Here is a 57,082-nt window from a genome sequence, read left to right on the forward strand (position 1 = left end):
CTACTTTGATGGGGCCAAAGTAGGCAAACCCCCTCGCTCCTGTTTCCGGCCCGACTTCGTCGGGTTCCTTCGCCCTGGCAGGACGCCAGGCTACCCCCGGATCAGCGCCAGGACTCAGCCGTCACTAACGTCGCACACTGCGTCGTCAGTGCCATCGCGGTAAAAAAGCAATGCGCTGAGAGCGGCTGCTGTTTGACCATCGTTCCAACGCTCCGCGTAGGAATGCAGTTCGTGACGCTCTGCGTCACATGCCGGTTCTGTGGTGTAAGGTGAATTGGGGCTCGACTCAGGTCACCTTTTCGTCCCTCGGCGAGTTACTTCGATAACGTCGCACTCTGCGTCTTCAGTGCCATGTTGATTGAAAAGCACTTTGTCTGGAATCGGCCCATTGCTGAATCGATTAACTAGGCGTTAAATAGCTGCTCAAACGATAGGCAGCACCATAATTCCAATAATTACAGAAGGACCACCACCATGAAATCCCTTCCCCTGCTCGTAGGCCTCGGCGCCCTCACAGCCGCTTCCAGTGTGTTTGCCTGGGACTACGTGCTGCTCGACACCGACAAGGCTGCGCAGAATCAGCAGATCACCAGTCAGCAACTGGGCGTCAAGACCGACAAGCCGTTCACTGTCACGATGCGAACCCTGCACGGCGGTCGTCAGGAAGGCGTGAGCATCATCGATATCGACAACGGCACAATGAAGCTTTCTGTGGTGCCTACCCGCGGTATGAACGTGCTGCAGGCATCGGTGGGTGATGTACGCATGGGTTGGGATTCACCGGTCAAGGATGTGGTCAATCCGGCCTTCATCGAACTCAATGGCCGCGGCGGGTTGGGCTGGCTGGAGGGTTTCAACGAACTGGTGACCCGTTGCGGCTACGAGTGGGTGGGTCACCCGGGCATGGACAATGGCGAACTGCTGACCCTGCACGGCCGCGCTGCCAACATTCCGGCCAGCAAAGTGACGCTGCAGATCGACGAAAAGCCGCCTTACGCGATCCGCCTCAAGGGTGAGCTGAAGGAGCAGGCGTTCAAGAAGGTCGACTTTTCGGTGCAGACCGAACTGGTCACCGAGCCAGGCAGCACGAGCTTTTCGCTCAACGATACGCTGACCAACAATGGCGATTATCCGAAGGAATACCAGGCGCTGTACCACAGCAACTTCAGCACACCGTTCCTTGAGCAAGGGGCGCGCTTCGAAGCGCCGGTCAAGCAGGTTTCACCGTTCAACGAGAAGGCCAAGGGTGATCTGGGCGACTGGCAGACCTACCGTGCACCGACGCCGGATTATGACGAAACGGTCTACAACGTCGTGCCTTATGGCGATGCCAAGGGCGATACGCTGACCGTGCTGCACAACAAGGCAGGCAGCCTGGGTGTGTCGGTCGGTTTCAATACCAGGCAATTGCCGGTGTTTTCACTGTGGAAAAACACTGACACCAAAGGCCAGGGTTACGTGACCGGACTGGAACCGGGCACCAGCTTCTCCTACAACCGCCGCTTCCAGCGTCCGCTGAATCTGGTACCGACCATTGCGCCCAAAGAGCAACGTCAGTTCCAGATCAGCTACAGCCTGCTGGCTGACAAGGGCGCGGTCGACAAGGCGCTTGGCCAGGTCAAGAGCATTCAGGACGGTCGCGAGACTGAGGTGCGCAAAGAGCCGCTGGTGGACCTCAGCAAAGAGCAATGAACTGCAGGGCAATGATCAGCGGCTGAAGCAAGGCCGGGCTTTGACGTACCCACAACGTTGAAGTCCGGCCTTGAAACGTTATGGTCGTAAAATATTCTGACAACCCTTCAGGCTTTTGTGTGTCTACACACTCTCAACCCTTCAATGAAGAGCACGAATATGAAAATCCTGATGGTTTTGACATCCCATGACCAACTGGGCGACACCGGCAAGAAAACCGGCTTCTGGCTCGAAGAGTTCGCAGCGCCCTACTATGTGTTCAAGGATGCTGGTGCCGAGGTCACGTTGGTATCGCCTGCTGGCGGTCAGCCGCCGCTAGACCCGAAAAGCGACGAGCCTGATGCACAAACCCCGGAAACCGAGCGTTTCGCCAAAGATGCCGATGCCCAGAAAGTGCTGGCCAATACTGGCCTTCTGTCGGGCATAAACGCTGCGGATTTCGATGCAGTGTTCTACCCTGGCGGCCACGGTCCGCTGTGGGATCTGGCCGAAGACAAGCACTCGATCGCCCTGATAGAAGCATTCGCCAAGGCAGACAAGCCTCATGGTCTGGTGTGTCATGCGCCGGGCGTGCTGCGCCGCGTAAAAGCGTCGGACGGTCAGCCGCTGGTCAAGGGCCGCCGCGTCACCGGCTTCACCAATGGCGAAGAAGAGGCCGTTGGCCTGACCAATGTCGTGCCTTTCCTGGTTGAAGACACGCTCAAGGAACTGGGCGGTGACTACTCCAAGGGCGATGACTGGAGCGTCTACGTACTGACCGACGGCAAGCTGGTCACCGGACAAAACCCGGCCAGCTCCGCACAGGCTGCCAAAGACGTATTGACCCTGCTGAGCTGACACGTTTTTGCGGTTCGGGGCCGAAAAAGACTGCTCCGGACCGCGTGTCATATAAATCGAATCTTGCAGAACCTTCAGTGACCAACCAACAGATAGCCCAATAATCTGGAGTACGGTCATGGCAGATGAATCCAAACGCGAAGACCTCGATCACAAACCGGAAAACGCCGGTAAAGTGGGCGAGAAGAACAAACAGCTCAATCAACAGGGCGAGCAACCGCGGCCTGGTACTTCGCCAGACCCGCAGAAAGACAAGTCTGGCAACTGACCACGCGTCAGAGCAGACCGCGCTCGGCGCAGACCTTCACGACTTGCTCACGCAGCCAGCCACTGGCCTCGTCCTGATCGGCCTGAGCGCTCCACAGCATGTCCAGACTGAAACCAGGCAGATCCGGCGGCAGCTCGAACATGGCAATCCATGGCTCATTGCCCAGCAGGGTCTGAATGCGCCTTGGCAGCACCAGAATGAAATCTGTGCCCTCGAGCAATTGCAACGCCGCGCGGTAACTGTTCGCGCGCGCGACAATGTTGCGCTCCAGCCCCTGCCGTTGCAGCCAGCCATCGACCATGTTGGTGTCGGACGTCCATGGCGTCGGGTACACATGGCGATGCCCGATGAAGGTCTGAATGTCGATCAGGGCGCTGAGCGGCGCGAACCGGGCGTCCATGACGCAGACCAGATCATCTTCAAGCAACACTTGTGAAACCAAGCTGTCCGGGACTCGGTGAAAGCCCGGTCCGAAGCACAGGGCGAGGTCAAAACGACCGTCGTTCAATTGCTCGGCGGGCAACTGCTTCTCAAGCTTCTGCACATTGACCGTTACCGAAAAACCAGCGGCGACAAAGTCGCGCATCAAGTGCGGCAATACCAGCAGCTCGAAATACTCGGGGGCACATACCGTGAAGGTGGTTTGCATGCGGGTCGGATCAAACAGGCCCAGGCCGTCGTGACACAAGTTGACCGACTCGAGAATCTGCTGCACATGGGTGTGCATGGCCAATGCCTTGCGGGTCGGACGCATGCCATTGCGGGTGCAGATAAACAGATCGTCTTCGAAGTTGGCGCGCAGCTTTTTCAGGCAGTAGCTGACCGTTGACTGACTGACATGCAACGCATCTGCGACCAGGGTCAGGTTGCGCTGTTCATAAACCGAGACAAAGACCATCAGGTCCTGCATGTCCAGCTTTCTCAGGGCATTACTGTTGAGCATTGAGGCATCTCGCTGGCACTGCGACCGGACGATCAGGTCCACGCGAACAAGATAGCATCAAAATGCAATCATGCCGCCCCCTCGCCAATAATGACCGGTTTGACGCCGGCGCTGCGCAGGTGCTCAGCATAGCGTCGGGGATCGAGCCGCACCACCATCAACAGCATGATCGCGACCAACGCTATCAGTGACCACCATGCGCCTGCAAAGCTGCCCGTCAGGTCGCGGATTATTCCGGCAAACAGCGGCGACAGGCTGGCAATCAGGTAACCCACGCCCTGCACGAATGCGGTCAGGCCGCCTGCCTGCCGAGGATCATCGGCATGGTCCATCGACACAATCAGGCTCATCGGAAACAAACCGCCGATACCCAAGCCCAGCAAGCAGGTCCACAGCAGGCCCAGCCGCTGCGGCAGCAGAATCAGCCCGGTAAAACCGATCATCATCAACACCAGCAGCACCGCCAGCGCCACGCGTTTATCGCGACTGCGGTTGGCCAGCGCCGGAACCAGCAGACCCGATACGACCTCCATCAGGGTCAAAAAGCCCAGCAACAGCCCGGCATCCTGCTCGCTCCAGCCGTTCTCCAGATAATACGGCGCAAGCCAGGCCAGCACGCAGGTATAGGACGCAGTACCGAGGCCAAAGAAAACTCCCAGCATCCAGGCCCGAGGCATGTGGGAAAAAGCCTGCCGGGGCCCGGCAGCGCCTGAAGCGTCGACCTGCAACACGCGCCGCTGGGCGAACCAGAAGCACACTGCCAACAGCGCCAGAAGCGACCACACCGCCAGACCGACACGCCAGCTGCCGCTGCTGCTCATCACCAATGGGCTGAATGATGCGGCCAGAGCCGCTCCGCCCATGATCGCAGTCACATACAGGCCCATGCACAATGAGACGTTGACCTTGAAACGCGATTTGATCAATGCGGGCATCAGCGCCTGAATCAAGGCAATGCCGAGACCCGCCAGCACAGCGCTGAAAATCAGTTCGGCAGCAGAATCGAGAACCAGACGCGCCAGGGTTGCCAGGCCGATAAGCACCAGTGAAAGCAGGATGCTGCGATGCGTCCCCAGGTAACGCGCAATGCCGATGCCGAAAAACATCGCCAGCCCCATGGCCATGATCGGCAGCATGGTCAGTAACGACGCCATCCCGAAGCCCAGCGGCACCTCAAGACGAATCGCCGCAAGCAACGGACCGACCGCAGCCATCGATGGGCGCAGGTTTAGCGCCACCAGTACGATACTGACCATCAACCCCATATTCCGAACCGCCGAGCTACGCACCTGCATACCGTCACCATCACTTTTGATGGTCAGGATTAGGCCGGGCGCGTGCTCATATGACAAATCAAAATCTGGGTGCTGCTATTTAAAAATCAGTTCAGCAATGGCGCGGGCAGTTTCAGGCATTCTGCCGAGGGCATTTGCAGTTCGTTACGCGGCCGTGCTGCTCGGGCTCGGGTTCAGGCTCGGCAACTTCATCGACGCCCAGCCACCATGTCAAACCGCGACACGGGTATTGCACATAAAACGGCTGGCCCATCATCGGCGTGGTGATCGAGACATTCTGCTCCCAGGCCAGCGCCAGGATACGATCGAACGGTTCGTGCCAGGCGTGCATCGACAGGTCGAAGGTGCCGTTGTGAATCGGCAGCAACCAGCGACCACGCAGGTCCAGATGTGCCTGCAGCGTCTGCTCGGGTTGCATGTGCACATGCGGCCATTCGACGTTATAGGCCCCGGTTTCCATCAACGTCAGATCAAACGGCCCGTATTGCTCGCCGATGGTCTTGAAGCCATCAAAGTAGCCGCTGTCGCCACTGAAAAAGATCCGCTGATCGCCGTCGATCATCACCCAGGACGCCCACAGGGTGCGGTTGCTGTCGAGCAGCGTACGCCCGGAAAAATGCTGCGACGGCGTAGCGACAAACTCGATGCCCGCCACTTCGGTGGACTGCCACCAGTCCAGTTGGCGGACCTTGTGCGCGGGTACGCCCCATTCAATCAGCGTATCGCCCACACCAAGCGGTGCCAGAAAATGCTCGGTCTTGTCGGTCAGCGCCTTGATCGCCATACGATCCAGATGGTCGTAGTGGTTGTGCGAAAGGATCACCGCCTTGATCGGCGGCAACTCTTCGAGGCTGATCGGCGGCTGGTGAAAGCGCTGCGGCCCTGCCCACTGCACCGGCGACGCGCGCTCGGCAAACACGGGGTCGGTCAACCAGAACTGATCGCGCAATTTGAGCAGGACCGTCGAATGCCCGAGGCGGTACACCGTGTTGTTCGGCGCTGCCAGCAACTGCTGACGCGACAGCGGCTGTACCGGAATTTCGCCTGCGGGGCGCGTATCCTTGGGCTTATTGAATGCCTGATCCCAGAAAATGCGGAGTGTTCGCAGCAGACTCGCCGGTTTCATCGTCGCGTGGTTCCGATATCGCCCCTCATGACGGGACAGGACAGGCAGTGAAGAAGCATCCTTTTTCTGATGTGTCGAGGCCATGGTTTGCTGACTCCTGGGGACAGGTTGAGGCTCCAGCCGTGCATACTTTGTACGTGATCCCGTTGCAGGATGCGCGATGAAAAATATGTAACAGTGTTTTACACTACACGGTGTAGTTTTAAGCTTGCATGATCCTTGGCGACAAGTAAACTGCTGAGTGTAACTTTCTCTAAACGTCCGTTTGAAGCGAACCTATGACCGCACCCATGCGCCTCACCGATCAGAAACGCGAATCCATCGTCCAGGCAGCTATTGCCGAATTTGGCGATCGTGGTTTCGAGGTCACCAGCATGGACCGCATCGCTGCTCGGGCCGAGGTGTCCAAACGCACGGTCTACAACCATTTCCCCAGCAAGGAAGAACTGTTCGCCGAGATGCTGCAGCGTCTGTGGAACTGTGCTCCGCCACAATCGGAAGTGATTTATCACCCCAATGTCAGTCTGCGCGAGCAACTTCGAGACCTGCTGTGGGGCAAGATGCGCAACCTCACCAACAGTAATTTTCTCGACCTGGCGCGTGTCGTGGTGGGCGCGACCATTCACTCACCCGAGCGCGCTCAAGTGTGGATGGCCCGTATCAATGAGCGCGAAGAAACCTTCAGCGCGTGGATCCGGGCAGCCCAGAAAGGCGGTCGTCTGAAGCCGGTCGACCCCGGTTTTGCGGCGACGCAGATGCACGCGCTGCTCAAGTCGTTCGCATTCTGGCCACAGGTGACCTTCAATGCCGCACTGCTCAACCCTCAGGAGCAGAGTGATGTGGTCGAGTCGGCGCTGAACATGTTTCTGGGCTGGTACGAAGTGACTCCCTGACGCTTCTGATTCATTTTTTCAGTCGAGCACGACGCCCCGGCATTCGCCAAAGCCAATCGACACCTGCCCTTCCCGATGACAACGGGCACGCAGGATCACTTCGTCGCCGGCTTCCAGGAATATGCGCTTTTCACCGTTGGGCAACGCCACTGACTGCTTGCCGCCTGCGGTCATCTCCAGCAGGCTGCCGTGCTGACCTGCCTGAGGGCCGGAAAGCGTACCGGTGCCGAGCAGGTCGCCCGGTTGCAGCTTGCAGCCGTTGACGCTGTGGTGCGCGACCATCTGCGCCACGGTCCAGTACATGTTCAGCGAATTGCTCAGACCCAGCCGGTAAGGCTTCAACCCCTCGGCCTTCATCTGCGCGGTGAGCAGCAGCACTTCCAGTTCGATGTCCAGCGCGCCACCCTGCTGATCATTCTGATCAAGCAGGTACGGCAGCGGCTGAGGATCACCCTCCGGACGCGCTGGCTGAGCGCTGCGAAAGGGTATCAACGCTTCGGCGGTTACCACCCAGGGCGAGATCGTCGTGGCAAAACTCTTGGACAGAAACGGACCCAGCGGCTGGTATTCCCACGCTTGAATGTCACGCGCCGACCAGTCGTTGAGCAGGCAGAACCCGGCGATGTGCTCCGCGGCCCGGTCAATCGCGATGGCATCGCCCTGCGCATTCCCCGGCCCGATCCACACACCCAGCTCCAGTTCGTAATCCAGGCGTTTGCAGGGACCGAAAACCGGAACGTCCTGACCCGGCGCAAGGGTCTGCCCATTGGGCCGCCGGACCGGCGTACCGGATGTGCAGAGGGTCGATGCCCGGCCGTGGTAGCCAATCGGCACATATTTGTAGTTGGGCAGCAGCGGGTTGTCCGGACGGAACAGCTTGCCGACGTTCAGCGCATGATGAATACCGACGTAGAAGTCAGAATAATCACCTACTCGCGCCGGCATGTGCAGGCTGCACTCGCTCATCGGCAGCAGCAAACCTGCAACCGCCTGCACACTGTCACGTTGCGGGTTGTCCGCATCCAGCAGTTGCAACAATGCGCTGCGCAATGCCTGACGGGCTGGCGCGCCCAGCGCAAAAAAATCGTTGAGCTGATCGCGGCTGGCCACTTCGGCAGCCTCGGCGGCCTGCCCGTGAAAAAAACCCGCGGCTGTCGCTGCGCGCAGATCGACAATCAGATCGCCAATCGCCACGCCACCACGCGGGCCGGTAGTGCCATGGCTGAACACACCCAGCGGCAGGTTCTGCAACGGAAAATCAGCGTGTTCGTTGGCCGATGCCACCCAGCTACGACGATTGAGAGAGCCAGTCATCGGCGCGGTTCCTTGTTGAATGTCCTGGTCATGTCGTTCCAGCAGGCATCGTAATCGGCTTGCAGTTGCGGGCAGCCAAGGGCGTGGCGGCTGGGGCGCAATACCTTGCCGGTCTCGAACATGAAGGCCATGGTGTTTTCGATTTTGTGCGGTTTCAGCTCGGCAGTAATGGCCTTTTCTGCCGTGACATTATCCGGACCGTGCGCGCTCATGCAGTTGTGCAGCGAGGCGCCCCCGGGCATGAAGCCTTCAGCCTTGGCGTCGTAGGCGCCATCGATCAGGCCCATGAATTCGTTCATCAGGTTGCGGTGGAACCATGGCGGGCGAAAGGTGTTTTCCGCCACCATCCAGCGCGGCGGGAAGATCACGAAATCGATATTGGCCTGGCCGTGGGTTGCCCCTGGTGAAGTCAGCACAGTGAAAATCGACGGGTCCGGGTGATCGTAACTGACCGTGCCGATGGTGTTGAAACGCCGCAGATCATACTTGTACGCAACGTTGTTGCCGTGCCAGCCCACCACATCAAAGGGTGAATGCTCCAGGTGTGTCGACCACAGTTCACCGAGGAACTTCTGCACCAGCTCCATCGGTTGCTGATTGTCCTCAAACCAGGCCACCGGCGTCAGAAAATCACGCGGGTTGGCCAGCCCGTTGCTGCCGATCGGGCCAAGCTCCGGAAGGCGCAAGGCGCACCCGTGGTTCTCGCAGATATAACCACGGGCGCTGCTGTCGAGCAGTTGCACACGAAATTTCATGCCTCGCGGCAGTATGGCGATTTCCAGCGGTTCGATGTCCAGCAGACCTAATTCGGTGATGATTCTGAGTCGCCCCTGTTGCGGCACAATCAACCATTCGCCATCGGCGCTGAAAAACGCACGCTGCATCGAAGTGTTGGCTGCGTATACGTAAACGCTCACACCGTCTGCCTGATCCGCCGCCGAGGTACTGGCCAAGGGGATCAGGCCGTCAATGAAATCGACAGGCTCGGCGGGGATATCGAAGGCGTTCCAGCGCAGCCGGTTGGGGTTGATCGGGCCCTGCTCCTGACCGGCGATCTGCCGACCCATGCGTTGGTAACGCGGATGGGCCGCCGAAGGTTTGATGCGATACAACCAGGTACGCCGGGCTTCGCTGCGCGCGACCGTGAAGGCAGTACCCGAGAACTGCTCGGCATACAGCCCCAGCGGGTGTTTCTGCGGAGAGTTCTGGCCAATCGGCAATGCTCCGGGCAGTGCCTCGCTGCTGAACTGGTTGCCAAAACCCGACTGATAAGCCAATGCGTCGGAACGGGAGTGAATAGCCATCTGGACCTCTTGTTGTTATGGGGTCGGGCAGAGACGGGTGAAACATCATTTAACGTAAAACGATTACGCATAACGTAATTTGAGTTTGCCAGCCGGTCAAGCTATAAAGCTGCCTTTCCCGATCGGCGCACAGCACCCATGACCCAGGACATCGAAAGCCCGACAGGCGGACGTCAGCAAAAGGTTCAGGCCGCCGAAGTTGGGCTGGGCGTGCTCAAGGCGCTGGCCGAACTGTCGCCCTCCACTTCCCTGTCGAAACTCGCCGAGCATCTGGGCATGCCTGCCAGCAAGGTTCATCGTTATCTACAGGCGCTGATTGCCAGTGGCTTTGCCGAACAGGATGCTGTCAACAATCACTACGAGCTGGGGCGCGAAGCGTTGCAGGTCGGGCTGGCCTCACTCGGCAAGCTGGATGTGCTGAAAGTATCGGCACCTTGGCTGGCCAGCCTGCGTGATGAATTGAACCAGACCTGCTTCCTGGCGGTATGGGGCAACAAAGGGCCGACCGTGGTGTATGTCGAAGCGTCGATGGGCGCAGTGACGCTGGTGACGCAGATCGGCTCGGTGCTGCCGTTGCTCGGCTCGTCTACCGGCCTGGTGTTCGACAGCTTTCTGAACGAGCGAGAAACCGCTGCGCTTCGCGAGCAGGAAATGCCTTTGCTGAGTGCCGACCAGTTGCGCGACGTCAAGCTGCATATCGAGCAGATCCGTACGACGGGCGTCCACCAGATTCAGGGCTTGCTGATGCCGGGCATAAACGCAGCCTCTTCGCCGCTGTTCGCCATGGGCAACAAGCTGGTAGGCGTGATCACCGTGGTTGGGCCGGGATCGGTGTTGAACGACGAGACGCAGAATCTGGCGGCCAGGCGGCTTTTGCAAACGGCGCAGGCCATCAGCGAGCGTATGGGCGGTAGCCGTCCGTCAGACTGACTCAGGAAGAGGCGGTTGATACCCTGGCAAAATGGCTCGCTCCATGCCAGCCGTGAATCAGCCGACCTTCGACGCGGTTACGCCCTTTGGTTTTGGCCAGGTAAAGCAACCGATCCACTTCCGCCAACGCGGCGGTATGTCCATCCTTCTCTGCTGCGTTGATCGACACCACGCCCGAGCTTATGGTCAGTTTGCCCAGCGGGCTGGCCGAGTGCTCTATACGAGTGGTTTCAACGGATGATCTGATTTTTTCCGCGATCTTCAGCGCCCCTGCCAGGTCGGTTTCAGGCAGCAGAATGACAAACTCTTCGCCGCCGTAACGTGCCGCGATATCCCCAGCCCGGTCAAGACTGTTGCCTATGAGCCCAGCCACTTGCTTCAGGCAGTCGTCTCCCTGCAGATGACCGTAGGTGTCGTTGTATTGTTTGAACCAGTCAATATCCAGCAGAATGATCGCGATAGTTGCAGTATTCCGGCTCGCCCGCCCCCACTCCTGCTGCAAGGCCGCATCGAAGCAGCGTCGATTGGCCAGGTGCGTGAGGCTGTCCGTGTGAGCGATGATCTCCAGCTCGTTCCTGGCGATGTTCAGTTCACCTTCCGCATTGATCAACTGCTGGATTTGCCGGTACAGCAGGACGCCAAGCAAAACCAGCGCAAGGATAATAATGCCGGTGATGGTCATGGACCGGTGTGCATAGGCCCACCAGGGCGCGAACACATGCTGACAGGAGACGCCTGCAGCGGCGACGATCGGCAACCCGGACACCCGCCGATAGGCGTAGATCCTTTCCACCCCGTCCACCACGGAGTTGATCACCGCGGTGCCGCTGTCGCTGTAGGGCAGATAGCGAGTGAAGATATCGCCCTTGGCGACATTGGTGGTCATCAGTGCGGTTAATGTGGGGCGTCGCGCCAGCAGGTCACCATTGCTCAGAGCGAGAAAGATTACCCCCTTGTCGTCTACATCCATGCGCTGGAAAAACGCCTGGAAATAAGCCACCGGTACGGTGGCCAGTGCAACGCCAGCAAAACTGCCATCCGCAGCATTGATACGCCGACTGACCGGGATGACCATATCCCCGGTATTACGGCTTTCTACGATAGACCCTACATGAATGGACGGGTCAGGGTTATCGCGATGGTAAATGAAGTAATCGCGGTCTTGGTTGTTTCTGGTGTGCACGCCATTGGCAAAGGAATTGGCGACCCAGTTGCCCTGAGCATCGTAGATGAACAGCCCCTGAAGCCCTTTGACGTTTATCAGGTCTTGAGCCATCAGCCTGGTCAAGCGGCTTTGCTGCTGGCCTGCGACCCCGTCCTGTTCCACACGCTCGACAAGGTCACGCAGCGTATTGTCAGCCTGTTGCAGGGTGTCCTGAGCCTGCTGCTCAGCGGCCAGCACGATATTGGACACCGCAATCCTGGCGGTGGCCGCGCGCTCGAGCTTCGACTGGTTCATCTGCCAGACGGTAGCCAGGGTCAGCGATAGACAGACCAGGGCAATGAAGCCGATCAACGCTTTGCTGAGCGCCGAAGGTGTAAGCCTCGTCGAAATAAAGGAAAGCCGTTTCATAGGGTTGTCATCAAATTGGCAGTGAAACCCGCCATGCAGTTTCCATACCTTAGCGCCACTAACCCGAACACGTTGTTACACCGAGGTCACGCGGGGCTTAGTTGAATGAATGCCCCGCAGGCTAGTTGCTCAAGAAGTCATTACAGGTATTCGGCTTTTTGACGATACAGCTTCTGAGCTGTCCGAAAACAGCTGCCGATACGCTACTGTGAGAGGTGCTCCAATGCCAATGTATCGAACGTTGCTTTTCCGGCGTGGCTCAAGCGCATGCTGGCACGGTGATGTCACCGCAACCGGCACAGCGGCCTTGCACATCGGTCGCTTCGTGTTTCAGCTGCGATCAGCTTATCGCGATAGCCTCAAATGAACACTTACCCGGTCGGCGATGACGACGAAGAACGTATTCGGATTTTGAATGCTTTTTCGTTGATGGATACCCCACCTGAGCACGAATACGATCAGATCGTGCAAATGGCATCGCGGATTTTCGATGTGCCCATTGTGCTGATTTCGCTGGTTCATCGCGATCGGCAATTCTTCAAGGCGCGTATCGGCCTCGATGTCTGCGAAACGGGCCGTGACGTCTCATTCTGTAATTTTGCGCTCATGGGCCGTAACGTTTTTCTGGTGCCTGATGCATTGCAGGATGAGAGATTCAGCTCAAACGCCTTGGTAGTAGGCGCTCCCTATATTCGCTTTTATGCCGGGGCGCCGCTGATAACCGCCAGCGGTCATGTGCTGGGCAGCCTGTGCCTGATCGACAATAAACCTCGGGAGACTTTCTCGCAGCGAGATCAATTGGTTCTTCAGGATCTGGCGGTCATAGTCATCGAAAGAATGGAGTTGCGTCGGCTCGCGCTCGAGAATGAAGACAGCCACGCCCGCTTCATGAATATCACCTCGACTTCACCCGACGCGATTATCTGCTCGGACAGCAAAAACCGGATCATCTCATGGAACAACTCGGCCGAGCTCATTTTCGGGCATCGATCCGAGGACGCCATGGGAAAGCCTCTCGATATCATTATTCCGCCCGAAATGCGCTCCAGACATCATGCAGGTCTGTCGAGGGTGTCTGCAGGCGGCCCGGCCTCCATTATCGGAAAATCCATCAACCTGACGGCCATCCATCGCGACGGTCATACAATCCCCATCGAGCTCTCGCTCTCACAATGGACGTATGCCGGCGAGCCACAATTCGGAGCGATCATTCGTGACGTCACCCAGCGTGTCGAGGCGGACAAATTACTCAAGCATGCGGCTGAATACGATCATCTGACCGGGCTTGCCAATCGATCGACACTCAAAAGGCGGATCAAGGAGGCGTGCGATGCGCAGCTGCCAGCAGCTATCCTGCTGATCGATCTGGACGGTTTCAAAGACGTCAACGACACGCTGGGCCACGCTGCGGGTGATTTTGTGCTCCAGGTGACCTCTCTTCGTCTTCGCGAAAACGTCCCGGCCAGCCATATGGTCGCGCGTCTGGGCGGCGATGAGTTTGTCGTGTTCCTGTCAGACACGGCAGACCCTGACAACGCGACCAGGCTGGGCCTGGCGCTCATCGCGGTCATCGAGGAACCGATTGAGTTTGAAGACAATTCAATCTACATCGGCGCCAGCATCGGCGTCTCCGTAAGGTCCGGCTGCGACTACGACGAGGAGCAAATGCTCGGCAATGCGGATCTGGCGCTCTACCAGGCCAAGTCTGACGGACGTTCCCTTGTTCGCACCTTCACCTCCGAGCATCGACAGACCGCGTCAAGAAGAGGCGCGCTCAGCTCATCAATGCGTCAGGCGTGGGCCAACAAAGAGTTCGAGCTGTACTATCAGCCTCAGGTACGCCTTGCGGACGGTCGTATTACCGGAGCCGAAGCCCTTATTCGCTGGAACCATCCGACACTGGGTGTGGTGTCCCCGGCGGTTTTTCTACCTGCACTGGAAGCGGGTCTTCTCGCGGTACCAGTGGGCGAATGGATCCTGCGCTCAGCCTGTGAGCAGGCAGCGCAATGGCAAAACACCGGCTGTGACGAATTTCGCATCGGCGTCAATCTGTTCGCCGCTCAGTTTCGCATGCGTGACTTTGCGGAAATGGTTGAAAGTGCGCTTGAAGACTTTTCCTTGCCGGCACACTCACTCGAGCTGGAGATCACGGAAAACATCATCCTGCGAAACGAACAACGCATTATGGAACCGTTGCGCCACCTTCGCTCATTGGGTGTGGGCATTGCATTCGACGATTTCGGTACCGGCTATGCGTCCCTGAGCCTGCTGAAAGACTATCCGGTGACACGGCTGAAAATCGACCGCTCATTCGTAAGTGGCGTTGAGCGCAGCAAAAAAGACGAAGTTATCATCGAGGCCGTTATCAGGCTGGCGAACGGCTTCAATCTCCAGGTCACGGCAGAAGGCATAGAGACCCGCGAGCAGGAAAGTCTGATGTGTCATTATGTGTGCGACGAGGGTCAGGGCTATCTGTATGGTCGTCCCATGCCGGCGCATGAATTTACCGAGCGTTATATCTCGTCTCACAATCGGCAGGCTGACGTGCTCAAGCACAAATGACTCAGAACGAGCCTGAGCAGGCTCGTCTGATCGCGCAAGGCGGATGCTTCTTATGCTCAGTCCGGCGTCAGTACACCGCGCTGGATCTGGTCTCGTTCGATGGACTCGAACAGCGCCTTGAAGTTGCCTTCGCCAAACCCGTCATCACCCTTGCGCTGGATGAATTCGAAGAACACCGGGCCCATCAGGGTTGCGGAGAATATCTGCAGCAGCAATCGGCGCTCGCCGCCTTCTGAAGAACCATCGAGAAGGATGCCGCGCGATTTGAGTTCAGTTTCCGGCTCACCGTGATCGGGCAGTCTTCCCTGAAGCATTTCGTAGTAAGTATCCGGCGGCGCCGTCATGAAACGCATGCCGGTTTCCTTCAGCGCGTCCCAGGTCTTGATCAGGTCATCGGTAAAGAACGCCACATGCTGAATGCCTTCGCCGTTGAACTGCATCAGGAACTCTTCGATCTGCCCGGCGCCCTTGGACGACTCTTCGTTCAGGGGAATGCGGATCATGCCATCCGGGGCGGTCATGGCCTTGGAGGTCAGGCCGGTGTATTCGCCCTTGATGTCGAAATAGCGCAGCTCGCGGAAGTTGAACAGCTTTTCATAGAACCCGGCCCAGTACGCCATGCGACCGCGATACACGTTGTGGGTCAGGTGATCGATGAATTTAAGGCCGGCACCGACCGGGTGGCGGTCGACGCCGTCGATGAAGTTGAAGTCGATGTCGTAAATCGAGGTGCCTTCACCGAAACGGTCGATCAGGTACAGCGGCGCGCCACCGATGCCCTTGATGGCGGGCAAGCGCAATTCCATGGGGCCGGTGGCGATTTCCAGCGGTTGTGCACCCAGTTCGAGTGCCCGGTTATAAGCCTTCTGCGCATCTTTCACGCGGAACGCCATGCCGCATACCGAAGGGCCATGTTCGGCGGCAAAGTATGAGGCCAGGCTATGCGGTTCATTGTTGAGGATCAGGTTGATCGCGCCCTGACGATACAGGGTCACGTCCTTGGAACGATGGGTCGCGACTTTGGTGAAACCCATCATCTGAAACACAGGCTCCAGGCTGTTGGGAGTCGGTGACGCGAATTCGATGAATTCAAAGCCCATCAGGCCCATGGGGTTTTCGTAGAGATCAGCCATGACTGGCTCCTTGCAGGAAAAGTGAGAGTGGTTAAACCAGCGCAATCACTGTCCTGCGGGCGGCGCACACGGGATCCCTCGCACGCTGCGCGCGAGAAAATCACCGAATATCAGTTGCAGACCAAGAATCTTCATGAGGGCAGCCTACTCCGGCTTGTCCGATTGTGCATCAGGGTGTGCCTGTTGAAAGGCCGGATGTTGCATGGCCAGACGCTCGACCCGCTGGATACGCGGGTATGCACTCAGTTCGACGTTGTAGCGATGGGCTGCATACAGCTGTGGTAACAGGTAAATGTCCGCAAGGCCGGGGCTCGTACCAAAACAGAAACCGTCCTTTTCGATCAACTGCTCGACGGCCTGCAAACCTTCGCCGATCCAGTGCTCGATCCAGCTCAGAATAGCGGGTTCGTCGTGACCCAGACCGCGTAACCGGTTGAGCACCGAAACGTTGTGCAAGGGGTGAATGTCACAGCCGACCAGCGCCGCAACGGCCCGCTGGCGCGCACGCAGAACAGCATCCTGCGCCAGTAACGCAGGCTGCGGGTAGCACTCTTCCAGGTATTCAATGATCGCCAGTGACTGGGTGATGACCACGCCATCGTCCAGCCTCAATGCAGGCACCCTGCCCTGCGGGTTGACCGCCTTGTAGCCGGGTGTGCGCTGCTCGCCGCCATCAAGCAGCAGGTTGACCGGGATCGCAGCGTAATCCAGCCCTTTTAGGGCCAGCGCAATACGCACACGGTAACTTGAGGTCGAGCGGTAGTAAGTGAATAGGTCCACGGAAGTCGCCTGCCTGACGCACGGGTGCTGTGTTTATTATTTTCGTAACCACATTACGTAATGCGTAAATTGCGCGATCCGCCTGACGCTGTCAACTCAAGCCTTGTGCTGAATGAGCTAGGATGCATTAACCCGATAAAAACAACGCTGGGTGCCTGCATGAATATTCTTTATGACGAACGCATCGACGGCATGCTGCCCGCGGTCGACAAGCAGCAATTGCTGCATGAGCTACGACGCCAACTGCCCGACCTGGACATCCTGCACCGCGCCGAAGAGCTGCGCCCCTACGAGTGCGACGGGTTATCGGCCTATCGCACCACGCCGATGCTGGTGGCGTTGCCACGGCATGTCGAAGAAGTGCAGACGCTGCTCAAACTGTGCCATGCGCGTCGCGTGCCGGTGGTCGCTCGCGGCGCGGGCACCGGGTTGTCGGGGGGCGCACTGCCGCTGGAAAAAGGCGTGCTGCTGGTGATGGCGCGCTTCAATCAGATCCTCGCTATCGACCCGGCTGCTCGTCTGGCACGAGTCCAGCCCGGCGTACGCAACCTGGCCATTTCCCAGGCAGCAGCACCCCACGGTCTGTATTACGCACCCGACCCGTCTTCGCAAATCGCCTGTTCCATCGGCGGTAACGTGGCAGAAAATGCGGGCGGCGTGCATTGCCTCAAATACGGACTGACCGTGCACAACCTGCTCAAGGTCGAGATACTGACCGTCGAAGGCGAGCCCATGACGCTGGGCAGCGACACGCTGGACTCACCGGGCTTCGACTTGCTGGCACTGTTTACCGGCTCCGAAGGCATGCTCGGTGTCATTACCGAAGTCACGGTCAAGCTGTTGCCCAGACCGCAGGTGGCCAAAGTGCTGCTGGCGGCGTTCGATTCCGTGGAAAAAGCAGGCAGAGCGGTGGGCGATATCATTGCCGCTGGCATCATCCCCGGCGGGCTGGAGATGATGGATAATCTGGCGATTCGCGCCGCCGAGGATTTCATTCATGCAGGCTATCCGGTTGATGCAGAAGCCATCCTGCTTTGCGAGCTGGACGGGGTCGAAGCCGATGTACATGCTGATTGCGAACGGGTTCGCGAGGTATTGACACTGGCTGGTGCGACCGAAGTGCGTCAGGCGAAAGACGAGGCCGAACGGGTGCGCTTCTGGGCCGGTCGCAAGAACGCCTTCCCCGCCGTGGGCCGTCTGTCACCGGATTACTACTGCATGGACGGCACTATCCCGCGACGCGAGTTGCCAGGGGTATTGCGCAGCATCAAGGAGTTGTCAGCGCAGTACGGCCTGCGCGTGGCAAATGTGTTTCATGCTGGCGATGGCAACATGCACCCGTTGATCCTGTTCGATGCCAATCAACCGGGTGAACTGGAGCGCGCAGAGGCGCTGGGTGGCAAGATCCTCGAGCTGTGCGTCGAGGTCGGCGGCAGCATCACCGGCGAGCATGGTGTCGGTCGCGAGAAGATCAACCAGATGTGCGCGCAGTTCAACAGTGACGAACTGACTTTTTTTCATGCCATCAAGGCCGCATTCGATGCCAGCGGCCTGCTCAACCCCGGCAAGAATATCCCGACCCTGCATCGCTGCGCGGAATTCGGTGCCATGCATATTCATGCCGGGCAATTGCCGTTTCCCGAACTGGAGCGCTTCTGATGAGCGAGATGGACAAAGACGTCAGCCAGGCTCTGCTCGAGCGGGTCGATCAAGCGCTGCGGGACAGCACGCCGTTACGTATTCAGGGTGGCAACAGCAAGGCCTTTCTTGGCCGTGAGGCAGCAGGCGAGGTGCTCGATACCCGCGAACACCGTGGCATCGTCAGTTATGACCCGACAGAACTGGTGATCACCGCCCGTGCCGGTACGCCACTGAGCGAGCTGATGCAGGTGCTGGACGCCGCAGGCCAGACGTTGCCCTGCGAGCCGCCCGATTTTGGCTGCGCAACGCTCGGCGGCATGGTCGCAGCGGGACTGTCGGGCCCGCGCCGCCCCTGGAGCGGGTCGGTGCGTGATTTCGTACTGGGCACCCGGGTCATCACCGGCCTTGGCAAGCATTTGCGCTTCGGCGGCGAAGTCATGAAGAACGTTGCAGGCTATGACGTTTCACGCCTGATGGCGGGCAGTTTCGGCTGCCTTGGGGTGCTGACCGAGGTGTCGCTCAAGGTACTGCCCAAACCGCGTCTGTGCAGCAGCATCGCGCTGCAGATGGACAGCTCGCAAGCCCTGGCCCGCCTCGCCGAATGGGGTCAGCAACCGATGCCCATCAGCGCAGCCTGCCACGACGGTCAAGTACTGCGCCTGCGTCTTGAAGGCGGCGAAGGCTCGGTGGCAGCAGCTCATGAGCGGCTCGGTGGCGAAGTGTTCGATGGCGCGTACTGGCAGCAGTTGAATGAGCAGCGTCTGCCCTTTTTTCTGGACCCGCGACCCTTATGGCGGCTCTGCGTACCTGCCGAAAGCGCTGTGCTGGACCTGCCAGGCGAACAACTGCTCGACTGGGGCGGCGCACAACGCTGGCTGAAATCCGACGCAGACGGCGAAACCATTAGAGCGATCACCACGGCGGCTGGCGGGCATGCGACCTGCTACGGCCAGGGCGTTGTCGACAGCCCGTTCCAGCCGCTGGCCACACCTGTACTGCGTTACCACCAGGCCCTCAAGGGCCGGCTCGACCCGCAGGGCATTTTCAACCCCGGCCGACTGTACGCGGAGTTTTAAGCATGCAGACCACATTGAGTGAACACGCCAGAACCCTGCCCCGCGCCGAAGAGGCCGAACGCATCCTGCGCAGTTGCGTGCATTGCGGTTTCTGCAACGCTACCTGCCCGACCTATCAACTGTTGGGTGATGAGCTGGACGGCCCGCGCGGCAGAATCTACCTGATCAAACAGGTGCTCGAAGGCCAGCAAGTCACCGAAAAAACCCGCTTGCACCTGGACCGCTGCCTGAGCTGCCGCAACTGCGAGACCACCTGCCCGTCCGGCGTGGATTATCACAACCTGCTGGACATCGGCCGTGCAGCGGTTGAGGCCCTGGTGCCCCGCCCGCTTGGCCAGCGGTTGCTGCGCGAAGGCCTGCGCCAGGTAATTCCCAATGCCGGATTGTTCCGTTTGCTGACCGGAATGGGCATGAAGTTCAGGCCCTTGTTGCCGCAGACACTGGCAATCAAACTGCCTGCAACAGTCCATCCTGCCGGGCTTCGGCCGTCCACTCGTCATGCACGTCAGGCGCTGCTGCTTGAAGGTTGCGTGCAGCCAGGTCTGTCACCTAATACCAACGCTGCCACGGCACGGGTGCTTGATCGTCTGGGCATCGGTATTACTGCAGTCGGCAACGCCGGATGCTGCGGCGCCGTGGATTACCATCTGAATGCACAGGAGGCAGGTCTGGACCGGGCGCGGCGCAACATCGACGCCTGGTGGCCCGCGCTCGAAGGCGGTGCCGAAGCCCTCATCCAGACGGCCAGCGGTTGCGGTGCATTCGTCAAGGACTACGGTCATTTGCTGCGCCACGACCCCGCCTATGCAGACAAGGCCAAGCGCATCAGTGCGTGCACAAAGGATCTGGTCGAAGTGCTGCGTGACGAGCCGCTGGAAACCCTCGGCATCAAGGTCGACACGCGACTGGCGTTCCACTGCCCATGTACCTTGCAGCACGCACAGAAACTCGGTGGTGAAGTGGAACGCGTGCTGACTCGTCTAGGCTTCAACCTGACCCAAGTGCCGGACGGCCATTTATGCTGCGGCTCGGCCGGCACCTATTCAATCACTCAGCCAGCCCTGGCCCGTCAATTGCGCGACAACCGTATGAGCGCGCTGGAAAGCGGCAAGCCTCAGGTCATCGCCACCGCCAATATCGGTTGTCAGACTCACTTGGCCAGCGCCAACCGCACTGCGGTACGGCACTGGATCGAGCTGATTGACGAAGCGCTTGGCACTCCAGAATCTCGCTGAACTCCTATCCAATAACCACTGCTCCGGAGCAACCCATGAAAATCAAAGCCGTCCTTACCCAGACCGAAGTGAGCCTGATGCTCGGTGCCGCACGCGACGAGGCCCAGGCCAATGGCTGGGCTGTGGCCATCGCTGTCGTTGATGACGGCGGCCATCTGCTGGCGTTCGAGCGACTGGACGACGCGTCGCCGATCAGCAGCTATATCTCGATCGAAAAAGCCCGTACCTCGGCACTCGGCAAACGTGAGTCCAAAGGTTACGAAGAAATGGTCAATGGCGGGCGTACGGCATTTCTCAGCGCCCCGCTGCTGACCTCGCTGGAAGGCGGCGTGCCGGTCATCGTTGACGGCCAGGTGATTGGCGCGGTGGGTGTCTCCGGCGTCAAGGCCGAGCAGGATGCGCAAGTGGCCAAGGCCGGCATCGCGGCGCTGAATGCCGACTGACAGTGCAGGCCCCCGATGACAAAGACAACCGGCCACTGCGCCTGCGTCATCGGCCGTGGCAGGTTTGACGGGAGCAACTACAGCCTGTAGATCGAAATCCAGCTCATGTCCGGGTGGGAGGAGTAGATATAGGTACCGGTCCTGTTGAGTACCGCGCCGCCCACCGAAGGAAAGTAGGCGATACAGGTGGCGATTCCCTTCACAGTGTCGATCCGGTAGACGTCGTAATTGCAGGTGTAGATCGCATATACATAGCGCTCATCCGGCGTGACGCCTATGACTTTTACCGGATAGCCCTGGGTACCTATCTTCTCCCGATAAAACATTTTGTTGGTGGCGGCATCGATAATGTAGACCTCGTCGATTCCGCCCACATACAGCCAGGCGCCATCGGAACTGAAGGCCATCGACCGCGGATCGGAAAAGCCGGGAATATCATGCTGCAGGTAATCCACCTTGCTGATCGCAAGGACATCGGTGGGTGCCGTCCGGTCGACCAGCATCGTCGCGTAAAACCGGTCATTCAGGGGGCTGATCCCGAGGGCCAGCGACGCATTGGTCAGGGCACCCAGATCAAACTCGTTTTCGACCGTGTAGTTCTCGGTCTCGATCAGGCGGATAAGCCCGCCAAGCGCATTCTGAAAGGACAGGCAGATAAACCGGCCATCCGGGCTGCACAGGATGCGGTTGACGTTGGCAGCCGGAAGTATCCTGATGACCTCGCGCAAGCGCGTGTCCACCACGTAGCACCTCTTCTGACCAATGGTGTAAAGCCGTTTCCCATCGGGGCTCAGGGTAATCGCACCCGCGCCTGCCCGCTTGATACTGCCAACCACGCTTGCACTGGCGATGTCGACCACGCTGACTTCGCGGCCACTCTCATGAGCGACATACAGCGTAGTTTCATCGGGACTGATAACGATCTCAGCGGGTACAAAGCCCAGCGGGATGATGCCGGTCAACCAGGCGATGTCCAGAGGGACTTCTGAACCGACCGGGTCTGCAATGTGAGTCAGAGCTCTAACGTTTTGAGATGCTTTTTTTTGCATTTCTCTCACCCTTCAATAGGTCTTGTAAGACCGCCAGGACGGGGAATAGATAAGAAGATATATCCCCGTCATCCAACGATGCGGCCAAGACACTTATGCCGCTCCGATCCAAAAACGTAGGGTCATTGAATACTCAACACGAGGGGATGGGTACTGTCAGAAATAACAGTCCGGACGCGCCGAAACCGTTCGAATGAGGGTATCGGCAGGGTTGCAGGACAGGGCCGTCGGGCACTCCAGCCCGGCGGCGGGAAAGCCCGTAGCGCAACGACCACTGGTCAGCGTGATGGCCCGGGGGAAAGCATGCAGGGCTGGCCTTAAGAAAGACTCAGGAGCTTTCCCGTACCACCAGCTCAAACCCCAGATCCACCTGCGGATGCTGCGTGACACCGTCGAGCAAGCCCAGCAGCAGCTGTGCCGCGCGCTGCCCGACTTCCTCCCTGGGCGTACGTATCGAGGTCAGGCGCGGCACCATGTGGGCAGAACCGGGCAGGTCGTTGAAGCCCACCAGCGATACGCGTTCGGGAATGGCGACGCCCAGACGCAAAGCCTCAAGGGCCGCGCCCTGCGCGAGGTCGTCATTGCAGAAGAAAACCCCGTCGACATCCGGATGTTGCTCCAGCAGGCGGGCAAACAACTCACCACCCAGGCCAATCGAGGACGACTGAGGCGTCGAGACCTGCAGCTCGGGGTCGAACAGCCCGGCTTCCTCCAGCACCTGGCGAAACCCTGCCCCGCGCTGCAATACGCGAGGGTCGAGCTGAGCGGCCATGTAAGCCAGTCGACGGCGACCACGGCCCAACAGATGGCGTGCGGCTTCGGCCCCCGCCTGCTGTTGCGAGAAGCCAACGCAATAGGTACCCAGTCGAGTATCGAGTTCCATCATGTGTACGCAAGGTACGCCGCTGGTTTCAAGCATCTGGCGCGACGCTGCGGTGTGGTCGAAACCGGTCAGCAGAATACCCCGCGGACGATTGACCAGATGGTTGCGCAGCAGTTTCTCTTCCTCGTCGGGCGAGTAGTGATAGTTGCCGATCACCACGTCCAGACCGCGGATACGCAACACCTCCTGAATGGCCTCCAGCGTCTCGATAAACAACTGGTTGGAAAGCGAAGGCACCAGCACCACGACGGTCTGGCTGCAGGAAGAGGCCAGCGCCCTGGCTGCAGGATTGGCGACATAGCCCAGGGTCTGTGCCGCAGCGCGGACCTTTTCCGCCAGCTCCGGCGCAACGGTGGTAACGCCGCGCAGCGCCCGGGAGGCCGTGATCGGCGACACGGCGGCAAGCCTCGCCACCTCATTGAGCGTAGGGCGACCAGTAGAGCGGGAACCAATGCGGATCATGCGTTGCCAACTAACATAGGGGTTGCCAAATGTGTCGAATGCCCCATAAGGTAGCGCTGTCTCATGGAAGGTGACAATGCTTTATCGCTGGTTTCACATGGGCCACCCGGTCAGGGTCGCCGCGGAGAACAGCCTCCAATGCTTATTGATGAGCTCAAAACAACGACAAAAACTGGAACAGCCCGGGCTGAGCCTGATGTCCACCGGACAAAGACAGCGCTGTCTCCAGATGAGGTGCCTACTGTGACAACTGCGAATACTGCTATTTCCGCCCTTGTGGTAATGGGTGTTTCTGGCTGCGGCAAAAGCGCCGTCGGTGCCGAGATCGCCCGCAACAGCGGCGGTCGCCTGATCGAAGGCGATGCGTTCCACCCCCCGGCAAATATCGAAAAGATGAGCGCCGGAACCCCTCTCAACGATGAAGACCGCGCCGGCTGGCTGACCCGCCTGGGCGAAGAGATGGCTGCTGCCCTGGCAAACGGCGAGCACCCTGTGCTGACCTGCTCCTCGCTCAAGCTTATCTATCGCCAGCGTCTGCGCGATGCCGTGCCTGGCCTGGGCTTTGTTTTTCTGGAACTCAGCAAGGAACTTGCCGCCGAACGTTGCTCGCACCGGCCGGGGCATTTCATGCCCGCAAGTCTGGTGGACAGCCAGTTCGCAACCCTTGAGCCGCCCTATGGCGAGCCGCTGACACTGATCGTCGATGCATCGCAGCCTATCGCTGTCATCGGTGAACAAGCCGCAGCATGGTGGAAAGACTCCCACGCCTGATAAAGGCGTGAGCGCAGAAGACAGCGCTGTCTTGCGTACACACGATAAAAACGTCGGCGCTGTTAACAGCTCCTTAAAACAATAAACCGGAGAAACACCCATGTTCGGTATGACCCATGAGACGTTCCTGCTCGTCGATGCGTTGGTGACCATCGTCGGCCTGGTGCTGCTGATCACCACCTTCAAAGTGCACCCTTTCGTCGCGCTGACCCTGGCGGCAGGCTTTCTTGGCCTGACCTCGGGAATGCCGGTTGAAAAAGTCATGAAATCCTTCCAGGACGGCTTCGGTGGCGTGCTGGGCTTCGTCGGTATTATTCTCGGTCTGGGCACCATGCTCGGCAAGCTGATGGCCGACTCGGGCGGCGCAGACCAGATTGCGCAAACCTTGATACGTACCTTCGGCAAGCAGAAAGTGCACTGGGCAATGATGTTCTCGGCCTTTCTGGTAGGCATCCCGCTGTTCTTCGAGATCGGCTTTGTGTTGCTGATCCCGCTGGTGTTCATTGTTGCCCGTCGTACCGGCGTATCCATCGTCAAGATCGGTATCCCGCTGCTGGCAGGCCTGTCAGCGGTGCACGGTCTGGTTCCGCCACATCCGGGGCCGTTGCTGGCCATCGGCATTTTCGGTGCCGACATTGGCAAGACCATTTTTTACGGACTGATCGTTGCACTGCCGACGGCCATCATCGCTGGCCCGATCTTCGGCAACTGGATTTCCAAAAGCATTCCTGGCACGCCTTCAAAGGAACTGATGGACCAGATTGCCAAAGAGTCCAGCACTGAAAACCTGCCAGGCTTCGGCATTACGCTGGTGACCATCCTGCTGCCGGTCTTCCTGATGCTGCTCAAGACCTTTGCCGATGTGGTGTTGCCGGAAAACAACATGTTCCGCATCTGGATGGACCTGATTGGTCACCCGATCAGCGCCCTCCTCGCAGCGCTTTTGCTGGCGTTCTACACCTTTGGTGCAGCGCGTGGCTTTGACCGTACAAAAATCATGAAACTGCTGGACCAGAGCCTGGCACCGGTTGCGGCAATCGTTCTGATCGTGGGTGCAGGCGGTGGCTTCAAGCAAATGCTGGTCGCCAGCGGCGTGGGCGACGTGATCGGACACATGGCTGTGCAGGCTCAGATCAACCCGATCATGCTGGCCTGGCTGGTGGCTGCCGTCATCCGTATTGCAACCGGTTCGGCTACCGTGGCAACCATCACCGGTGCAGGTATCGTGGCACCCGTAGTCGGCCTGATTCCCGGCGTCAACCGCGAGCTGCTGGTGCTGGCAACCGGTGCCGGTTCGTTGATCCTCTCGCACGTCAATGATGCCGGTTTCTGGCTGGTGAAGCAGTACTTCAACATGACGGTTGCCGAAACCTTCAAGACCTGGACGGTGATGGAAACCATCCTGTCGGTGGTCGGCCTGATCTTCATCATGTTGCTGTCGATGGCGCTCTAAGCCCATTACAGGCAGGGCCTTTGCGGGCTATGAAACCCGCGAAGGCCAACGCCTTGCTGTACATCGCATCTCTGCGCCGCAGCGCGCATTCCGAATCTGGCACCCAGTGTCTCTGACAGGGTTAACGCGCCGGAGCGTAGAAGCAACAGTAACCCGGCAGCCCTTTCCTACATCCCCGCTCAACACTTTCAACTGAATTTTCAGAAAGTCCGAGCAATCTCGCAAAGTCATGCCTACGCTTACACTCATGCCGAGATGGGCTTATCCCGCCTCGTCGAGTGAGACGATGACGACCTCAAAGCGTGCAGCGGTTCACGATACTTTTTACATGACGCCAGTAAATACGGGCATTTTCACGTCGAAACGGGCAGAATTGGCGCGCTCGTCGTATCGCAGATGCAAATCTCGATGACAAGAAAATGAACCGAGGGAATTTAATTCACCCATGTGACGTCATAAGACGGATGCATTTGGATGCACTCGGCAACAATCACCACGCAAAGGCAAACGCCAGCCTCTTGAGAGAGGCGTTTTCAAGAGGCCATCAAGGAAAAGATTATGTTGATACTCACTCGCAAAGTAGGCGAAAGCATAAACATCGGTGACGAGATCACTGTCACGATTCTTGGCGTTCAAGGGCTTCAGGTCCGCCTGGGCATCAATGCACCAAAAAATGTTTCAGTGCATCGTGAAGAAATCTACAAACGTATCCAGGCAGAACTGGCTCCAAACCAGGACCCACAATAATTCCTGCAGCACCCCCTTATTCAATGTTGATTTGCCATTTACTGGCAAACAGCCGTACGGCGTCCCTGGGACGCCGTTTTTTATGGTGCTGTTTACCCATCCCTGTAATCGCTGCCTAAACCGCCTGTATGTGAAGCGCTGCCTGCATGAACAAGTCCAGCCCGGGTACCACGGCAACAGCAGTGGGACAGGACAGCCTGCTGGTGACGGCCTCAACCACTGCTCGGCTTGCGTCATGGTGAAACTGCCAGACACCGTAAATACGTCCATTGAAGGCGGGCTCACTGCCCAGATGCGGATCGACGCCAAGCCCGGCCCCCAGACCAAAAAGATACAGGCCCTTCAGTCGACGCCCCTGCTGGTCCAACGGACAGCCGCAAGCGTCGGATTCAAGACCGCCCTTTGTCTCGCGCAGATGGATGAAGTTGCCTTGGGCATCTCTTAGCGTCGGCAGCACGGGTTGATAGCCAGAGCACTGCACAACCACCGCCGATCCGGCAAGCGCTAGCCGGGCCAGCTCGTGGTCATCAGGTCGCCCACCCAACGTCTGCAGCATCTGCACGCGCACCCCCGTCTTGCCGACACGGCCGCTACACAGCGCCTCGCGTCCAATATCCAGCGCCCGATAGCGCAAGCCGCCGGAGCGGTTGACCCGACCTGATACCGGACACACATCGTGTTGAGTATCGAAAAGGTAACCAGCCGCCATTGCCTGTTCGACACTTTCGTAAAACAGCCTGATGCGGCTTCGATGAATAAGCGTCAGTTCCTGCAAACCCGCGAACTCCAGTGCATCTGCCAGATTTTCCAGCATTGAAAATGCACTGTGTGACCCACCCACAATCGTGATTCTCCCCTTACCGACCAGCGCGGGACCGAACACTTCGCGTAATTGCACCGCATTCATACGCAGCAACCTGTCGGCGCTTTGAATATTCACATTGCCCGGCAACGCCAGCCCCTGCCCTGAGAGAGCGTCAATCAGGTGTTGAGGGTCCTGACGTCCACCCAGATTGAGTACCAGCACCCGGCAGCGCACACGTCTTTTGCCGTGCGGACCGTCAACGTGCAGGCAGAATGTGTCGCCGTCACTCACCACCTCTTCAATGGTCGTACCGGACCAGACTTTTACTCCGTAGCGCTGCATGATGTGGTCGAGTACCAGCCTGGCGGCCTCGGCCATGAGCAGACCGGCATCAGATAACTGCGGCGCGCTTTGCGCCTGCGCGTTGATACGCCAATACGCTGCCGAGTTTTCCAGCGGCTCGAATACCTCACGCAACGCCGGATCGCGCAGGCAATCGATGAATACATCGCCCACAGAATTGGCGGTAATCCGATACTCTCCCAGCACGCCTGCTCCGGGCCGGTCGCCTGCATCAATGACGATCAATCCTTTCGCGGCAATTCCAGGCATTGCGCCGGTCTTCAGGGCATTGAACAAAAACCCCATGCCGGCGAGCCCGGCCCCTCCGACGACGCAGCCGCAGGTTGTTTCCATACCGTTATCAAACATGATGATGCTCCATCGTCATTTCATACGTTGGTGCAGCACAGAAGTTCTGGATGATCGAGTGCCTGGCTGATCAGGCGAACCAGCGTCCCTGCACGATTCGAGGCGAAACACATACAACCGAACACCGACAAAGGCTCATTCACCGAAGTGATGAGTCGTCATGAAACAGTGTTTTTTACAGAAAGTTACAACACGTAAAACAGGCGGGATCTTGCAGTAACGGAGTGGGCAATAAAACTGCCCAATGCTACCGCCCGTTTTTAAAGGCGGCGTTTTTATCAAGTGGAAAAGCGTGACAATGCGTTACGCATTCAGGAGGCAATCGAATATTTGCAAAGAAACGCAAAAGTGTCAAATAGGCAAAGCGTTGCGCAAACAGTTCAGGGTTGCGCTGTAAGCTGATGATTTCACGGCGCTTGTGCTTTTTAAACCCTTGGCGGGCGTACAGTCCAAGATTGTTAAAAAGTTTCATGAATTTCTCTTATTTTTTTATCGCCCGGCCCTGAAACAGCATGACTCCGGCGCTGTTAAATTGACGAGCGACGGAACGGCGAGTTTTGCCCGGAAAAACTAAAACCCACAACCGCACAAACGACAAGGCCCCGATCAACACTGATCGAGGCCTTGCTGCGTGATGCCAAGGCATCAGGGGGATGAAGCAGTATCAGGCAGCGCTGTAATGCGCTTGTGACGCCCTGGCTTTTGCCGGCTCTTCACGCAACCCGGCTACCAGCGCAGAGATATCCCGCACGGTCTTGATGCGGCTGAGCGGGAGGCTCGTCTGGCGATGGGTGCGCCCGGACACTGGATCGCTTATTTGCACCGTCATCTGATCGTTGGCAATGGTGCAGGTGCAACGCAACGGCAGGAATGCACGTTCAACGATACTCCTGAGTTCTAACTCAGACAGTCCACTCGTAATCATCTCTTTATCTCCTTATGGGTGTAAGCATGTCCCGACCATGACAAATTTTGACAATTTTTATTGTTGATGACCCTTTTAAAAACGGCCCAGACCAGCCCGCCAATTATCTGTCGTCACTCGCGTTATGCTTAGACGAGTTATACACCTCACGCGCCCCTTATAGCAACTTCCACAACCGAATAACCCAACCCCTTTTAACGCCGTTCCTTATTGAAGAATCAGCAGAAAAAACGATTCACCGTAATGATTTCCAGCGTACTACCGCCTGACATGAATCACCGCGCACAAACGTGACACCAGAAAACAGCATTAATACTGACGAACGGTCGACGGCCGGGGCGGAGTTATCTGAAAAATTAACCAGACACTGTTATCGAGTCACTTGAAAAACGGCTTAAAGATAAAAGGCACGCCCGGGCCGATGCAACAATGGCCGGGCGCGCGCCCGCATGAAAAACTTACTGTTCCGAGCCAGACAGGCGCAGATGGATCAGCGCCACTCGTGCGCCTTGTTTATCGCGTTTCTCTTCGATGGCGTAAGGGCGAAACCCCATCCGCGGGTAAAACAGCAATCCGGGGACGTTGTGGTTGTAGCAGGATGCAATCAGCTCAGTCGCTTCGTGCTTGTCAAAGGCGATCCCCATCATGCTGGTGATCATGTAGCGCCCTACCCCTTTGGAGCGGGCCTTCGGAGCGATGATCACGTTACCCAGCGAACAGCGGCCGCGAAATTCGCATTGAGAGAAATTGGCAAACCCGACAACTTCGCCATCCATCTCGATGACGGTCGAGTCGTGACGGGTCTCCAGCGCTGCGCTGAGTTGCTCGGCGGTCAGCGGGTAAGTGGCTCTGGGGAACATGTAGAACAGTTCGTCGGCATTCTGCGGCAGTTCGCAAATCGTGGGGATGTCTTTTTCTTCCAGGGGACGGTGATGGAACATGGGCGGTAACCTCTTGAAGAAATTGAAGAAAGCGCGAGTAAACGTCAAGCTGATCAGCGACTCGGGCGACGACAGGTGACAAAAATACAGCGCCCGCTCCATCACAGCATAATCCCCGGCTATCGAAAAAGGCACCTCAATAACGAATTGTGCTAATGAGCGTCTTTGTTGACACTGCATTCGGACCTTCTGGCGCAACGTATTGAAGCGTAGGGTTTTGCGTGTACATCGCGATTGCTCAGTTTGAAAACGTACCCGCCCCCCCTCTGTGCAATATCCTGTAACCCATGTTTGGCGACTCGTCTTGCAACCCTGACGCAGAACCGGCATTTATTTCACTTTGTTGACTGGAACATGCGTCTTATGCCGATTTCGCCCCTGGCTCGCTTCAAGGCTCGTCCGATCAAATGGGTCTGCATGTTAGCCATCATTATCGGCCTCCCGGTCGGCTGTGCAGTGCTTGAGCACAAGGAGCGCGAGCTGGTGTTTCGCATCGAGCCCGGCACCGCAAGCTGGTACAGCGGTCTGCCCGCCGATGTGCAGGAGATCGAACTCAGCGCACCGTCATTTGGACCATCGCAGAATATCCACGCCTGGTGGTGGCCCGCATCGGACAAGAACGCACCGGCCGTGCTGTACCTGCATGGCTCAAGATGGAACCTGACCGGCCAGCTGTTCCGTATCCAGCAACTCAAGGCGCAGGGCTACTCGATACTGGCAATCGATTATCGGGGCTTCGGGCAGAGCATGGGCCAGTTGCCGTCCGAGAAGTCGGTGTACGAAGATGCACGCATTGCCTGGGCACGCCTGAAACAACTGCAGCCCGATCCGCAGCGCAGGCTGATCTATGGGCACTCGCTGGGCGGCGCAGTTGCGGTGGATCTGGCCGCCGAACTGGGCAATGACGCAGAAAAGGACAACACACCGATTCAGGCCCGCGGGCTGATAATAGAATCTACCTTCACCAACCTGGCCGATGTGGCCACCGCACTGGCCAATACCTCGCTGCCTGTGCGCTGGCTGCTGTCGCAGAAGTTCGACTCTCTGGACAAGATTGCAGACATCCACATGCCGGTGCTGATCGTGCACGGCACCGAGGATCGCTACGTACCGGCACGCTTCAGCGAGCAGCTGTTCGAAGCGGCGCAGGAACCCAAGAAACTGATACTGGTGCCTGGCGGTACGCACAACAACAGCATGCAGATCGGCCAGCCCGCCTATAGTAGGGCCATCCGTACGTTGCTCGATACACCCACATCACTGCCCAGGGTGACGACACAGGACCAGCCGGCAAAGAACGCTGGTTAGACATGGCCGGACACGACGCAGTAGTCTCTGGGCTCATCACTCAGGGACCGCGCAATGAACTGCATTGTCGAGTATTCAGATCCGCATCACCGCCTTGCCGTCATCGAGCTGTGGAAGACAGTCTTCAATGACCCCATGCCGCATAACCGCCCGGAGTTGTCGATCGACAAGAAACTGGCTGTCGGGGACCGGTTGTTTTTCGTCGCAGTCATGGACGGCCGCGTGACCGGGACCATTCTTGCCGGTTACGACGGCCATCGCGGCTGGCTGTATTCGGTCGCGGTTGCCCCGCACCAGCGCGGCAAAGGACTGGGAACAGCACTGGTCAGGCACGCAGAACAGGCTCTTGCGGACCTTGGCTGCGTCAAGATCAACCTGCAGATTCATACGTTCAACGAAAGTGTGCAGGCCTTTTATCAAACACTGGGGTACACGTCCGAGCCCATCATCAGCATGGGCAAGCGGATTGACGCCAACGTCGATACTCATTAATGACCTGAGAGGCCCCTTGTTTGCAGAGCAACGGTCTCAATCATTTATTTACATGAGAATCAGTATCAAATTACAATTATTGCTATTAACGTCCTTGCTGAGCATTTCCCTTGAGCACCTCCTCCCAATGTCCTCGCCGTTCCGGCTCTTTTTTGCTGTCCGCACTTTCACTGGCGATGTGCGCCAGCGGCGCAGTGCATGCTGCTGAAACCGCAACCTTGCCTGCCACCCAGGTATCCGCCGCCGCTACCGAAGGCCGGGAAGGCTACAGCGCAGAAAGCACCAGCACCGCGAGCAAGAGTGATGTGCCGCTCAAGGAGGAGGCACAGTCGGTCAATGTGGTAACACCGCAGACCATCGCCGACTACAACGTGCGCTCGCTGGACGATGCGATGAAGTTTGTCAGCGGCGTCAGCCAGGGCAACACGCTGGGCAACACCAAGGACTCGGTGATCAAGCGTGGCTTCGGTACCAACGACGACGGCTCGGTCCTGCGCGATGGCGTACGCTCGGTGGTATCGAAAAACTTCGGTGCCACCACCGAGCGCGTTGAAGTACTCAAAGGTCCGGCATCGCTGCTGTACGGCGCGATGGAGCCGGGTGGCGTGATCAACGTGATCAGCAAACAACCGCAATATGTGCAAAGCACCACGCTCAGTGGCTCGGCCTACAGCGAAGGCGGTGGCAGTTTCGGCATCGACACCACCGGACCGCTGGGCGATTCCGGGCTGGCCTACCGACTGGTGGCAGAGCGTCAGAGCGAGGACTATTGGCGTAACTATGGCGTCGACCAGCACACCCTGATCGCGCCCTCTTTGTCCTGGACCGGAGAGCGCGCCAGCCTGACGCTCGCCTACGAATACAACGATTACATCAGCCCGTTCGACCGCGGCACGGTGTTCACGGGTGGTCATCCGGCCGATATCAGCTATGACAAGCGGCTCGACGAAAAATGGTCAAATACCGTGGGCATCAGCGAAACCGCAACCGCGCGCTTCGAGTATCAGCTTAGTGATGACTGGAAAACCCGTCTGACCTACGGCTGGAACAACGACCGCTACAGCCTCTCGATAGCCCAGCCAAGCACATTGTCCAGCAGCGGTGTGCTGCGTCGTCAGGCCAATGGCGGCCACTATGATTATGAAACGCGTTATGCCAGCTGGGACTTCATCGGCAAGCAAGAGATTCTTGGCCAGCAACATGATCTGTTGATCGGTGCCGAGCAGGAAGACTCCGACAAGTATCGCGGCAAGACCTACCGCAACACGGCTCAAAACGGCTTCAATATCTTTTCGCCGGTGTATGGCAGCCTGGCCGAGCCCAGTGTGGTCAGCGCGGCGAACAGCAACCTGAGCAATCAACTGACCTCATCTTCCCTGTACCTCAAGGATAACTGGCACCTGAATGACCGCTGGATTCTGGTCTTGGGTGGTCGCTATCAGCATTATGACCAGTACATCAAACAAGGCCTTGGTGCTAGCCGCAACACTAACCTGGACAAAAATGACGATATATTCCTGCCGATGGCGGGCGTGGTATTCAAGGTCAATGAAGACCTGTCGCTGTACGGCAACTACAGCCGCTCCTTCGTTCCCAATGAGGCCGTCAACGATGACGGCACCACCTTCGACCCGGAAGAAGGCCGTAGTTACGAAGTCGGGGCCAAATATGCACTGGCACCGGAACTCAACTTCAACCTCGCCGTGTTTGACATCGAGAAGAAAAATGTCGTGACCACCGTTACTACCGGCGTCAGCGAGGCGGCTGGCAAAGTGGGCTCACAGGGCGTGGAGCTGGACGTGACAGGCCGCATCGCCGAGCGCTGGGACATGATCGGAACTTATGCCTACACACATACCGAAGTGCTCGATGACCCCAAAAACGAGGGCAATCGTCTGAGTCAGGCACCCAAGCACACTGCCAGCCTGTACCTCACCCACCATCTGCAAGTCCCGTCCGGTCTGGGCGAATGGCATGCCGGTGGTGGCGCGCGCTATGTCGGTGATCGGGCGGGTGACAACGCAAACACGTTCTACATGAGCAGCTACACCGTGGCTGATGCGTTCCTGCGCTGGGATGTGCCGATGGCCGGTTATAAAACCCGCCTGCAATTGAACGTGGATAACCTGTTCGACAAGCAGTACTACCCCTCCAGCACCGACAGCCAGTTGCAGGTCAACGTTGGCGAGCCGCGCACCGCGCGCCTAAGCGCCAGCGTCACCTTTTAAGTAGTTGCAACGGGGCAGGCCTGAAAAGGCCTCCCCACGCCCAACCAAAAGGACGAATCAGGACTTCATCCGGTAAAAACTGATCAGCGTTTCATTGTCTTGAATGTATTCGGTCTTGCCAATGAAGGCGCTCTTTTCCAGCCATTCATTAGGCCCAAGGGAAACCTTGAAGCGCGGCGTGCACGTGCATTGGTAATGGCCGTCACTGATCGGCCAGACCCCGTTCTGCAATTCCTGCTGACCCACTTCGTCCATGAGCAGGACACCCCGGCTTTCAACGCTGATCAATTCACCCAATTGCGTGACCAGGGTGAAACAAGTGTCCACAAAGGCAAGCTCGGATGACAATTCAACCTGCATACAGCTACCGCCAGCCAGCACCGAGCCACTGAAATATTCGGCATGGAACTCACCGCCCAGAATCCTGCTGTTGCTACGCAGTCCATCGCTGCATATGCCCATAAGCACAGGAACGTCGGTCTTCAGAATGACGGTCAGCACTTTCTCAAGCTGAGGCGCCACTGCTGCATTACCACGAAAAGAGCGTTTGACGGGTTTCTTGAAATCGATGACGTTCATGGACCTGTTCACTCCATCGTTGAATCAATTCGGGCAATGGATGGCTGGGTCCAGCCATCGGATTTGCAAAATATAGAGCGCCTCGATCCGTCGGCATTTATCTGCGCTGTCTTTTCCAGTAAGCTCCTTGGAACCGGCTGAAATCGTACCGAACGGTTCAGTTCCAGTCTAGAGAATTTTGCATTTACTGTACTACCCGGTTCACTAAGGGATTGAGGATATAAATGAAGGTGCGTACTGAAGCACGCCGCGAAGCCATCATCGATGCCGCAGCAAGCGTCTTCCTTGAAATGGGCTACGAACGTGCGTCGATGAATGAAGTCACCAAACGGATGGGCGGCTCCAAAGCAACGATCTACAGTTACTTCCCCTCCAAGGAGGAACTGTTCATCGCCGTGGTCAACAGGGTTGCAACCGCTCATCTTGCCGAGGCCGTTTCAGAACTGGCGATCTCTGTCGACAAGGACCCCGATACAGAATTAGACCTGCGAACGTTGTTCACGCGCTTCGGCGAGCGAATGCTCATGGTACTCATCAATGATGACAGCGCGTTGGCGGTGTACCGCATGGTAGTAGCCGAATCCGGGCACTCCGACATCGGTACTATGTTCTATGACTCAGGCCCCAGGGAGTTCCTGCAGACAGTGACGACGCTGATGAATGCGGCCATGCAACGTGGCCAGCTACGTACCACTGACCCACATATCGCAGCGCTGCAACTCACCTCGCTGCTGACCGCGGAAACCGACATTCGCCTTTATCAGCAAGCACCCGCACGCTTGAGCGTCGAGCAGATTCAGAGCATGGTCAAACGAGCAGTCGATACCTTCATGCTGGGCATGGAAAAGCGCTGATTCACCGGGCTGCGGCAGGCAGCCTTTTTAAATGCTGTTTAAAATGTAAAACCGCCGGTGCACGACATGTTTGCTTACGATTTATCCGGATAACCTGATCCAGACCTTGATTCCAGATTCGTGCCGCACGTAAAGAAATCCCGAAGGCAGGCGATAGCCTATTGCCCACTTCGGAGAAGTAATAATGATCCTGCGAAAACTCAATCTTGCACCGCGTTCGGCTTTATGTTTCGGTATTTTCTGCCTGATGATCGTTGCACTGGGCCTGCTGGCCCTGCGTCAGGCAGCACTTCTCAACACTGCAGAAAAATTCATCGAAACCAACGTGCTGCCCAGCGTAAAACTGCTCGGTTCCCTGGACAGGGAGTTTGTGAGCATCAGGGGCAACAATGCCCGACTTCGTAACCCCCTTGAGCCGCAGGATCGCAGGACCAAGGCACTTAGCGACATTCAACAATCCCGCTCATTGATCGCCAGTCTTTCGGACTCCCTCAGCAAACTGATCGTTACCCCTCAAGGGCGTCAGACGTTCGACGAGCTGGTCAAAGCCAATGTCGACTATCAAAAAGCCCAGGATCGCTACCTGGCCGCTGTTGCAGCGGGCGATCTGGAAGGGGCAGTTGCCATTTCCAATGGCGACATGAAAAGTGCGGCGGATCAGGTCGAAAACACGCAGAAAAAACTCATCGGCATCAACGACAGCAAAGCGCAAAAAGCGGGTGATCAAGCCGAATCTGCTTATCAGCAAACCTTGTGGATGGTGAGTATTTTCATCGCGGTCGGCGTGATTGCTACCCTTCTGCTGGCCTGGATGTATACCCGCAGCCTGACCCAGCCAATCGGTGAGTCGCTGAACATTGCGCAACGCATCGCGGCCAATGACCTGAGCAAAGACATTCCGCAAGACGGCAGTGATGAAGCGGCCAGACTGATCGCCGCACTGGCGTTGATGCAATCCAACCTGCGCAGTGCCCTGACCCTGATCGGCGACTCTTCCACCCAACTGGCCGCCACTTCCGAAGAAATGCACGCTGTCACCGAAGATGCGTCGCGCACCATTCAGCGCCAGAGCAACGAGATCGAGATGGCAGCTACGGCCGTCAACCAGATGAGCGCGGCGGTAGAGGAAGTCGCCAGCAACGCCGCATCGGCATCGGAGGTGACGTCTCAATCGAGCACCGCAGCCATGGCCGGACGTGCGCAGGTCGATGAGACGGTCACGGCGATCAACCTGATGGTCTCCAAAGTGCAGATCACCTCAACCGAGGTGCAGGGCCTGGCGGTCATGGCAACGGACATCAGCAAGGTGCTGGATGTGATTCGCGCCATCGCCGAACAAACCAACCTGCTGGCACTCAACGCTGCGATCGAGGCAGCCCGTGCAGGCGAAGCCGGGCGAGGTTTTGCCGTGGTCGCGGACGAGGTACGGGCATTGGCGCACCGTACCCAGCAATCGACCCGCGAAATCGAACAGATGGTCGGCTCGATCCAGACCGGCACCGGTAACGCTGTTACATCCATGGAGCAGACCAGCGTTCAGGCACACAAGACTCTGGAGATGGCCAATGGTGCCGGCAAGGCGCTGCTCGAAATTACCGAATCCATCAGCCAGATCAACGAACGCAATCTGATGATCGCTACCGCTGCCGAAGAGCAGGCCCAGGTCGCTCGTGAGGTCGACAGGAGCCTGGTCAGCATTCGTGACCTGTCCAGTCAGACCTCCGAGGGTTCCAATCAGACCGCCATCGCCACTGCCGAGTTGTCGACGCTGGCGTCAGGCCTGAACCGTCTCACCAAACAGTTCCGCGTTTAAGCGCTATCGCCGGGAAGCGCGCTTCCCGGCATCTCCCCTTGTCGAATGGCCTGCCCTGATCTAAGTTGTACGACGACAGATGAATTAGTCATCTGCGCGGGCTTCGCTCACATTCAATAATGACAAGAAAAGGGATGAACATGAAAAAGCTGACACTGCTAATGGCGTTTCTGTGCCTGTTTACCGGTTACGCCGCAGCGGCAACTTCAGACGAGACTGATGTTGCCGAGGCGGTAGACAAGCTCACGCAAGCCATGTGGCACAAGGACATAAAGCAACTCAATGCGCTGACCGCCGACAACCTCACGTATGGACACTCCAGCGGCAACATTCAGGACAAGAAAGCGTTCATCGCAGACATCGAAACCGGCAAGAGCGCCTTTAACGACCTGAAGATGCTCAATCAGAAAATCATCCTTTCCGGCGACACCGCTCTGGTGCGCAATCATTTCTCGGCACAGGCAGTGAACAGCGGCAAGGTTGTGCCGACCGAAATCGAGAACTTCCAGATCTGGCAAAAGCAGAATGGCCAATGGCTGCTCATCGGCCGTCAGGCATTCCGCTTTTAACGCATCGGTTCAAGGCCGCGGCAGGCGCTACTGCTGCGTGCCGAACATAGCCGTCCAGTAAATCCCTGCGTCACTTTTCGGGTCCATCGCGTAGGCTGCTCCCAGCTCGCGGAAATCAGGGCTCATCAGGTTGGCGCAGTGGCCCGGGCTCAACAGCCAGCCGTCCACTACCTTGCGCGCACTGTCCTGGCCTGCGGCAATGTTCTCACCGACCTGCTGGCCTATATAGCCAGCAAGCTCGGCCCGATCGCCAGGCGTGCGGCCGTCGCGATCCTTGTGGTCAAAGAAGTTCTGATTGGCCATTGCCTGCGAATGACGTTGTGCGGCAGTGCCCAGAACAAGGTTCCAGACCAGTGGCGTGGTAGCAGCGAAGGATTGCGTACCGCACTGGCGCGCCTGGGTACGGGCGTTATTGACCATTTCCAGAATCTTTTGCCCTTCTGCCTGCCAATCGCCAAGACGCGAAGCCACCAGCGAGCGTGCCAGGACAATGCGCCAGTCTCGCCCTTGCCGGCTAACCCCGATGTCGACGAATTGCGGGTCCAGCACTACCCGGCAAAAACTCTCCAGCACCGCTTTAAGTGCCGAGTCAGCGTCATTGGGGCCGGACAGACTGATCGCTTGCACGGTAACCATTGGATAGGAGGCACGCGTCAGCGCCTGTTGCAGATCCAGATTGCCACTGGCGGGCAGCACCAGACGTGCATCGCTGGTCAGTGGCGGCAGTTCCATGGATACCTGCTCGCCACAGCGTTGTGCCTGACCGCGATAGGCGTTGATGGATTCGACCAGTTGCGTTTCATCGCTGGCCAGCGCAGCACTGGAAAAGATTCCAGAGCACAGCAGCGCCATAAATGATAACCATACTCTCGGGAGCGACAGGCGCAGGGTGTTGAAAATGACAGGCATGAAAAGTCTCTCTCGGGCTGAGTCCGCCTATGATGCGCGAAATGCCCCGGTCGGGCGCAACGCCTTTTTCATGCCAGTGCGGAATTTAGCCACCGAAAAGGCAAAGACGTGCGCCAGACAGTACCGTGTTGAAACAACTCAAAGCTTGAAGTTGGCGACCAGCGAATTGAACGAGGTGGCCAGTCGCGACAGTTCCTGGCTCGAAGCGCTGGTCTGGTTGGCACCTGCGGCGCTCTGGGTCGAAAGGTCCTGAATGTTGATCAGGTTGCGGTCCACCTCGCGGGCGACCTGGGCCTGCTCTTCGGAAGCGGAAGCAATGACCAGGTTGCGCTCGTTGATGGTCGCCACACCCAGGGTGATTTTTTCCAGCGCGGCACCGGCACGCAGCGCCAGCTCCTGAGTATCGGTGGCCAGTGACAGGCTCTTGCCCATCGCCGCAACAGCGCCATCGGCCCCGGACTGCACGGTGCTGATCATGCCTTCGATTTCCACTGTCGAGGCCTGGGTACGGTGCGCCAGGGCACGAACCTCATCAGCCACCACCGCAAAACCACGACCCTGTTCGCCGGCACGCGCGGCTTCGATGGCGGCATTCAAGGCCAGCAGGTTGGTCTGTTCGGCAATACTGCGAATAACATCCAGCACCTTGCTGATTTCCCGCACGTGCCCGGCCAGTTCTGATACAGCGCCAGTGGACTCGGTAATCTCGTGCACCATGGTGGTGATGCCCTTGACCGTGTGATCCACCTGACCACGACCATCGACTGCATCATCGGTTGCAGCCTTCGACGCTTCGGACGTCGACACGGCATTACGCGCCACTTCTTCAACCGCAGCAGTCATCTGATTCACAGCAGTCGCAGCCTGCTGGATTTCGTCGTTCTGGCGAGTCAGTCCGCGGGTGCTTTCATCGGTAACCGCACTCAATTCTTCGGCAGCAGAGGCTAACTGGTCCGAAGCACTGGCAATTTGTTGAATGGTATTTTTCAGACCGGTCTGCATGTCGGACAGCGCGTCCAGCAGCTGCCCAGCCTCATCGCCACGGTCAGAAACAATCGGCTGGGTCAGGTCGCCACCGGCAATGCGCTGAGCACTTGCCACCGCTACCGCCAACGGCCGGGTAATCATGCGGGTGATCGACAGTCCCAGCATGATTGCTACCAGGAAGGCGATGACTACGCCGATTTCCAGCATCATCACCGAAGAGTTCCGCAGATCGGCAGCCGCCGTAGCACCCTCTTTGATCTGACGGTTGTTGGAGTCGATTATAGTGCGCATATAGCTACGCAACTTGGTAAAGCTTTCCGAGGACAGCGTGTTCAGTCGGGTGCGGGCAGCGTCGTTATCACCGGCCCTTATCAGGTCGACGATCTGCTGGGCTCCGGCAACGTAGCCGGGCATCATCAGCTCAAACTGGTCACCGGCGGCACGCTCGTCATCTTCCAGAGGCGTTGCACGGTAACTCGCAAACACTTTCTGCGCGCGAGCCAGATCTTCGCTCAACGCCTGGCGAACACGTTCCTTGTCGGCTTCAGGGACACCGCCATCCTGCGCATCCAGCAAACGGTACAGTCCACGGTTGTGAGCGGTGAGGCTGGTCAGCGTTTCATTGGTGTTGCCGACAGAAACAAGGTTGTTGGAAAAAGTAAGCTCAAGCGCGTTGCCCAAGCGGGTAACCCCGACCATGCCCAGGCCACCAACGGCCAGTGTGATCAGAGCACAGAAAATGAATGCCGAAAGAAGCTTGGTCGAAAACTTGGACTGACGCAGGAAATTCATGGGGCTTACCTGTTGCTGAATGAGGGGCGACATCCGTGCCTGAGAGTGACCAAATAGTCGTGATGTCATAATGACTTCACTCCATTTGGATCGTTCCAACGCACTCCCCACTTTTTGATAGATAGCGCTTGTGCAACTACTTCCGTCTATCAATACAGGTCTGCCTGCGCGACACGCTGGCTGTCAGTGCAGCCTTGACGCTTGCGCAACACCTTCCGGCACGCCAGGGTTTTCAAGACGCTGCTCGGCGAACGCCCTGGCATCCCGGGTCATACGGTCGAGATGACGGTCACGCTGCTTCTCTGCATCGACCATCGCTCTCTTGCCGTGCTGTTTGAGCAGGTACGCATGAATCTGACGCACTTCCACCGAGCTGTAGACCGGAGCGATGTCCATGACCGCAAGCAGGCCATCCGTTCCGTGATCCAGGGTATTCATGATGACCTGCGGGCCGCGCGCGCCCAGGACCTGGAAGCCCATCGCCTCGAAATACGCCACTTTGCCCACTACGCAATACAGTTCTGCGTGCGGGTAGCGACCGACCATCTTATTCAGCATCGAGCGTGCAATGCCCTGGCGACGATGGCTTTCGCGCACCGCCATATAGGCCACGGCACAAGCCTGTGGATCATCCTGCACAGGCAGGTACAGTAAAAACCCCAATACGGTTTCCGGGTCCTCATCGTCCAGCGCGACGATCAGTTCGACCGCCAGGTTTTGCGAGCCGTCCATGGCATTCAGGTAAAGATGCACCTCATACCCCACGCCATACTGATAAAGGTTGTACAGCGGATTGCTCGGCGCAATGGCTACCATGCTGATGTCGGTCACGTAGTCCACGACCATCTGCTGGATCTGGCTACGGATGAACTCCGGTGGCGGGGTTTGTAGCAACATGATGGTGGGCATGAGACGAGGGGCTCCATTGAACGAGGTGTGGCTGCACAAGGTGTGGCCACATGATAGCGCGTCAACGCTTTCAAAACCGATAATGTCACTTTGCCGCAGGATAACTTAGTTGTAACTTATAGGACGACCTCAGAAGACAATATCAAAAAGCCAGCAATCTTGAATGTCACATTATTTAGTTGCACGATCGTTCCACAATGGGACGCAAGCACTGTATTAATGACGAGCCTTCAAAATGATAATGATTACTATTAACCCTGGATGGCGTGATTAAACGTGCCTTTTATTAATACCAACATTTAATAAAAATTCCTTTATTTTCATTGATATACATAACTAAACCATGATTTTTTATACATTCACCTGTAGCCCGTCTTCCTCATAGCCAAGGAAATTATTCAACTAATTGTGAAAGTTTTTTACTCGGTTCCTCTCCCCTCTCAGTATTTATCTTAATCACCCCGATATATTTTTATAATCACCGCCCTGCCCTCACGCGCCTAAGATTAACCGGCCTACTAAAAATATGAGGGATTCAAAATGCCGTTATTAAACTGGTCCAGACACATGGTGTGTTTGACTGCAGTCGGTCTCGTTACGGTTCCGACCGCCTATGCAGCAGACACCCTGACTCGCGACAATGGTGCCGTCGTCGGCGACAATCAGAACTCTCAGACTGCAGGCGCCCAAGGGCCTGTCCTGCTGCAAGATGTGCAGCTGTTGCAAAAGCTGCAGCGCTTTGATCGCGAGCGTATCCCGGAGCGCGTGGTCCATGCCCGCGGCACGGGCGTCAAAGGCGAGTTCACCGCATCGGCCGATATCAGCGATCTGAGCAAGGCCACGGTGTTCAAATCGGGCGAAAAAACCCCGGTCTTCGTGCGCTTTTCCTCCGTTGTCCATGGCAACCACTCGCCTGAAACCCTGCGCGACCCACACGGCTTCGCCACCAAGTTCTACACGGCAGACGGTAACTGGGACCTGGTAGGCAACAACTTTCCGACCTTCTTCATCCGTGACGCCATCAAGTTCCCGGACATGGTCCACGCCTTCAAACCTGACCCGCGTACCAACCTGGACAACGATTCGCGTCGCTTTGACTTCTTCTCGCATGTTCCGGAAGCCACACGTACGCTGACCCTGCTGTACTCAAATGAGGGTACGCCTGCAGGCTATCGCTTCATGGACGGCAACGGCGTACACGCCTACAAACTGGTGAATGCCAAAGGCGAAGTGCACTACGTCAAGTTCCACTGGAAAAGCCTGCAAGGCATCAAGAACCTCGATCCGAAAGAAGTCGCTCAGGTCCAGTCCAAGGACTACAGCCATCTGACCAACGATCTGGTCGGTGCCATCAAAAAAGGCGACTTCCCGAAATGGGACTTGTACGTTCAGGTCCTGAAGCCTGAAGAGCTGTCGAAATTCGACTTCGACCCACTGGACGCCACCAAGATCTGGCCTGACGTCCCTGAGAAGAAAATCGGTCAGATGGTCTTGAACAAGAACGTCGACAACTTCTTCCAGGAAACCGAACAGGTCGCCATGGCCCCGGCTAACCTGGTTCCTGGTATCGAGCCTTCCGAGGACCGTCTGCTGCAAGGCCGTGTGTTCTCCTACGCCGACACCCAGATGTATCGCCTGGGCGCGAATGGTCTGAGCCTGCCGGTCAACCAGCCCAAGGTTGCGGTGAACAACGGTAATCAGGACGGTGCTCTGAATACCGGTCACACCACCAGCGGCGTCAACTATGAGCCGAGCCGTCTGGAGCCACGTCCAGCCGACGAAAAAGCGCGCTACAGCGAACTGCCGATCAGCGGCACCACCCAGCAGGCGAAGATTACGCGTGAGCAGAACTTCAAGCAGGCGGGTGATCTGTATCGCTCCTACAGCCCTAAAGAGAAGACCGACCTGGTACAGAGCTTTGGTGAATCGCTGGCTGACACCGACACCGAAAGCAAGAACATCATGCTGTCGTTCCTGTACAAGGCAGATCCGGACTATGGCACTCGGGTAACCGAAGTCGCCAAGGGCGATCTGAGCAAGGTCAAGTCGCTGGCTGCAAGCCTCAAAGACTGATGATCTGATGTCCCGCCCTGGCGTTTCCGACGCCGGGGCGGTTCCAGCCAGGAGAACGCCTGTGAAAAATCTGATCTATGCCTTGCTGCTGTTTGCTGCAGCCGCAAACGCAACACCACCTGCCCCGGCAGCCGCCCCCGAACTGACCGCTGAACAGACCGCCAGCCAGCTGCGCACGCTGTTTTTCGACGCGTCCCGTGAAGGCAACAACCCGATGCTGGACACCTTCATCGAAGCCCATTACGACCTCAACGTGCGTGACGAACAAGGTTATACCGGCCTTATTCTGGCGGCCTATCACGGCCATGAAGACTCTGTGGAACGCCTGATCAATGCCGGTGCAGACCCTTGCGCCAAGGACAATCGCGGCAACACCGCACTGATGGGAGCGATTTTCAAGGGTGAACTGAGCATCGCCAAGCGCCTGGTTCAGGCCGATTGCGGCCCAAACCTGACCAACAATGCCGGGCAGACGGCGGCCATGTACGCGGCGCTGTTCAAACGCACTGAAGTGCTCAAGGCGTTGACCGACCAAGGCGCCGACCTGACCATCCGTGACAGCATGGGCAACGACGTGCAGGGCTTGTCGAAAGGCGAATTCCAGACGCTGCCTGCCCGCTGACGGTTTTGGGCTTAATCCTTGCGCTCGATCATTTCGTAGATGCGGCTGGCGAACGCGTCCATGGTGAACGGCTTGGTGAGCACCCACATCCCCGGATCCAGATGGCCGTTACCAATGATGGCGTTCTCTGCGTAACCGGTGATGAACAGCACTTTAAGGTCTGGTCGAATGATGCGCGCGGCATCCGCCAGTTGCCGACCGTTCATGCCGCCAGGCAACCCGACGTCGGTCACCAGCAGGTCGATACGCATATCGGACTCCAGCATCTTCAGCGCAGACGCGCCCTCGCCCGCCTCGATCGGGATATACCCCTGATCCTCCAGCACTTCGGCCACCAGCATGCGGATGGTCGGCTCATCGTCGACAATCATCACCGTACGCTCGGTCTGCGCAGGCGCCGATTCGCAAGTCTCGACAGCCTCGACTTCTTCCGGGACCCCAAGGTAATGACGCGGCAGGTACAGGCACATGGTCGTGCCCTGCTCGGGCTCAGAGTAGATACGCACCTGCCCACCGGACTGGCGCACAAAACCGTACACCATCGACAATCCCAGACCCGTGCCCTGCCCGAGTGGCTTGGTGGTGAAAAACGGGTCGAACGCGCGGTTGATAACCTCAGGCGACATGCCGGTACCGGTGTCACTGACACACAGCGACAGGTATTGCCCCGGTGTCAGCTCCCGGCTCTGGGAGCCGCGCTCGTCAATCCACCGGTTGGCGGTTTCGATGGTGATTCGCCCGCCTCGCGGCATGGCATCCCTGGCATTGATACACAGGTTCAACAGCGCGTTTTCCAGTTGCGGCGCGTCAATGAACGTCGACCACAACCCGACCGAGGTCACGACTTCCAGCGTGATGTGAGGTCCGACCGTACGTCGAATCAGCTCTTCCATCCCGATCACCAGCCGGTTGATATCGACCGGCTTGGGGTCAAGCGTCTGTCGACGTGAAAACGCCAGCAGGCGGTGAGTCAGCGAAGCAGCACGCTTGGATGCATCCTGCGCAGCCCCTATATAGCGATCTATTTCAGTGAAACGGCCCTGGCTCATGCGCGTCTTGAGCAGTTCCAGCGAGCCGGTGATACCGGTCAGCAGGTTGTTGAAATCGTGGGCGATACCGCCAGTCAACTGACCAACCGCTTCCATCTTCTGCGACTGACGCAAGGCGTCCTCAGCCTGAGCCAGGCGTTCCTGCTCGCGCAACCGTTCGCTGACGTCGTAGGCAAACAGATACGCGCCAATGGCCTGGCCTTGTGCATCGCGCAGCGTGCTGTAGCGCATTTCGAAGTGGCTGGCCGGATCCTTCGAATCGCTGAAGCTGACGCTTTCGGCAAACTCCTCGCCTGCCAACGCCCGCGTCCAGCGCTGTTTAAGGCCCGCTTTGCTCTGCGGACAATCGTCCAGCAGGTCGAGCATATTGTCGCCTACCTGAGGACGGACGCCAAAAAGACGCTCGAACTCGCGTAGCGCTGAGCCATTGATGGCCATCCAGCGGTAATTGGCGTCGATGACATGGATGAATGCATTGGTGCCATTGACGACATCGGCGAGCACATTGCGCTCGGCGACGGCCTCGACAATACGAGCCTCCAGCGTTTCATTCATCTGCTGTAACGCCAGCTCTGCGCGCTTGCGTTCGGTGATGTCTTGAAACAACACCGCTACCTGCTTGCGGCTGGCCGGCTCGATGCGGAACGCGGTCAGTGCCAGGTAGCGTCCGGTCGCCACCAGCTCGCGCTCGAAGCGGACCGGCTCACCGGTGCGCAATACCTTGCCGTAGAACTCGACCCAGCCATCCGCCTCTTCGCGAACCATCTCGCGCAGCTTCTTGCCCACCACATTGGGAATGCCGGCGTGATACTCGTAAGCCGGGTTGGCTTCAATATGAATGTAATCGCTCAACGGGCCGTGCGGGCCGTCAAAGAACTCGATGATGCAAAAGCCTTCATCCATCGCGTTGAACAGAAAACGATAACGCTCCTGAGAGTGCGCCAGAGCGTTTTCGGCCTCCTGACCACTGACGCTCAGGCGCTCTTTAAGCGAGGCGTTTTCCTGCTCCAGAGCCGATAATCGGCTCTGGAGATGTTGTAGATCTGTCGGGGTCACGGCGGAGGCACCTGCGGTGTTGGTTACGCCGCGTTCCCTTCAGGCAGGGCGGCACGAGCACGCTACGAGAAAAAACGCTCGGTTGCAAAAATAATGGCATTTTGCATTCGAAAATCGATGATTTTCGAAAGTCAGGGCGGTATGTGCTTCTCGATACAGCCAGAGCGAGCACGGGCGGGCAGCCCTCCAACAGCACACGACGTCAGCTCATTCCGATCCTGCTGTTCGCAGACGCAACCATTCATCCACGACCTGGCCCATGTTTTTAGGCTCGCCATTAGTGATCCACGCCATGAATGGCCGGTTGAACCTGAACGACGGCCCGCATTGTCCGGTCATGAAGCGCCTCACGTTCTGCGTATTTCGGTAGCGGTCGTCCACCGGGGTATCACGTGTAACAGGATCGGAGTGCCAGTCGAATGTCATGCGTTACCCTACCGACAGTGTTGAAGGTCTGTGCTTTATAGCTGGAAATCAGCAAGCCCCGCGACTGCTGACTGCCGGTTATGAGAGCCGATCCGTTTACTCTCCGGCAAACGGCACCAGCGACTCCAGCAGCCATGCACCTGCTGGCCCCAGGCTGCGCTGGAATGACCAGATGACATCGACCGCCGAGCGACGCGGCCAGCCCGAGACTTTCAGCTCTTTGAGCAGCCCGCCCGAATAGCGCGACACCAGCCAGCGCGGCAACGCCGACCAGCCAAAACCGAAGGCAGCCATGTCCATCAACAGCAGGTAATTGGGCGCTGACCAATGACGATGGCCGCTGGTGGGCAGGTCGTCGGTGGGGATGCTGTGCTCGACCAGCGTGTTGAGGCGCAATGCGCGGTAACCCGCCAGTTGCTGATAATCGACCCGTTCCAGCGCGGCAAGCGGATGTTTATGCGAGACGAACAGACCGAAATCGGCACTTTCGTCGATGGTCGCGTGACCGATCTCCGGTGGGTAGCTGGCTTGCGCCGACAGCAGCCCCAATGATGCCCTGCCCGACTGCACCAGGCTGATGGCATCGCCGTGCTCGGCGAATACGCATTCCATCTCCAGCTCTGGAAAGCGCTGATCCAGCTCGGTCATCAGCCGCTCGAAATCGGCGAACTGGTTGGCGTCCGACAGCACCAGCGTCAGCCTTGGCTCGACGCCTGCCGCAAGCCGTGCAGCGGCCCGGCGCAGTCGGTCCGAGGCGCACAACAGGTCATCGACACGGCCGAGCATGACCCTCCCGGCTTCGGTCAGAACCGGCTGCCTGGAAGAGCGATCGAACAGCTCCAGCCCAAGATCGATCTCCAGGCGGGCGATTGCTTCACTGATCGTCGACTGACTCTTGCCCAGACGGCGTGCAGCCGCACTGAACGAACCCAGCGCGGCAATCTGGGCGAAGGCTTCCAGGGCTTCCGGCGAATAACTCATGACACTCTCTTATCGGCTTTACCGATGGTATTGATTTTCAGGTTAACGCAAACACCGATAATAATGCTGCCACCCACGAGCACAAAGGACAGTCTTATCATGAGCAGCAGCCCAAAACACGCCAGCCAGCACGCATCCGTAGCGTCCAAAACCCTGCGTGAAAGGGCGCTGCACGCCAGCCTGTTCGAGATCGGCGGCGTGATTCTGGTCGCGCCGCTGCTGGCCTGGCTCATGAACCATTCGCTGGCAATGATGGGGGCCATGACAGTGATGATCTCCACCATCGCCATGCTCTGGAACATGCTCTACAACGCCCTGTTCGACAGGCTGCGCAACAGGTACGGGTTTGCCATGAGCATGACCACTCGCGTGCTGCACGCAACAGGTTTCGAAGCCGGACTGATTCTGGCCGTCGTGCCACTGGCCGCATGGTGGCTGACGATCAGCCTGATGGAAGCATTCTGGCTGGATATCGGCCTGCTGCTGATGTTTCTGCCATACACCATGCTGTTCAACTGGGCCTATGACGCATTGCGTGAACGTGTAGTGCAGCGGCGTATGGCAAGGTGTGAGGTGCTTTGAGAGAAGACGTCTGCGCGGGCGCTCAGGCATCAGCCATATAGATGCACTGCATCAGTTCTTCTCACTGGATTATCAAATCAGCCCCATTGCACACTGTCGCCCACTGACCACGGCAAGGACACCCTTCAATGACAACTGAAATACTCAAACTGGCGGCATTCAGCGATGGCGATCGCGGTGGAAACCCGGCAGGCGTATGGATTGGCGATGCGTTGCCCGATGACGTCGTCATGCAGCAGCTTGCCGCCGAGGTCGGATTTTCCGAAACCGTGTTTGCCGCTCCTGTGGAAGGTTGCTGGCGTGTGCGTTATTTCTCGCCGCTGGCAGAGGTCCCGTTCTGCGGACACGCGACCATCGCTTTGGGCGCAGCGCTGGCGGCACGGCAAGGCGACGGCGTGTTCAACCTGACGCTCAATCAGGCGCAGATCACTGTCGAGGGTCATGCGCAAGGCTCCCTGACTTCAGCAGCACTGCAATCGCCACCGACCTTCAGCAAGCCGATCAGCGCGCAGTTGCTGGAAGAAGCCCTGGCGCTATTCGGCTATACGCACAACGATCTGGATGAACGCATTAAGCCAGCGCATATCAACGGCGGTGCCGGGCACCTTGTGCTGGCGCTGAACAGCCGGGCACAGCTCAAGGCTATGCACTATGACCAGCAGGCCGGTCGAGAGCTGATGATACGCGAAGGCTGGGCGACTATTTTGCTGGTATGGGCCGAAACCGAACAGCTGTTCCACACTCGCAACCCGTTTGCCTTCGGCGGCGTTTATGAAGACCCGGCTACCGGTGCGGCCACGGCGGCCCTGGGGGGTTATCTGCGCGATATAGGCTGGCCGCACGGTGGCCTGATAGACATTATTCAGGGCGAGGACATGGGCAGCCCGTCACGACTGCGCGCGGAAATCCCCGAGCAGCCCGGGAGTTCGATCCGGGTGTCGGGGATGGCGCGCACGTTGTAGTCAGAATCAGGTCCTGAGTTTGCTGCCGCCTATTGCCACGCCCAGCAACATCACGGCAACGATCATGAACGCCAGCTCAAGGCTGCTGACATGGGCGATGAAACCGATTGCCGCAGGACCAATCAGAATCCCGGCGTAACCGACCGTGGTGATCGCCGGGATCGCCACGCTTTCCGGCATGGTCTTCTGCCGACCGACCGCGCTGTAGCAGACCGGTACGATGTTCGAGCACCCTGCCCCCACCAATGCGTAACCCAGCAACGCCGCCTGCCAGACCGGAATCAGCGTGGCAACCGCCAGGCCACCCGCAGCGCACAAGCCGCCCAGAATGATGACCTGGTTGGAGCCGACCCGTCGCACAATGGCGTCGCCAGACAGCCGCCCCAGCGTCATGGTCACAGCAAAGACTGCGTAGCCAAGCCCGGCATAGGACGCTTCGACGCCGCGCAATGACGTCAGGAACACGGCGCTCCAGTCCAGCATTGCACCTTCGGCCAGGAAGACGGTGAAGCACAGCAGACCGATGAACAGCACCACGCCACGCGGGATCGCAAAGGCAGGTCCGTCGGACGGGCTGCCGTAAGGCAACAGGTTCGGAGCGGCCTTGGCCAGCGCCATCAAGGTCAGCATCACCACGACGAGCATCGACTGGAAAGGTGAAATACCCAAGCTGAGCAGACCGGCTACGCCGGCAGCGCCGACGATACCGCCAAGGCTGAACAGGCCATGGAACCCCGACATCATGGTCTTGCCGCTGGCACGCTCGACAATCACAGCCTGAACGTTGGCCGTGCAATCCACCCCCCCCATGCTCGCGCCAAACAGAAACAGCGTGGCGATGAGTAGCGGCAGACTGGATATCGTCGCCAATAGCGGTAGACACAGACAGATCAATACCGTCGAGCAGACCAGCAACCGCCGGCAGCCAAACCGCGCAGCCAGCGCACCGGCCAATGGCATCGAGAGAATCGAGCCTACGCCGAGGCACAGCAACAAAAGCCCGAGCGTGCCCTCATCAAGGCCCATCCGCTGTTTGACGTAAGGCACCAGTGGCGCCCAGGACGCCACACTGAAACCGGCAATGAAAAACGCTATACGCGTTGAGGATTGTTCCGCCCGAGCCTTGGCATCCTGGGCTGCGGTGCTGAAAGAGGTCATGCATGCTCCTTTTTGGAATCGGATTGCACCGAGTCGACAACCCGGCATTTCAAAAACTGATTAGTTAAACAAACATATGTCAGGCGCTCGCCTCCAGCAGGTTCCGAAACGCTTTTGAACATGAATAATTCCATTAACCAAAGAAGGCATAAAGCCAGCATTTGAAAAAAAGAATCTGGAAAAGTCGTTTAATATCAAAAGCATTGCTAAATGTTTCATAAAACTTAATACCAAAGCATAATCTGCATAACCTTTCCTTATGCACTTTCGGTCTATTCCTGTTGGTTGCTATGCACAAATGGCTGGGGTAGATTCATTTCCGCACTAGGTTAGTGCAACTAACTGTTGAGATGTTCCCTGCAGGATCACTCAGCGGCCATGGAAGAATCGGATGTTCAAGGAGGATTCAATAGATGAATACTTGCCCGAACGAAAGCTGTCACTCCCCGCTCGCTGCCCCGCATGAGCATTGCGCACGTGTACTGATCCTCCCTGGAATCAGTCAGAACAACAAAAGCTCCCGGCGTTCCGGTTTCTTGACCCCCCTCGATTTTAATGTCCATACCCTGACAGGCAGCCAGCGCAGTGGTTTGTCCAGAATACCCCGGACTCCCCACGGCCCTGACCTGATGACGCCTGTCACAGGCCTGTCTGCAACAAGCGATGGCAGCCTTCGCTACCAGACTGACCCCACACCTTAGGGCATCACTGCCCGGCTCTACCGACTCAAGACGAACATCGAACTCATTCGGTTTGCCCTGCGGGTAATCCGTCACGGGATTCGTGTACGCGCTCACCCTTGTTTTCCAATGAACTACATCTGACTTTTCAAGACGGAGATGATTATGACTGGACTCAAAGTTGGCATCGTTGGTCTCGGCGCACAGATGCAGGAAAATCTGCTGCCCACGCTTTTGCAAATGCCGGACATTCGTATTGTGGCGGTCTGCGACAGTGATCGCAGTCGAGCCGAGCAGATCAATCGTTTCGTATCGAACGTGATGATCACGGACAATTTCGACGACATGCTCGCAGAAGCCGGGCTCGATGCCGTTGTCATGGCCTGCCCGCCGCAGGCTCATCGCGATCTTGCGTTCAAGGCGATGGCCAAAGGCGTGCATGTTTTTGTCGAGAAGCCACCCTGCTTCACCCTTGCCGAGCTGGAAGAGCTGATCGATGCAAGTCGCCGCGCGAAAGTGATCACCGGCGTCGGTATGAACTTCAAATTTGCCAAGCCCATGCGCCAGTTGCGCCAGATGACCAGTGCCGAGCAATTCGGCCAGATCGTGCATATCCAGCTCAACCACTACGCCAGCAAGCCCACATCGCCACTCTGGGGCCTCGATTCGACATTGAGGTCTTTCCTGCTCGCCCAGGCCATTCATACGATCGACCTGGGCGTCACGTTCGGCGGCGGCGAGCTGCGTGATATCGAATCCCGAGTGCAGCGTCATGGCGATTCACTGCTGGTCAGCCTGGAGCTGCAATTCACCACGGGCGCCAGTGTCAGCCTGCTCAGCGGCACCATGTTCCCCTACTTCGAATTCGACATGAAGATCGTCAGTTCGAACTCGATGATGGTCGAGCTCAATAACCTGTGGAACATCACCATGCACGAGCCGGAACACGGCACCAGCGCTACCGGTCCGGGCAAACGCTGGAGAGGCGCATGGCAGCCGGGGCCTCTTGATTCCGGGTATGAGCGCAGCGGCTACTTCGGCGAGCTGGAACAGTTTTTCCATTCCGTTCGTACCAACACCGCCTATGAAGCGAGCTTCGAAAGCCTGCGACCGACCTACCAGGTCATCGAGAGCATTTGTAATGCAGACGCCATGGCTCGACCAGACCTTGCTCTGAGTGCCTGACCCTCTACGCCAATCCAATGCCTGTTTTCGGAGCTTGCAAAAATGTCCAGTCTTTCCAATAGCGCAACTGCTCGACCTGCTGTCTCGGATAAATATCGCCCGGTTTACGCCGATGACCTGCTGACCATGCAACTGACACTGGAACGCCCACTGTCGGGCACCAGCGATGTGGTCGGTGAGTACGAGAGCAAACTCGCCGCCTGGTTCGAAGCACAACACGCCATTGCCGTATCGTCAGGCGGCGCAGCGTTAAGCGTGGCTATTTATGCATCCGGTGTCGGTCCGGGCGACGACGTTCTGCTGACCCCAAGCTGCCCGCTGTGCACGATTTACCCGATCATCGCGGCCGGGGCCAACCCCATCTTTGTCGACACCCGGGCCCACGGTTTTGGCGCCGATCCTGTGTCGATAAAAGCGCGGATAACGCCACGCACAAAGGCCATCATCGATATTCCGATGTGGGGCTATCCGACCGAAGTCGACGAGTTGCGCACCTTGACCCACGAGCTGGGTATCAAACTCATTCTGGACCTGGCTCATTCGCACGGCACTACCCTGGAAGGCCGCCCACTGTCGCAGTTCGGCGACCTCTCCTGCTTCAGTACCCATGAACGCAAGCCACTGGCAACCGGTGAAGGCGGCTTCATTCTCACCGACGACGATGCACTGGCGCAGCGCTGCCGCGACTACAGTCGTTTCGGCAACCTCAACGGCAAGGATTTCGGCCTCAACTACAAACTCGCGGCATTACCGGCGGCACTGGGTGGCAGCCGCCTGGCATCACTCACGGGCCAGATCCAGCAACGCCGAGAGAACGCAGCCTACTTTCTTGCCAGGCTCGACCACAGCAAGGTCCGGGAGAAAAAGATCATCGAGGGCGGTGTGCCCAACTATTACTTCCTGAACCTTGAGCTGCACTTCGCCGACAACCGTGCATTCATCGACTACCTCGACGAGGCCGGTATCCCGTCCGACATCAAGCGCTACGGGTGCAAGGCGCTCTATGAATTTCCGGCACTCGCGCAGTACCGCAACGAATGCCCGAATGCGGAAGCGCTGCTGGCTGGCATGACGACGATTCCGGTGCATCCGGACATTACCCGGGCGGAACTCGACTACATGGCTGATCGCATCAACCAGTATGGTGCCGCATAAATGACCGAACCACTCGATCGCTCACAACTGGATCGGCATTTCACCGCGTCCGGGTTCGTCTTGAACCCGGAACGGAAGATGCTGCTGCTGCATCACCGCAAGCTCGGAGTATGGCTTTACCCGGGCGGGCACATCGAACAGGGAGAAACCCCGGACGTCGCAGTGCTCAGGGAAATTTTCGAGGAGACAGGCATTCATGCCGAGCTGCTCGGCGAGCGCGATGAAGAGCTCGCCGACGTCGAAACCGATGTCACCGTACTGCATCAGCCTTACAGGGTGCTGTGCGAATACATCGACGATAAACGCGGCCCGCACTATCACCTGGACCTGATTTATGTCACAGCGACCAGCCTGCTTGCCTGCCCGGATAACAGGGAAGTCGAGCATGCGCGCTTCTTCAGCAAGCAGGAAACCGCAGACCTGAAGATGTTTCCCAACTTCCGGCGAATGGTCGACCGGGTTTTTGCAGACGATGCGCTGTGGGACCTGGTAGGAATCAAGGTGGCGCAATGAACCTGCGAACCATTACCCAGATGCGCACCATTACCCAGAAAGGGCCGATGCATTCGATCGATGACCTGCATGAGCTGGAGCGCGCCCTGCATTCGGGCCTGACAGGCACTTCGCAGGTGGTCGACGAATACGAAGCAGCACTTTCGGCGCTGTATGGCATCAGGCATGTGATCGCCGTTTCTTCGGGTGCGGCGTCGGTAACCGCTGCGCTTGCCGGCGTCGACTTCAAGCCGGGCGATGAAGTCATCGTTGCGCCGACAGGCCCGATCTGTACGGTCCTGCCGATTCTCTCACTGGGGCTTGTGCCGGTGTTCTGTGATGTCGCGCCGGACAGCTTCGGTCTGGACCCGGAAGACCTGCAGCGCTGTATCGGCCCGCGTACCTGCGCAGTCATCGAAGTGCCCATGTGGGGGTATCCGATCCGCTCGAAAGACACCTGGGCGTTTCTGCGGCAAGCCGGTATCACCTTGATTCAGGACCTGGCCCACGCCCACATGACCCGGCTGGACGGCACGTGGCTCGCGCGACATGGCGATATCAGCTGTTTCAGCACCCATGACTGCAAGTTCATCTCGACCGGCGAAGGCGGTTTCGTGATGACCGATGACGATGACCGGGCCAGACGTATCCGTGCCTATACCCGTTTCGGCAACCTGACGGGCGAATCGCTGGGCATCAACCTGAAACTGGGCGGTCTGCAGGCAGCACTGGGGCTGGCGCGCTCGCGTCAGCTCTATTCGCATCTTGAACGCCGCATGAGCAACCGCGAACAGCTTCTATCAATGCTCGACAACCCGGCGTTTCGCGAGCTGCCTGTCGTCAAAGGCGGCGCGGTCAATGCCTATTCCCTGCTACTGCAATCGGTGGGGCATGACGGTCGCCAACTGGTGCACTACCAGCAACGCCACGGCATCGAATCGGACATCGGCAAATATGACAACCAGCCGCTTTATCAACTGCCGCTGCTGACCCGGTATCACCGCGATTGCCCCAACGCTGCCAGGTTGCTGCGTTCGTTGACGACGGTGCCGTTGCATCCGAACCTGCTGGACGACGATCTGCATTACATCGCCGAGGTGCTCAATGACTACTCTCCCGGTTGAACCGGCCCTGCGTTCGGGCCATGCGGTAGTGATTGGCGGCAGTGTCACGGGCTGCCTGACCGCTGCTGTACTGGCACGCCGTTTCGAGCGTGTCACTGTTGTCGAGAAAGGCGACTTTCACGACGAGACGGGGCCGCGTCAGAGCCTCCCTCAAGAGCATCATGTGCACCTGCTGCTGTTGCGCGGCAAGCAGATCATGGAGCGGATCTTCCCGGGCCTGCTGAGCGCACTTGAACAACACGGCGCTCAGGTAGCGGACCTCGGACATGATGTGAAGTGGTACCAGCGCGGCCGCTGGAAAAATCGCTATCGCAGCGGTATCGAGGCTCACTACTGCAGCCGCAGGCTCATCGACAACCAGTTGCGCCGTTGCCTGACGACAGTCCCGCAGGTCACTGTTCTTTCGGGTACGCGGGTAACGCGTATCGAGTTTGCAGGTGTTGAAAAGCCAGGTCAGGTAAGCGGCGTCATCATTGATGACGGCTCGGGCGAGCGCAGCCTGTCCTGCGACCTGCTGGTGGATGCCAGTGGCCGGGGCACGCACATGCCTTCCTGGCTTAAAGAAGCAGGCTTTGGCACTGTGCAGAACAGCGTGGTCAAGACCGAGTTGGGCTACGCATCGCGCATCTACAAACGGCTGCCTGCCTTCGCTGAACAATGGCAAGTACTACTGGTGCTGCCGACCGCTCCAGCCCAGCGTTCGATGGGGGTCATCAGCCCGATCGAGGGCGATCGCTGGATGGTCACCACCGGTGGCTGGTTCGGCAACTTCCCCGGCAAGGACCCGGACGAGTTCCTTCAGGCACTGGCCGGCCTGCCTGTGCCAGACATCCATGATGTCATCCGCGAGGCCGAGCCACTGTCCGAGGTCTTTACCTTCAGGATGCCCGGCAGTCGCCGCACTCATTACGACCGTCTCGAGCGCTGGCCCGAGGGTTTGCTGGTCGTGGGTGATGCCTTGAGCAGCATGAATCCGCTTTACAGCCAGGGCATGACCATCGGCGCGCTGGAAGCCGACTGCATCGATCAACGCCTTGATGCGCTGCTGGACCGCTCGCTCGGTTGCCATCAGTTGCAAGGTTTGCTGTGCGGTGTCGTCGACGGTGCCTGGAACATGGCCACGACCGAAGACTTTCGTTTCCCGGAAACCTCGGGGGAACGCACATGGCGCACCCGTTTCGACCACTGGTACGGTGCCGGGCTGGGCTCGCTCTCGGCGGACAACCGCCGTGCACTGGAAACACAGATCGGAGTGACCAATCTGGTGGTCAACCCCGCCCGGGTTTATGCGCCGGCAATTGTGTCGCGCATTGCGCTTAACGCCCTACTTTCTCGGAATACTCGACAATGATTGACGATATCCTGCATTTTTCCGGCATCGAGCATGTGGTGTTCGACTGGAACGGTACTTTGATCGACGACATCGATCTTGCTGTCTTCGCCGTGAATCGCTGCGGCGAGCATTTTGGTGTCGCGCCTGTAACCGCCGAGCAATATCGGGCCAGGTTCGATTTTCCGATTGCCGGTTTCTATGCGTCACTCGGCTTCGATCTGGACCGTGTGCCCTTTTCTGTCATCGTCAAACACTATCTCGAGCACTTTGACGCACATGTCGCTCAATGCCCGCTGCAACCGGGCGTGATCGAGTTTCTCGATGCGGCGCGCCAGCTCGGGATCGGCGTCTCGATCCTGTCGGCATCGCACTGCGACGTTCTGGTACAGACCCTCCGAGCCAAGGGTTTGTTTGACAGTTTCGAGCATGTCGTCGGTCTGAGCCATAACCAGGCCACCAGCAAGACGGCCGAAGCCGTAGTGCTGCAAAAAAAACTGGGCACGCCCGCCTCACGAACCTTGTTTGTCGGCGATACGCTGCATGATTTCGACGTCGCGCAGGCGGTGGGCTGGTCACCGGTTCTGGTTTCGACAGGTCATCAGGACTACCAACGCCTGCAGCTCAGCGGCGCCCCGCTGTTCAGTGGCCTGGACGATCTGCTTGAGCGCTTCACGCACGGTCACGCCCTGCTCGCCAAGACCGGGAGTGCCTGACCATGAGCACATCGCACCTTGTTCTGGCTGCCCTGATCGCCACTGCGCTGGCTTTGCGTGCGACCGTCGCTTTTTATTACCGCGACACGCAGCGCATATTGCGATTGCTGCGTCTGATACCAAGGCTTCCCGACCGCAAGGAGCACTACTACCGACCGCTGGATGAATGGCTCGCGCCGCTGCCGTTCATCTGGACATGGCTGGATATAATGGCCGCCGTACTGCTCGCATCGCTCTACTCGTCACCGCTGACATGGCT

52 protein-coding genes and 1 pseudogene (1 of these 53 cut by a window edge) are annotated in these 57,082 nt (G+C 58.1%); 30 read left to right on the plus strand and 23 right to left on the minus strand.

Going from position 1 to position 57,082, the window contains the following annotated elements:
• Positions 1-474: 474 nt before the first annotated feature.
• From RYB09_RS24710 to RYB09_RS24720, 3 genes are all read left to right on the plus strand, one after another.
• Positions 475-1,692: an aldose 1-epimerase family protein gene (locus RYB09_RS24710; protein WP_058400980.1), complete on the plus strand. Its 1,218-nt coding sequence runs from the start codon at positions 475-477 to the stop codon at positions 1,690-1,692.
• Positions 1,693-1,851: 159 nt separating this feature from the next.
• Complete coding sequence (locus RYB09_RS24715) at positions 1,852-2,529, plus strand: type 1 glutamine amidotransferase domain-containing protein (protein ID WP_058409062.1); 678 nt, start codon at positions 1,852-1,854, stop codon at positions 2,527-2,529.
• Between the two features lie 118 nt (positions 2,530-2,647).
• Positions 2,648-2,797 carry a hypothetical protein gene (locus RYB09_RS24720; RefSeq protein WP_058428163.1) on the plus strand — a complete coding sequence of 50 codons (150 nt, stop codon included), beginning with the start codon at positions 2,648-2,650 and terminating at the stop codon, positions 2,795-2,797.
• A 7-nt stretch (positions 2,798-2,804) separates the two neighbouring features.
• Here RYB09_RS24720 and RYB09_RS24725 read toward each other — a convergent pair whose 3' ends face one another.
• The 3 genes from RYB09_RS24725 to RYB09_RS24735 form a co-directional block, all read right to left on the minus strand.
• Entirely contained in the window at positions 2,805-3,740 is a 936-nt protein-coding gene (locus RYB09_RS24725) for a LysR family transcriptional regulator (protein WP_316890634.1), read from the minus strand.
• A 68-nt stretch (positions 3,741-3,808) separates the two neighbouring features.
• Positions 3,809-5,035: a cyanate transporter gene (locus tag RYB09_RS24730; protein WP_058409064.1), complete on the minus strand. Its 1,227-nt coding sequence runs from the start codon at positions 5,033-5,035 to the stop codon at positions 3,809-3,811.
• Positions 5,036-5,147: 112 nt separating this feature from the next.
• Positions 5,148-6,245 (minus strand): MBL fold metallo-hydrolase, encoded by a 1,098-nt coding sequence (locus RYB09_RS24735; RefSeq protein ID WP_044323058.1) that lies wholly within the window; start codon positions 6,243-6,245, stop codon positions 5,148-5,150.
• Between the two features lie 194 nt (positions 6,246-6,439).
• Between RYB09_RS24735 and RYB09_RS24740 the strand changes: the two genes are divergently transcribed.
• On the plus strand, positions 6,440-7,054 hold the full coding sequence (locus RYB09_RS24740) for a TetR/AcrR family transcriptional regulator (RefSeq protein WP_005754529.1): 615 nt from the start codon (positions 6,440-6,442) through the stop codon (positions 7,052-7,054).
• 18 nt (positions 7,055-7,072) lie between these two features.
• On the opposite strand, the gene fahA is transcribed toward RYB09_RS24740, so the two are convergent.
• Together fahA and hmgA are read right to left on the minus strand one after the other, a co-directional pair.
• On the minus strand, positions 7,073-8,368 hold the full coding sequence (gene fahA, locus RYB09_RS24745; protein WP_058400977.1) for a fumarylacetoacetase: 1,296 nt from the start codon (positions 8,366-8,368) through the stop codon (positions 7,073-7,075).
• Entirely contained in the window at positions 8,365-9,672 is a 1,308-nt protein-coding gene (hmgA, locus tag RYB09_RS24750) for a homogentisate 1,2-dioxygenase (protein WP_316890639.1), read from the minus strand. Before hmgA ends, fahA begins: the two co-directional genes overlap by 4 nt.
• Positions 9,673-9,810: 138 nt before the next feature.
• Here hmgA and RYB09_RS24755 point away from each other — a divergent pair, with 138 nt between their 5' ends.
• On the plus strand, positions 9,811-10,602 hold the full coding sequence (locus RYB09_RS24755) for an IclR family transcriptional regulator (RefSeq protein ID WP_058400975.1): 792 nt from the start codon (positions 9,811-9,813) through the stop codon (positions 10,600-10,602).
• A gap of 1 nt (position 10,603) precedes the next feature.
• On the opposite strand, the gene RYB09_RS24760 is transcribed toward RYB09_RS24755, so the two are convergent.
• The gene (locus RYB09_RS24760) at positions 10,604-12,175 is read right to left on the minus strand and encodes a sensor domain-containing diguanylate cyclase (protein ID WP_058400974.1); all 1,572 of its coding nucleotides are present in this window, start codon (positions 12,173-12,175) and stop codon (positions 10,604-10,606) included.
• Positions 12,176-12,538: 363 nt separating this feature from the next.
• On the opposite strand from RYB09_RS24760, the gene RYB09_RS24765 reads away from it, so the two are divergent.
• A complete protein-coding gene (locus RYB09_RS24765; RefSeq protein WP_122259437.1) occupies positions 12,539-14,737 on the plus strand; it encodes a putative bifunctional diguanylate cyclase/phosphodiesterase in 2,199 nt (732 codons plus the stop codon).
• 56 nt (positions 14,738-14,793) lie between these two features.
• Here the strand turns inward: RYB09_RS24765 and hppD are convergent, their stop codons facing one another.
• Positions 14,794-15,870 carry a 4-hydroxyphenylpyruvate dioxygenase gene (gene hppD, locus RYB09_RS24770; protein ID WP_122259438.1) on the minus strand — a complete coding sequence of 359 codons (1,077 nt, stop codon included), beginning with the start codon at positions 15,868-15,870 and terminating at the stop codon, positions 14,794-14,796.
• 144 nt (positions 15,871-16,014) lie between these two features.
• Complete coding sequence (maiA, locus tag RYB09_RS24775) at positions 16,015-16,650, minus strand: maleylacetoacetate isomerase (protein WP_058400971.1); 636 nt, start codon at positions 16,648-16,650, stop codon at positions 16,015-16,017.
• 159 nt (positions 16,651-16,809) lie between these two features.
• Here maiA and glcD point away from each other — a divergent pair, with 159 nt between their 5' ends.
• From glcD to RYB09_RS24795, 4 genes are read left to right on the plus strand one after another with little or no spacing between them, the layout of a single operon-like run.
• Positions 16,810-18,309 (plus strand): glycolate oxidase subunit GlcD, encoded by a 1,500-nt coding sequence (gene glcD / locus RYB09_RS24780; RefSeq protein ID WP_058400970.1) that lies wholly within the window; start codon positions 16,810-16,812, stop codon positions 18,307-18,309.
• On the plus strand, positions 18,309-19,367 hold the full coding sequence (gene glcE, locus RYB09_RS24785; protein ID WP_058400969.1) for a glycolate oxidase subunit GlcE: 1,059 nt from the start codon (positions 18,309-18,311) through the stop codon (positions 19,365-19,367). The genes glcD and glcE overlap by 1 nt, the downstream gene beginning before the upstream one ends.
• Before the next feature lie 2 nt (positions 19,368-19,369).
• A complete protein-coding gene (gene glcF / locus RYB09_RS24790; RefSeq protein WP_058400968.1) occupies positions 19,370-20,602 on the plus strand; it encodes a glycolate oxidase subunit GlcF in 1,233 nt (410 codons plus the stop codon).
• A gap of 35 nt (positions 20,603-20,637) precedes the next feature.
• Positions 20,638-21,045 (plus strand): heme-binding protein, encoded by a 408-nt coding sequence (locus RYB09_RS24795; RefSeq protein ID WP_002554153.1) that lies wholly within the window; start codon positions 20,638-20,640, stop codon positions 21,043-21,045.
• Positions 21,046-21,122: 77 nt separating this feature from the next.
• On the opposite strand, the gene RYB09_RS24800 is transcribed toward RYB09_RS24795, so the two are convergent.
• Positions 21,123-22,094 (minus strand): WD40 repeat domain-containing protein, encoded by a 972-nt coding sequence (locus RYB09_RS24800; RefSeq protein WP_058400967.1) that lies wholly within the window; start codon positions 22,092-22,094, stop codon positions 21,123-21,125.
• 328 nt (positions 22,095-22,422) lie between these two features.
• Positions 22,423-23,439, minus strand: a complete 1,017-nt coding sequence (locus RYB09_RS24805) for a LacI family DNA-binding transcriptional regulator (RefSeq protein ID WP_058400966.1) — start codon at positions 23,437-23,439, stop codon at positions 22,423-22,425.
• Between the two features lie 282 nt (positions 23,440-23,721).
• On the opposite strand from RYB09_RS24805, the gene RYB09_RS24810 reads away from it, so the two are divergent.
• The 3 genes from RYB09_RS24810 to csrA all read left to right on the plus strand — a co-directional run bounded on the left by RYB09_RS24810 (position 23,722) and on the right by csrA (position 26,410).
• Positions 23,722-24,210: a gluconokinase gene (locus tag RYB09_RS24810; RefSeq protein WP_058400965.1), complete on the plus strand. Its 489-nt coding sequence runs from the start codon at positions 23,722-23,724 to the stop codon at positions 24,208-24,210.
• A 100-nt stretch (positions 24,211-24,310) separates the two neighbouring features.
• On the plus strand, positions 24,311-25,663 hold the full coding sequence (locus tag RYB09_RS24815) for a GntP family permease (protein ID WP_055005401.1): 1,353 nt from the start codon (positions 24,311-24,313) through the stop codon (positions 25,661-25,663).
• Positions 25,664-26,221: 558 nt separating this feature from the next.
• Positions 26,222-26,410, plus strand: a complete 189-nt coding sequence (csrA, locus tag RYB09_RS24820; protein ID WP_002554157.1) for a carbon storage regulator CsrA — start codon at positions 26,222-26,224, stop codon at positions 26,408-26,410.
• 115 nt (positions 26,411-26,525) lie between these two features.
• On the opposite strand, the gene RYB09_RS24825 is transcribed toward csrA, so the two are convergent.
• The 4 genes from RYB09_RS24825 to RYB09_RS24840 all read right to left on the minus strand — a co-directional run bounded on the left by RYB09_RS24825 (position 26,526) and on the right by RYB09_RS24840 (position 29,792).
• Positions 26,526-27,926, minus strand: coding sequence for a lysine N(6)-hydroxylase/L-ornithine N(5)-oxygenase family protein (locus RYB09_RS24825; protein ID WP_230016481.1), 1,401 nt, complete (start codon positions 27,924-27,926; stop codon positions 26,526-26,528).
• Between the two features lie 247 nt (positions 27,927-28,173).
• Positions 28,174-28,398 (minus strand): hypothetical protein, encoded by a 225-nt coding sequence (locus RYB09_RS24830; protein ID WP_144439789.1) that lies wholly within the window; start codon positions 28,396-28,398, stop codon positions 28,174-28,176.
• Between the two features lie 192 nt (positions 28,399-28,590).
• Positions 28,591-28,851, minus strand: coding sequence for a DUF1652 domain-containing protein (locus tag RYB09_RS24835; protein ID WP_058400963.1), 261 nt, complete (start codon positions 28,849-28,851; stop codon positions 28,591-28,593).
• A 458-nt stretch (positions 28,852-29,309) separates the two neighbouring features.
• Complete coding sequence (locus RYB09_RS24840; protein WP_057403549.1) at positions 29,310-29,792, minus strand: GNAT family N-acetyltransferase; 483 nt, start codon at positions 29,790-29,792, stop codon at positions 29,310-29,312.
• 363 nt (positions 29,793-30,155) lie between these two features.
• Between RYB09_RS24840 and RYB09_RS24845 the strand changes: the two genes are divergently transcribed.
• From RYB09_RS24845 to RYB09_RS24855, 3 genes are all read left to right on the plus strand, one after another.
• A complete protein-coding gene (locus tag RYB09_RS24845; protein ID WP_058400962.1) occupies positions 30,156-31,100 on the plus strand; it encodes an alpha/beta hydrolase in 945 nt (314 codons plus the stop codon).
• 54 nt (positions 31,101-31,154) lie between these two features.
• Positions 31,155-31,592 carry a GNAT family acetyltransferase gene (locus RYB09_RS24850; RefSeq protein WP_058400961.1) on the plus strand — a complete coding sequence of 146 codons (438 nt, stop codon included), beginning with the start codon at positions 31,155-31,157 and terminating at the stop codon, positions 31,590-31,592.
• A gap of 110 nt (positions 31,593-31,702) precedes the next feature.
• Positions 31,703-33,820, plus strand: coding sequence for a TonB-dependent siderophore receptor (locus RYB09_RS24855; protein ID WP_080396264.1), 2,118 nt, complete (start codon positions 31,703-31,705; stop codon positions 33,818-33,820).
• A gap of 57 nt (positions 33,821-33,877) precedes the next feature.
• On the opposite strand, the gene RYB09_RS24860 is transcribed toward RYB09_RS24855, so the two are convergent.
• Entirely contained in the window at positions 33,878-34,399 is a 522-nt protein-coding gene (locus tag RYB09_RS24860) for a DUF3237 domain-containing protein (RefSeq protein ID WP_058400959.1), read from the minus strand.
• 224 nt (positions 34,400-34,623) lie between these two features.
• Between RYB09_RS24860 and RYB09_RS24865 the strand changes: the two genes are divergently transcribed.
• The 3 genes from RYB09_RS24865 (at position 34,624) to RYB09_RS24875 (ending at position 37,635) form a co-directional block, all read left to right on the plus strand.
• Positions 34,624-35,253, plus strand: coding sequence for a TetR/AcrR family transcriptional regulator (locus tag RYB09_RS24865; protein WP_058400958.1), 630 nt, complete (start codon positions 34,624-34,626; stop codon positions 35,251-35,253).
• Between the two features lie 184 nt (positions 35,254-35,437).
• On the plus strand, positions 35,438-37,066 hold the full coding sequence (locus RYB09_RS24870; protein ID WP_058400957.1) for a methyl-accepting chemotaxis protein: 1,629 nt from the start codon (positions 35,438-35,440) through the stop codon (positions 37,064-37,066).
• 140 nt (positions 37,067-37,206) lie between these two features.
• Positions 37,207-37,635 (plus strand): nuclear transport factor 2 family protein, encoded by a 429-nt coding sequence (locus RYB09_RS24875; RefSeq protein WP_058400981.1) that lies wholly within the window; start codon positions 37,207-37,209, stop codon positions 37,633-37,635.
• A gap of 27 nt (positions 37,636-37,662) precedes the next feature.
• Here the strand turns inward: RYB09_RS24875 and RYB09_RS24880 are convergent, their stop codons facing one another.
• The 4 genes and pseudogenes from RYB09_RS24880 to RYB09_RS24890 form a co-directional block, all read right to left on the minus strand.
• Positions 37,663-38,544, minus strand: coding sequence for a CAP domain-containing protein (locus tag RYB09_RS24880; protein ID WP_058400956.1), 882 nt, complete (start codon positions 38,542-38,544; stop codon positions 37,663-37,665).
• A gap of 138 nt (positions 38,545-38,682) precedes the next feature.
• Positions 38,683-39,546 carry a methyl-accepting chemotaxis protein gene (locus tag RYB09_RS27365; protein WP_404944481.1) on the minus strand — a complete coding sequence of 288 codons (864 nt, stop codon included), beginning with the start codon at positions 39,544-39,546 and terminating at the stop codon, positions 38,683-38,685.
• A pseudogene (locus RYB09_RS27370) lies at positions 39,541-40,392 on the minus strand (MCP four helix bundle domain-containing protein); the annotation flags it as partial. The pseudogene RYB09_RS27370 and the gene RYB09_RS27365, both read right to left, overlap by 6 nt.
• Positions 40,393-40,506: 114 nt before the next feature.
• Positions 40,507-41,232: a GNAT family N-acetyltransferase gene (locus RYB09_RS24890; RefSeq protein ID WP_219169523.1), complete on the minus strand. Its 726-nt coding sequence runs from the start codon at positions 41,230-41,232 to the stop codon at positions 40,507-40,509.
• A 567-nt stretch (positions 41,233-41,799) separates the two neighbouring features.
• Between RYB09_RS24890 and katB the strand changes: the two genes are divergently transcribed.
• Together katB and RYB09_RS24900 are read left to right on the plus strand one after the other, a co-directional pair.
• The gene (gene katB, locus RYB09_RS24895; protein WP_058400953.1) at positions 41,800-43,305 is read left to right on the plus strand and encodes a catalase KatB; all 1,506 of its coding nucleotides are present in this window, start codon (positions 41,800-41,802) and stop codon (positions 43,303-43,305) included.
• Positions 43,306-43,366: 61 nt separating this feature from the next.
• On the plus strand, positions 43,367-43,927 hold the full coding sequence (locus RYB09_RS24900) for an ankyrin repeat domain-containing protein (protein WP_058400952.1): 561 nt from the start codon (positions 43,367-43,369) through the stop codon (positions 43,925-43,927).
• 11 nt (positions 43,928-43,938) lie between these two features.
• Here the strand turns inward: RYB09_RS24900 and RYB09_RS24905 are convergent, their stop codons facing one another.
• The 3 genes from RYB09_RS24905 to RYB09_RS24915 form a co-directional block, all read right to left on the minus strand.
• Complete coding sequence (locus RYB09_RS24905; protein WP_058400951.1) at positions 43,939-46,032, minus strand: PAS domain-containing sensor histidine kinase; 2,094 nt, start codon at positions 46,030-46,032, stop codon at positions 43,939-43,941.
• A 207-nt stretch (positions 46,033-46,239) separates the two neighbouring features.
• Positions 46,240-46,458: a DUF6434 domain-containing protein gene (locus RYB09_RS24910; protein WP_058400950.1), complete on the minus strand. Its 219-nt coding sequence runs from the start codon at positions 46,456-46,458 to the stop codon at positions 46,240-46,242.
• Positions 46,459-46,554: 96 nt separating this feature from the next.
• The gene (locus RYB09_RS24915; protein WP_054996450.1) at positions 46,555-47,439 is read right to left on the minus strand and encodes a LysR family transcriptional regulator; all 885 of its coding nucleotides are present in this window, start codon (positions 47,437-47,439) and stop codon (positions 46,555-46,557) included.
• 99 nt (positions 47,440-47,538) lie between these two features.
• Between RYB09_RS24915 and RYB09_RS24920 the strand changes: the two genes are divergently transcribed.
• On the plus strand, positions 47,539-48,021 hold the full coding sequence (locus tag RYB09_RS24920) for a multidrug/biocide efflux PACE transporter (RefSeq protein ID WP_316890655.1): 483 nt from the start codon (positions 47,539-47,541) through the stop codon (positions 48,019-48,021).
• Between the two features lie 128 nt (positions 48,022-48,149).
• On the plus strand, positions 48,150-48,983 hold the full coding sequence (locus RYB09_RS24925) for a PhzF family phenazine biosynthesis protein (RefSeq protein WP_316890657.1): 834 nt from the start codon (positions 48,150-48,152) through the stop codon (positions 48,981-48,983).
• 6 nt (positions 48,984-48,989) lie between these two features.
• On the opposite strand, the gene RYB09_RS24930 is transcribed toward RYB09_RS24925, so the two are convergent.
• The gene (locus RYB09_RS24930) at positions 48,990-50,141 is read right to left on the minus strand and encodes an MFS transporter (protein ID WP_058400947.1); all 1,152 of its coding nucleotides are present in this window, start codon (positions 50,139-50,141) and stop codon (positions 48,990-48,992) included.
• Between the two features lie 845 nt (positions 50,142-50,986).
• Between RYB09_RS24930 and RYB09_RS24935 the strand changes: the two genes are divergently transcribed.
• The 7 genes in view from RYB09_RS24935 to RYB09_RS24965 are tightly spaced (at most 42 nt apart) and all read left to right on the plus strand, a layout consistent with a single transcriptional unit that may run on beyond the window.
• The gene (locus RYB09_RS24935) at positions 50,987-52,006 is read left to right on the plus strand and encodes a Gfo/Idh/MocA family protein (protein WP_058400946.1); all 1,020 of its coding nucleotides are present in this window, start codon (positions 50,987-50,989) and stop codon (positions 52,004-52,006) included.
• A gap of 42 nt (positions 52,007-52,048) precedes the next feature.
• Complete coding sequence (locus RYB09_RS24940; protein ID WP_058400945.1) at positions 52,049-53,161, plus strand: DegT/DnrJ/EryC1/StrS family aminotransferase; 1,113 nt, start codon at positions 52,049-52,051, stop codon at positions 53,159-53,161.
• Positions 53,162-53,674 carry an NUDIX hydrolase gene (locus tag RYB09_RS24945; RefSeq protein ID WP_316890659.1) on the plus strand — a complete coding sequence of 171 codons (513 nt, stop codon included), beginning with the start codon at positions 53,162-53,164 and terminating at the stop codon, positions 53,672-53,674.
• Positions 53,671-54,777, plus strand: a complete 1,107-nt coding sequence (locus RYB09_RS24950) for a DegT/DnrJ/EryC1/StrS family aminotransferase (RefSeq protein ID WP_122259450.1) — start codon at positions 53,671-53,673, stop codon at positions 54,775-54,777. Before RYB09_RS24945 ends, RYB09_RS24950 begins: the two co-directional genes overlap by 4 nt.
• A complete protein-coding gene (locus tag RYB09_RS24955) occupies positions 54,758-56,128 on the plus strand; it encodes an FAD-dependent oxidoreductase (protein ID WP_058409088.1) in 1,371 nt (456 codons plus the stop codon). The genes RYB09_RS24950 and RYB09_RS24955 overlap by 20 nt, the downstream gene beginning before the upstream one ends.
• The gene (locus tag RYB09_RS24960; protein ID WP_122280538.1) at positions 56,125-56,823 is read left to right on the plus strand and encodes an HAD family hydrolase; all 699 of its coding nucleotides are present in this window, start codon (positions 56,125-56,127) and stop codon (positions 56,821-56,823) included. The genes RYB09_RS24955 and RYB09_RS24960 overlap by 4 nt, the downstream gene beginning before the upstream one ends.
• A 2-nt stretch (positions 56,824-56,825) precedes the next feature.
• Positions 56,826-57,082, plus strand: the start of a protein-coding gene (locus RYB09_RS24965) for a fatty acid desaturase family protein (RefSeq protein ID WP_058400940.1). It continues 856 nt past the right edge of the window; only the first 257 of its 1,113 coding nucleotides appear in the window; the start codon lies at positions 56,826-56,828; its stop codon lies beyond the right edge, outside the window.

This window comes from Pseudomonas syringae group sp. J254-4 (assembly GCF_032586855.1).
GTDB classification, from domain to species: domain Bacteria; phylum Pseudomonadota; class Gammaproteobacteria; order Pseudomonadales; family Pseudomonadaceae; genus Aquipseudomonas; species Aquipseudomonas amygdali.

Excerpts from the sequence above, each read along its gene's own strand:
- RYB09_RS24720 (WP_058428163.1), top strand. The coding sequence starts at position 2,648 with ATGGCAGATGAATCCAAACGCGAAGACCTCGATCACAAACCGGAAAAC.
- csrA (WP_002554157.1), top strand. The coding sequence starts at position 26,222 with ATGTTGATACTCACTCGCAAAGTAGGCGAAAGCATAAACATCGGTGAC.
- RYB09_RS24880 (WP_058400956.1), bottom strand. The coding sequence starts at position 38,544 with ATGCCTGTCATTTTCAACACCCTGCGCCTGTCGCTCCCGAGAGTATGG.
- RYB09_RS24765 (WP_122259437.1), top strand. The coding sequence starts at position 12,539 with ATGAACACTTACCCGGTCGGCGATGACGACGAAGAACGTATTCGGATT.
- RYB09_RS24815 (WP_055005401.1), top strand. The coding sequence starts at position 24,311 with ATGTTCGGTATGACCCATGAGACGTTCCTGCTCGTCGATGCGTTGGTG.
- glcD (WP_058400970.1), top strand. The coding sequence starts at position 16,810 with ATGAATATTCTTTATGACGAACGCATCGACGGCATGCTGCCCGCGGTC.
- RYB09_RS24875 (WP_058400981.1), top strand. The coding sequence starts at position 37,207 with ATGAAAAAGCTGACACTGCTAATGGCGTTTCTGTGCCTGTTTACCGGT.
- RYB09_RS24920 (WP_316890655.1), top strand. The coding sequence starts at position 47,539 with ATGAGCAGCAGCCCAAAACACGCCAGCCAGCACGCATCCGTAGCGTCC.
- glcE (WP_058400969.1), top strand. The coding sequence starts at position 18,309 with ATGAGCGAGATGGACAAAGACGTCAGCCAGGCTCTGCTCGAGCGGGTC.
- fahA (WP_058400977.1), bottom strand. The coding sequence starts at position 8,368 with ATGACTGGCTCTCTCAATCGTCGTAGCTGGGTGGCATCGGCCAACGAA.
- RYB09_RS24945 (WP_316890659.1), top strand. The coding sequence starts at position 53,162 with ATGACCGAACCACTCGATCGCTCACAACTGGATCGGCATTTCACCGCG.
- RYB09_RS24890 (WP_219169523.1), bottom strand. The coding sequence starts at position 41,232 with ATGCCCACCATCATGTTGCTACAAACCCCGCCACCGGAGTTCATCCGT.
- RYB09_RS24930 (WP_058400947.1), bottom strand. The coding sequence starts at position 50,141 with ATGACCTCTTTCAGCACCGCAGCCCAGGATGCCAAGGCTCGGGCGGAA.
- RYB09_RS24925 (WP_316890657.1), top strand. The coding sequence starts at position 48,150 with ATGACAACTGAAATACTCAAACTGGCGGCATTCAGCGATGGCGATCGC.
- RYB09_RS24805 (WP_058400966.1), bottom strand. The coding sequence starts at position 23,439 with ATGATCCGCATTGGTTCCCGCTCTACTGGTCGCCCTACGCTCAATGAG.
- RYB09_RS27365 (WP_404944481.1), bottom strand. The coding sequence starts at position 39,546 with ATGCAGACCGGTCTGAAAAATACCATTCAACAAATTGCCAGTGCTTCG.
- RYB09_RS24835 (WP_058400963.1), bottom strand. The coding sequence starts at position 28,851 with ATGATTACGAGTGGACTGTCTGAGTTAGAACTCAGGAGTATCGTTGAA.
- RYB09_RS24850 (WP_058400961.1), top strand. The coding sequence starts at position 31,155 with ATGAACTGCATTGTCGAGTATTCAGATCCGCATCACCGCCTTGCCGTC.
- RYB09_RS24950 (WP_122259450.1), top strand. The coding sequence starts at position 53,671 with ATGAACCTGCGAACCATTACCCAGATGCGCACCATTACCCAGAAAGGG.
- RYB09_RS24730 (WP_058409064.1), bottom strand. The coding sequence starts at position 5,035 with ATGCAGGTGCGTAGCTCGGCGGTTCGGAATATGGGGTTGATGGTCAGT.
- RYB09_RS24825 (WP_230016481.1), bottom strand. The coding sequence starts at position 27,926 with ATGTTTGATAACGGTATGGAAACAACCTGCGGCTGCGTCGTCGGAGGG.
- RYB09_RS24860 (WP_058400959.1), bottom strand. The coding sequence starts at position 34,399 with ATGAACGTCATCGATTTCAAGAAACCCGTCAAACGCTCTTTTCGTGGT.
- RYB09_RS24735 (WP_044323058.1), bottom strand. The coding sequence starts at position 6,245 with ATGGCCTCGACACATCAGAAAAAGGATGCTTCTTCACTGCCTGTCCTG.
- RYB09_RS24940 (WP_058400945.1), top strand. The coding sequence starts at position 52,049 with ATGTCCAGTCTTTCCAATAGCGCAACTGCTCGACCTGCTGTCTCGGAT.
- hmgA (WP_316890639.1), bottom strand. The coding sequence starts at position 9,672 with ATGGCTATTCACTCCCGTTCCGACGCATTGGCTTATCAGTCGGGTTTT.
- RYB09_RS24740 (WP_005754529.1), top strand. The coding sequence starts at position 6,440 with ATGACCGCACCCATGCGCCTCACCGATCAGAAACGCGAATCCATCGTC.
- RYB09_RS24710 (WP_058400980.1), top strand. The coding sequence starts at position 475 with ATGAAATCCCTTCCCCTGCTCGTAGGCCTCGGCGCCCTCACAGCCGCT.
- RYB09_RS24800 (WP_058400967.1), bottom strand. The coding sequence starts at position 22,094 with ATGCAAAAAAAAGCATCTCAAAACGTTAGAGCTCTGACTCACATTGCA.
- RYB09_RS24955 (WP_058409088.1), top strand. The coding sequence starts at position 54,758 with ATGACTACTCTCCCGGTTGAACCGGCCCTGCGTTCGGGCCATGCGGTA.
- RYB09_RS24915 (WP_054996450.1), bottom strand. The coding sequence starts at position 47,439 with ATGAGTTATTCGCCGGAAGCCCTGGAAGCCTTCGCCCAGATTGCCGCG.
- RYB09_RS24715 (WP_058409062.1), top strand. The coding sequence starts at position 1,852 with ATGAAAATCCTGATGGTTTTGACATCCCATGACCAACTGGGCGACACC.
- RYB09_RS24830 (WP_144439789.1), bottom strand. The coding sequence starts at position 28,398 with ATGAAACTTTTTAACAATCTTGGACTGTACGCCCGCCAAGGGTTTAAA.
- RYB09_RS24755 (WP_058400975.1), top strand. The coding sequence starts at position 9,811 with ATGACCCAGGACATCGAAAGCCCGACAGGCGGACGTCAGCAAAAGGTT.
- RYB09_RS24760 (WP_058400974.1), bottom strand. The coding sequence starts at position 12,175 with ATGAAACGGCTTTCCTTTATTTCGACGAGGCTTACACCTTCGGCGCTC.
- katB (WP_058400953.1), top strand. The coding sequence starts at position 41,800 with ATGGTGTGTTTGACTGCAGTCGGTCTCGTTACGGTTCCGACCGCCTAT.
- RYB09_RS24960 (WP_122280538.1), top strand. The coding sequence starts at position 56,125 with ATGATTGACGATATCCTGCATTTTTCCGGCATCGAGCATGTGGTGTTC.
- RYB09_RS24795 (WP_002554153.1), top strand. The coding sequence starts at position 20,638 with ATGAAAATCAAAGCCGTCCTTACCCAGACCGAAGTGAGCCTGATGCTC.
- glcF (WP_058400968.1), top strand. The coding sequence starts at position 19,370 with ATGCAGACCACATTGAGTGAACACGCCAGAACCCTGCCCCGCGCCGAA.
- RYB09_RS24910 (WP_058400950.1), bottom strand. The coding sequence starts at position 46,458 with ATGACATTCGACTGGCACTCCGATCCTGTTACACGTGATACCCCGGTG.
- RYB09_RS24935 (WP_058400946.1), top strand. The coding sequence starts at position 50,987 with ATGACTGGACTCAAAGTTGGCATCGTTGGTCTCGGCGCACAGATGCAG.
- RYB09_RS24810 (WP_058400965.1), top strand. The coding sequence starts at position 23,722 with ATGGGTGTTTCTGGCTGCGGCAAAAGCGCCGTCGGTGCCGAGATCGCC.
- RYB09_RS24725 (WP_316890634.1), bottom strand. The coding sequence starts at position 3,740 with ATGCTCAACAGTAATGCCCTGAGAAAGCTGGACATGCAGGACCTGATG.
- RYB09_RS24845 (WP_058400962.1), top strand. The coding sequence starts at position 30,156 with ATGCCGATTTCGCCCCTGGCTCGCTTCAAGGCTCGTCCGATCAAATGG.
- RYB09_RS24870 (WP_058400957.1), top strand. The coding sequence starts at position 35,438 with ATGATCCTGCGAAAACTCAATCTTGCACCGCGTTCGGCTTTATGTTTC.
- hppD (WP_122259438.1), bottom strand. The coding sequence starts at position 15,870 with ATGGCTGATCTCTACGAAAACCCCATGGGCCTGATGGGCTTTGAATTC.
- RYB09_RS24865 (WP_058400958.1), top strand. The coding sequence starts at position 34,624 with ATGAAGGTGCGTACTGAAGCACGCCGCGAAGCCATCATCGATGCCGCA.
- RYB09_RS24840 (WP_057403549.1), bottom strand. The coding sequence starts at position 29,792 with ATGTTCCATCACCGTCCCCTGGAAGAAAAAGACATCCCCACGATTTGC.